Origin of the sequence: Pseudomonas sp. fls2-241-TYG-175 (assembly GCF_030209155.1) — a bacterium.
In the GTDB taxonomy this organism is placed as follows: Bacteria; Pseudomonadota; Gammaproteobacteria; order Pseudomonadales; family Pseudomonadaceae; genus Aquipseudomonas; species Aquipseudomonas viridiflava.
Genome location: NZ_JARVSO010000006.1, coordinates 55,932 through 113,602, shown reverse-complemented (window position 1 = coordinate 113,602; position 57,671 = coordinate 55,932). Strand labels below are relative to the sequence as shown.

Genomic DNA, 57,671 nt, shown 5'->3' with positions numbered 1-57,671 from the left:
CTTGGGAGACGCCACCTGTGTTGCAGGTTTCGGCGGTCTGTATTCGTAATACAGCAAAAGGGATGACAGAAAAAAGCTCTTTGACAGTTTTTTGAAGTTTATTTCACAGGATGACGAATAGCGCTTGGCGGACGTTCTCAGCGCGTTTACAGTCGGAAGTCAGCTACAGTCGATTTGCCCGTCATTCCCCTTCAGCTGCCTCTTCGCCACCCTCCTCCAGCCCTTGTTCCACGGGTGTTTCATACAGATTCCGGCAGTCATCCCAGATCAGTTCGCTTTGCGCGGTATTGGCCATCAACAGCGGCAATGCCGACTGCGCCCGGTTGGCCGAGTCATGGAACACCACCGTGCCCCGTCGCCAGAGCAGCATGAGCGTCAACACGCGATCACCCACCTGATCGGCAGTCAGCCGACCGGTTGCATCCTGAGCGTCGATATTCCAAAGCGATACCCGCAGATGCTGCGAGCGGAAATAGTCGCCGCTGTCGGCACGGCGATGGCCATAAGGCGGCCGGAACAGCGGCACGAAATTGTCTGGAAGTATCTGCTGCACCAGCGCCGAGCTGCGTTGAATCGAATCCTGCCAATCGAGCCACTGGCTGTGCGAGCGGTATTCCCAGCCCTGAATCCCCACGCACTGCTGGCGGTACAACGCCTGCAGACTGGCAGCGGACGTGCTGTCGAGACGGTCCTGCAGGCTCTTGCCCAATACATGGAAGGTCGCGGTCATTTTCTGCTGGCGCATGAAGTCGGCCAACCAATCCGTGGCACCGTCGACGGCGCTCGGCCCACTGTCGAAGTCGAGTCTGAACGTGCGGTCGGGCATCTCGTCGCCGCTCATCTCATCGGAGTTGTAACGCTCGATCTCGCTGCTGGTCTGCGGAAACAGCGCAGCCAGGAACAGCAGTTCATTGAGGTAGCGCTGATGGAAGACAGCACTGGGTCTCGCCCAGGCAGCATAAAAGGAGTCATCGGCGACCTGATATTCCTCGGCGCGCTGACGCATCTGATCCATGTCTTCGACCAGCACACAGAAGTTGGCATCATCCACACAGCTTTTCTGGGCGGCCTGATAGTTTTCCAGCAGGCGCGACCACAGACGATGGCGAACCACGTTCAACGACGAGACGTTGACGTAGCGCAGGCCGAGGCGCTGCCTGAGCCCCTCCTCGTCCAGCTTTTCACTCAGGTACAGTTGATGGGCGAACGCCAGGATCTCTGCGCGTGACGCGACATCGAACAACGCCGGCGTTTCCAGACGCTCGGGCCAGACACTGCGATCCATGGTGGCGATGACCGGAGCGGCTGCCTGGGCCTGACCCCACAACAGACACGCGCAAACTGCTAAAACGATACGCAAACCCAATGTCCTCTCTGTCGACTGTCGCGTCATGACCAGCGCGCCACTATAGCTGATATACGTCTGCCCCTTATGTCGACGCACATACAAAGCCGACGCGTGAAACGCCATTGCCCCACACACGAATGTCAAACCTGTCTCTATCGCCACCATAGCTGGAGTCGCGCGCCATCAGCCCCTAGAATCCCCCGACGATCAAAGGAGACGACTTCATGCTGATGGTGATTTCCCCAGCGAAAACACTCGATTTCGAAACACCGCCTACCACCGAGCGTTTTACCCAGCCGCAGTACTTGGACCATTCTCAGGAATTGATCAGCCAGCTTCGCGAACTTGCGCCCGCGCAGATTGCGGAATTGATGCACCTGTCCGACAAGCTGGCCGGGCTCAACGCGGCACGCTTCGGCAGCTGGACGCCTGACTTCACGCCCGAGAACGCCAAGCAGGCGCTGCTCGCGTTCAAGGGTGATGTGTATACGGGACTGCAGGCAGAAACACTCAGTGAAGATCAGCTCGACTATGCGCAGAAACACCTGCGCATGCTCTCCGGCCTTTATGGCCTGCTGCGCCCCCTGGACCTGATGCAGCCCTATCGCCTGGAAATGGGTACACGACTGGCCAACGCCCGTGGCAAGGATCTTTATGCCTTCTGGGGTACGCGCATCAGCGAATGGTTGAATGAAGCACTCGCCGATCAGGGCGACGACCTGCTGCTCAATCTGGCCTCGACCGAGTACTTTTCGGCGGTCAAGCGTTCGGGGCTCAATGCCAGGATCATCGACACCGAGTTCAAGGACCTGAAAAACGGGCAGTACAAGATCATCAGCTTCTATGCCAAGAAGGCGCGCGGCATGATGAGCCGGTTTGTGATCGAGGAACGCATCGACAGCCCTGAAGCGCTTAGAGCGTTCGATGTTCAGGGATATCGTTATAACGCAGAACTATCCACCCCCTCCAAGTTGGTCTTTCTGCGCGACAGCCCAGAGGACTAATGGCGTCAAAGTTGTGCAGCGCTACGCCGCTGTACAACTTGATACGCCTATCTCTCCTGCCAGGCGACGGCTTTATGACGCCACTTAAACGTCAACTAGTGTCTCGCTTGTCCGACAAGAAAATTTTCTCAAAAAATAAACAATTTTTTTACGTGATGGCGCTTTAGTCTTAAACAGTAATGGCACTTTTATATCAGGTGACATCTAACCCCTGTTTATAAGGGACTTCCCCCTTGTGCGCCATCAGTATGCAACTACCCATGTCACAAGATTGATACATCAAAATCTCCCAAACAGGACGAGTGGCCCGGAACTAAATGGGAAACCTTACGCTCCTACATCCCGTAACAATTCTCGGCCACTCTGTAGGAGATCACCTACAGCGAAGCGAGGACAAAGGGAAGTTACCCGCAGGCAGTCCTTTTCCAAGGGAAGAGGCTGCAGGTACCGAAATTAAAACTCATATCACTAGTTGAAGTAGGTAGACAGGCGAAGCACCGGACCGGTGTGGCGCGCAGGACTCGACGAGAACCGCCAAGGCTATGGCCAAAGGCTTTCAGCTCCTGATCCGCCGTCGATCGCTATACATGGAGTGGTTTACTGCATCCAAGAGAGCAGGGCCCCGCCCGGAAGGACAGGTCACCTGCCGCTTGTACTTAGTGTCATTTGGGTTCGCCTCGCTTGTTTGGGCACTCACTCTTAAATATGCCTGCGTTAGTTAGATGGCCTTACACGCTGTCACGACTCGCGTGTGACATCTGCTGGCCAAAAATTAATATCCAGCCAACTTATGGCGTGAAAATCGAGGAGAGTACGATGCGTATCAGCATCTTTGGTTTGGGTTATGTCGGTGCAGTCTGTGCCGGTTGCCTTTCTGCACGGGGTCATGAAGTTGTTGGTGTGGATATTTCCAGCACCAAGATCGACCTGATCAATAACGGCAAATCGCCTATCGTTGAACCGGGTCTCGAAGACCTGCTGGCGCAAGGTATTCGTACGGGCAAACTGCGTGGCACCACGGACTTCTCCGAGGCTATTCGCGCCACCGATCTGTCGATGATCTGCGTCGGTACACCGAGCAAGAAAAACGGCGACCTGGAACTCGACTTCATCGAATCCGTGTGCCGCGAAATCGGTTACGTACTGCGTGACAAGACTTCCCGTCACACCATCGTGGTCCGCAGCACCGTACTGCCGGGCACCGTTGCCAATGTCGTCATCCCGATTCTGGAAGACTGCTCCGGCAAGAAAGCGGGCGTTGACTTCGGCGTTGCCGTGAACCCTGAGTTCCTGCGTGAAAGCACCGCGATCAAGGACTACGACCTGCCTCCGATGACCGTCATCGGCGAGTTCGACAAGGCCTCGGGCGACGTCCTGCAATCGCTGTACGAAGAACTGGACGCACCGATCATCCGCAAGGACATCGCCGTTGCCGAAATGATCAAGTACACCTGCAACGTGTGGCACGCCACCAAAGTCACCTTCGCCAACGAAATCGGCAACATTGCCAAGGCCGTTGGTGTCGATGGCCGTGAAGTGATGGACGTTGTCTGCCAGGACAAGGCACTGAACCTGTCCCAGTACTACATGCGCCCAGGCTTCGCATTCGGCGGTTCCTGCCTGCCGAAGGACGTGCGCGCCCTGACCTACCGCGCCAGCACGCTGGACGTAGAAGCGCCTCTGCTCAACTCCCTGATGCGCAGCAACGTTTCCCAGGTGCAGAACGCTTTCGACATGGTTGCCAGCTACGACAGCCGCAAGGTTGCACTGCTGGGTCTGAGCTTCAAGGCCGGCACCGACGACCTGCGTGAAAGCCCGCTGGTAGAGCTGGCTGAAATGCTGATCGGCAAGGGCTTCGACCTGAGCATCTTCGACAGCAACGTTGAATACGCACGTGTTCACGGCGCCAACAAAGACTACATCGAATCGAAAATCCCGCACGTTTCCTCGCTGCTGAATTCCGACTTCGATCAGGTCGTCAACGACTCTGACATCATCATTCTGGGCAACCGCGACGAGCGCTTCCGCGTACTCGCCGACAAGACCCCTGAAGGCAAGCGCGTCATCGACCTGGTGGGCTTCATGTCCAAGGCCACCAGTGAAGATGGCCGTGCCGAAGGTATCTGCTGGTAAATCAGCCGCAAGCCACAAGCGCCAAGCTCCAGGCCACTCGTTCAAGCACTGCTTGGGCCTGGGGCTTGAGGCTTGCAACTGACTTAGGGATACAGATTATGCAGAGGCTAAAACACGGCCTTTTACAGGCCGCCGGTTGGCTGTTTTATCTCAGTTTATTAATGGGTATTGCCACGGCATTGCCCACCAGTATCTTCGACTCACAGTCGAAGAACTTTATCTTTCTGATTGGCGCCGTGGGTATCTGGCGTTATTCGATGGGTATTACGCACTTTGTGCGCGGGATGATCTTTCTGTACATCGTTTATCCGCACTTGCGCCGCAAGGTTCAAAAGTTGGGTAAGGCTGCAGATCCGTCCCATGTGTTCCTGATGGTCACCAGCTTTCGTATCGACGCGCTGACCACCGCTCAGGTGTACAGCTCGGTCATTCGTGAAGCGATCAATTGCGGTCTGCCGACCACCATCGTCTGCTCGCTGGTGGAAATGTCCGATGAGCTGCTGGTCAAGGCGATGTGGGCCCGTCTCAACCCGCCGGACCGCGTGAAGCTGGACTTCGTGCGCATCCCTGGCACCGGCAAGCGTGACGGCCTGGCCTACGGTTTCCGTGCCATCTCCCGCCACCTTCCGGATGAGCGTGCGGTCGTTGCGGTAATCGACGGTGACACCGTTCTGAACGAAGGCGTCGTGGCCAAGACCGTGCCGTGGTTTCAGCTGTTCGACAACGTCGGCGGCCTGACCACCAACGAGTTCTGTGAAGTGCGCGGCGGTTACATCATGAGCGAGTGGCACAAGCTGCGTTTCGCTCAGCGTCACATCAACATGTGCTCGATGGCCCTGTCCAAGCGCGTTCTGACCATGACCGGTCGTATGTCGGTCTTCCGCGCCACCGTGGTCACCGACCCCGAGTTCATCGCCGACGTGGAAAGCGACTCGCTCAACCACTGGCGTCTGGGCACGTTCCGGTTCCTGACCGGCGACGACAAATCCAGCTGGTTCAGCCTGATGCGCCTTGGATACGACACTTTCTACGTGCCGGATGCCGCGATCAACACGGTCGAGCACCCGCCCGAGAAGAGTTTCCTCAAGGCCAGCCGCAAGCTGATGTACCGCTGGTACGGCAACAACCTGCGTCAGAACTCGCGTGCGCTGGGCCTGGGTGTTCGTCGCCTTGGCCTGTTCACCAGTGTGGTGCTGTTCGACCAGCGTGTATCGATGTGGACCTCCATCCTCGGTCTGACGGTCGCCATCATCGCCAGCTTCAAGTACGGCGGAGCCTTCCTGCTGATGTACCTGCTGTGGATCGGCATGACCCGCCTGATCCTCACGCTGCTGTTGTCCTTCTCGGGACACAGGATCGGCCCTGCGTACCCCCTGATTCTCTATTACAACCAGATCGTCGGCGCCCTGATGAAGATCTACGTCTTCTTCCGCCTGGACCGCCAGTCCTGGACGCGCCAGGACACCAAACTCAGCCGCGACATGGCCAGCTTTCAGGGTTGGTTCAACACGTGGTCGTCCCGAACCATGACTTTCTCGGCTGGCACCATCTTCGTCGCCGTGCTGTTGACGATGGTTTGACCGGGCCAACGGATTAATCGCTTAAGTAGGAAAATTAGCCATGAATACAGCCGTGAATGCGAACGTCGTACATGAATCCGAAGCCCAGCGCCAACACGCACGGGTCAAGATCCCTGCCAAGCTGCGCCTGCTGAATGATCAGCCGAACGCCCCGCTGGTGCGCATCGAAGACCTGTCGGCCGGCGGCCTGAGCTTCATCGCCCCGCAGGGTCAGCGCTACACCGCAGGTGAGGTCATCAAGGGCCGCCTGCAGTTTTTGATCGACAACCTCGGTCTGGCCATGGACGTGGAAATGCAGGTCCGTTCGGTGGACAACGCCAGCGGCCGTGTCGGTTGCCAGTTCCAGAATCTGGAAGCCCAGGACATCGCCACACTGCGCCACCTGATCACCTCGCACCTGTCCGGCGACATCGTCAGCCTGGGCGAAGTGCTGGCAACCCTGCAGCGCGACAACTTCACCAAGGCGCGCAAGGTCAAGGGCAACGACGGCGGCATGAGCGCCATGGGTCGCCTGCGTGCAGTCACCTTCAGCCTCGGCATCTTCATCGTCGGTCTGGCAGCGTTCGGTTTCATCTTCAAGACCATTTACGGCCTGTACTTCGTCAGCCACGCCTCGGCCGGTCTGGTCTCGATCCCGAGCATGGACATCACCATGCCGCGCGAAGGCACCGTGCAGAGCCTGGTTCAGCCGAACGGCGAAACCACCAAAGGCGCGCCACTGGCCAGCTTCAACACCAGCATGCTGGAAATGCTCAAAGGCAGCCTGACCGGTGAAGACCTGCAGCCTGCGAAAATCGAAGAGCTGTATGGCAAGCAGATGAGCGGCACCCTGACCAGCCCATGTGACTGCGTCGTGGCTCGCCAACTGGTCGCCGACGGTCAGTACGCCAGCAAGGGTCAGGTGATCTTCCAACTGGTGCCACGCAACGCACCGGCCACGGTTGAAGCACGCTTTACCTATCGCCAGTTCAACGACGTCAAGCCGGGCACCCGTGTCAGCTTCCAAGTCGCTGGTGAAGACAAACTGCGCACTGGCGAGATCGTCAGCAGCACCAACCTGAGCGACACCGACCTGTCCACCGACATCCGTGTGCAGATCAAGCCTGACGAAAGCCTGAGCAGCTCGCTCGCTGGCCGTCCTGTCGAAGTGGTCAGTGATCGCGGTCCATCCGTGAACTGGCTGATCGACAAAGCCGTGGCCGCGGGTCTGTAATCATGAGCAGCCCATTACGACGCCTGTCGACCCCCACGCTATTGAGCCTCGCCGTCGCGCTCGGCCTGAGCGGCTGTGCCGGCCTGCCTGACCAACGTCTTGCCAATGAAGCCTTGAAAAACGGCGACACTGCATTGGCGGAGCAGAACTATCGGCAGCTGGCGGACCTGGGCTACAGCGATGCACAGGTTGGCCTGGCTGATATCCAGGTCAACACCCGCGACCCTGCCCTGCTCAAGCAGGCGGAAGCCACTTACCGTGCGGCCGCCGAGACTTCGCCACGGGCGCAATCGCGTCTGGGCCGTCTGCTGGCCGCCAAGCCGGACGCCACCGACGCCGAACGCCACGAAGCCGAAGCGCTGCTGAAGAAAGCCTTCGCCAATGGTGAGTCCGGCACGCTGGTCCCGCTGGCCATGCTCTATCTGCAATACCCGCATACCTTCCCGGATGTGAATGCGCAGCAGAAGATCAGCCAGTGGCGCGCTGCCGGTTATCCGGAAGCAGGTCTGGCCCAGGTGCTGCTGTATCGCACCCAGGGCACCTACGCCGAGCATCTGGATGAAGTGGAAAGCATCTGCAAGCAGGCGCTGAACACCACTGACATCTGCTACGTCGAACTGGCCACCGTCTACCAGACGCGTGGTCAGGCCGAGCCGCAGGCTGCCTTGATCGAACGCCTGAAAAGCGAACACGCCGCTGGCCGCATCAGCGCTCAGCGCGTGGACAGCGTGGCACGCGTACTGGGCGACTCGACCATCGGCACGCCAGACGAAAAGACTGCCCAGCAATTGCTGGAAGGCATCGCGCCGGGCTATCCCGCTTCGTGGGTCACCCTGGCCAAGCTGCTTTACGACTTCCCCGAACTGGGCGACGTCAACAAGATGATGGAGTACCTGGAAAACGGCCGCGCAGCCGACCAGCCACGCGCCGAGCTGCTGCTGGGTCGCCTGTACTACGAAGGCAAATGGGTTACGCCCGACGCCTTCAAGGCCGAAGCGCACTTGAAGAAAGCCGCAGCGACGGAAATCTCCGCCCATTACTACCTGGGTCAGATCTACCGCCGCGGTTACCTCGGCCAGGTCTATCCGCAGAAAGCCGTGGACGAGCTGTTGACCGCCGCCCGTGGTGGCCAGAACAGCGCCGACTTCGCCCTCGCGCAACTGTTCTCCCAAGGCAAAGGCACCAAGCCTGACCCGGTCAATGCCTGGGTATTCGCCCAACTGGCGCTGACCAGCGAAACACCGCAGGCCACTGAACTGGCCCAGCAACTGAGCACCACACTGCCGCCTGAAAAGCTCGCCGGCGCCAAGGATCTGTTGGCACGTGAGCAAAAAGTCCGGGGCGCAGCCGCCAACCAGAGCGTGATGGCGATGCAGGCCCTGCAAGAAGAAAAAGACGGTGAGGAAGCACTATGAAGTTGAATCCCCTGATGGCCGCCGGCGTGGGCCTTGGCTTCAGCCTGCTGTGGGCGTGCCCGACTCTGGCAGCCCTGACCGAACAACAGAACTTCGGTCTGGAAGTGAAAGCCACCGGCCAACTTGAAGACGACCGTGATCTGGGCACCCGTTCGGGCGGCGACGTCAGCGGTCTGGGCCTGGACCTGCGTCCATGGGTCTACGGCGAGCGCGGCAACTGGAGCGGTTACGCCATGGGCCAGGTGGTCACCGCCACCGACACTATTCAGACCGACCCGCTGGAGCAATCCACCGGCGCAGGCGACGGCCAGACTCAAGTCTCCCGTGGCACAGCCAGCGAGCGCGAAGTCGACAAATCCTACCTGGCACTGCGCGAATTCTGGATCGGCTACAGCGGTTTCACGCCCTACCCCGGCGAGATCCTGAAAGTCGGTCGTCAGCGTCTGCGCAATGACGACGGCCAGTGGCACGACACCAACATCGAAGCCATCAACTGGACCTTCGACACCACACTGCTGCGTGCCGAAGTGGGCGCTGCACAACGTTTCAGCGAATACCGCACCGACCTGACCGAACTGGCCCCCGACGATGAAGATCGCCAGCACCTGTTCGGTTCGGCCAGCTACCAGTGGACTCCGGGTCACTGGGCAGGCGTACGTGCGCACTACAGCCACGACGACGGCAAGCTCAAGGATCAGGGTCAGGAACTCGACGACCTGGACAAGACCTCCAACGGCGATCTGACCTGGCTGGGTCTGCAGGCTGACAGCGATGCCTACAACTACCGCAACACCAATCAGCTCAACTACTGGGGCAGCCTGACCTGGCTCAACGGCGACCGTGACGAGATCCGCGTCAACGGCGTGAATGACCAGTATTTTGCAGGCGAGAAGAACAGCCGCGACATGAACGGCTGGGCCACCGACCTGGGCCTGCGTCTGCGTCTGGACCCTCAGTGGCAAGTCGGTGCGGCCTACTCGCGCGCCAGCAAGGATTACGTTCAGAACGGCCTGGAAAGCAACCGTTCGAACTGGACCGGCACCCGCTCGCGTATTCATCGCTTCGGTGAAGCCTTCCAGGGCGAAATGGCCAACGTGGAAACCGGCTCGCTGTTCGCTTCCTGGCAGATGAATGAGGAATACGACGCCTCGCTGATCTACCACAAGTTCCGCCGTGTAGACGGCAACACCGGCATCGGTGGCTCGGGTATCAACGCTGTTCGCGAGAACGGCGACAGCAATACCTTCAGTTCGCTGCCGCTGGAAGACGGTCGCAAGGATCTGGGTCAGGAAATGGACCTGGTCGTGACCAAGTACTTCAAACAGGGCCTGCTGCCAGCCTCGCTGAGCCAGTCCTTCGACGAACCGTCGGCTCTGGTGCGCTTGCGTGCCGGCGTCTTCAAGCCCGGCGACGCGTACCACAACGGCGTGGATGAATACATGCACCGCGCCATTGTCGACGTCATCTGGCGCTTCTGATGCGAACCGCCAAAGGAGTGCCACAGATGAACAGTCAAGCAAGCAACGGGCGTAGCCGCACCTGGCCACACGCCCTGCTGGAAAGCGCCGTGCTGAGCAGCGCGCTGCTGATGGCCAGCGGCGCCGCACTGGCCAACGCGCCTGTCACCCCCGAGGCGCCGAAGGCGGTGGTCAAGGAGCTGCAACAGGCCAAGACCTACACCATCACCAGCCCGCCGACCGCGCCGCTGGAAATGGCCAAGCCGGTGCTGCCCGACCTCAGCGGCTACACCGCCGAGGCGGCATTGAAAAAGATCGTGCGCAACAAGCCGGGCAAGGTCACCGTTGCCCGGATGATGGAAGAAACCGGCCTGAAGGAATTCATCGGCGGCGATAACAAGATGGCTGAATGGGTGACCCGTCAAAAGGGTATCCCGCAAGCGATCATGATATCCGACGGCTACGTGAACCTTCAGGACCTGGTCAAGAAAGTGCCCAAGCAGTTTCTGAACGAGGTGTCGCCGGGCGTCTACGTGGCGCGTCTGCCGATTCTGGTCAAGGAAACCGGCATCTTCGAGATCGACAGCAAGACCAAGGAATTGCGTCTGTCTCAGGAGAAAGGCTCGTTCATCGTCAGCGAAGGCAAGATGCTGATCACCCACACTCAGGTCAACGCCTGGAGTGAAACCCGCAACAGCCTGGCGACCTATCGCAAGCCTGACGAGTTTCGCCCGTTCGTGCTGACCTGGGGCGGCTCGGAAACCTGGATCGCCAACACCAAAATGGCGAGCATGGGCTACGACCAGAGCAAGTCCTACGGCATCAGTATTTCCCAGTACACGCCGAACACCGCGAAGATCCTCAAGCGGGCCGAACCGACCGGCTGGATCATTGATTCGGAATTCTCGGACATGTGGTACGGCTTCTACTGCTACGAGACGCGTGATTTCGTCGTCAAGGGCAACACCTACCGCGACAACATCGTCTACGGCATTGACCCGCACGACCGTTCCCACGGTCTGATCATCGCCGAGAACGACGTCTACGGGACCAAGAAGAAGCACGGGATCATCATTTCCCGGGAAGTCGACAACAGTTTCATCTTCCGCAACAAGAGCCATGACAACAAGTTGTCCGGCGTGGTTCTGGACCGTAACAGCGTCGGCAACATCGTCGCCTACAACGAGATCTATCAGAACCACACCGACGGGATCACCCTGTACGAAAGCGGCAACAACCTGCTGTGGGGCAACCGTGTGATTGCCAACCGCCGCCACGGTATCCGCGTGCGTAACAGCGTGAACATCAAGCTGTACGAAAACATCGCCACTGGTAACGGGCTGATGGGCGTCTACGGCCACATCAAGGACCTGAGCGATACCGACCGCGACATCGAGCTCGATCCGTTCGACGCTCAGGTGTCTCTGATCATGGTCGGCGGCGAACTGGCCAGCAACGGCTCCGGCCCGCTGTCCATCGACTCGCCCCTGAGTGTCGAGCTGTATCGCGTCTCGATGCTGGCCCCGACCAAGGAAGTCGGCATCAGCCTCAACGGCATCCTGGGCGAGCGCCAAAACGAGATCCTCGACCTGCTGGTACGCCAGAAGAAAGCCGTATTGATCGACCCCGTCGAAAGCCAGACCGAGCTGCGGGAATGAGGAAGGGTATTGTTATGCACGCACATTTGATCAAACTGTTGAGCCTGTCCAGCCTCACCGCCGCGCTGATGGCCGCGGCCGGTGTCGCTCGGGCCGACGACTCGCAGGCGCCGACCTTTACCGCCGAGCCCTGCTGCAGCCTGTGCCCGGCTGCGCACGACGCGAAGAACTACACCACGCGCTATCAGCAGAACTTCACCACGCTGGTACAGGCCGAAGGCGACTGGCTGTTCCGTACCCAAGAAGACCTGCGTACCGAATTCGACACCACGCCTGCCGGCTACCGCCGCATGAAAGAACTGCATGACGCGTTCAAGAGCAAGGGTGTCGAGCTGGTGGTGGTCTATCAGCCGACGCGCGGCCTGGTGGATCGCAACAAACTGTTCCCGGCCGAACGCGACAAGTACGACTACGACAAGGCGCTGAAAAACTATCAGGCCATGCTCGGTCGCTTCAGCAAGATGGGCTATTGGGTGCCTGACCTGTCACCGCTCACCAACGAGCAGCAGGCGCACGACTTCTACTTCCGCGGCGACCAGCACTGGACGCCTTATGGCGCACAACGCACGGCGAAGATCGTGGCCGAGACCGTCAAGAAAGTCCCGGGCTACGCGGACATTCCCAAGCGTGAGTTTGAAAGCCACATCTCTGGACGCATGGGCAAGACCGGCACCCTGCACAACATGGCAGGACAGTTGTGCGGCACCAGCTACGCGATCCAGTACATGGACCAGTTCAGCACCGAGCCGAAAGGCGAAGCCGGTGACGGCGATCTGTTCGGCGATTCCGGCAACCCGGAAATCACTCTGGTCGGCACCAGCCACAGTGGCAAGAACTACAACTTCGGCGGCTTCCTGCAGGAATACCTCAGCGCGGACGTGCTGAACGTGGCGTTCCCCGGCGGTGGTCTGGAAGGTTCGATGTTGCAGTACCTGGGCAGCGAAGACTTCCAGAAGCGTCCGCCGAAAATTCTCATCTGGGAATTCTCGCCGCTGTATCGCCTCGATCAGGAAACCATCTATCGCCAGATGATGGCACTGCTGGACAACGGTTGCGAAGGCAAGCCGGCGGTCATGAGCGCCAGCACCACCCTGAAGCCGGGCAACAACGAAGTGCTGGTCAACGGCAAGAACGGCATCAAGGACATTCGTAACGGCAGCAACCAGATCGATATCCGCTTCGACGACACCTCCGTGAAAGTCCTTCAGGCCAGGCTCTGGTACATGAACGGTCGTCACGAAGACCTGAAAATCGAAAAACCGGAAACATCTGACACCGATGGACGCTTCGCCTTTGAATTGCGCGAAGACGAGGACTGGGCTGATCAGCAGTTGCTGGCCCTCGAAATCCAGGGACCGGAAGCAGGAGCAGAACCACAGAAAGTCGAAGCGAAAGTATGCAAACGCAACGTGTTCCCGAGCGCTGCGAAACACACCGCTCAAGCCGGACTATGAGGTGACTTATGCAGACTCCGAAACTGATACGCCCTACCCTGCTGTCGATGGCAATCCTGTCATCGATGGCCTGGGCCATGGGTGCATCCGCAGCCGCGACACTGGTCCCACCCAAGGGTTATGACGCACCGATCGAAAAAATGAAGACCGGTGATCACAACTTTACCTGTGATGCCATTCCCAAGCCGTACACCGACAAATTGGTGTTTCGCAGCAAGTACGAAGGCTCTGACAAGGCTCGCGCCACGCTGAACCTGAAATCCGAAGAAGCCTTTCGCGATGCGACCAAGGACATCACCACCCTTGAACGCGGCGTCAGCAAAGTCGTGATGCAGTACATGCGCGACGGTCGTCCCGAGCAGCTCGACTGTGCGTTGAACATGATGACCACGTGGGCCAGGGCCGATGCGCTTGAATCCCGCGAGTTCAATCACACCGGCAAGTCGATGCGCAAATGGGCGCTGGGCAGCATGTCGTCGGCGTACCTGCGGTTGAAATTCTCCGAGTCCAAACCGCTGGCCAACCGTCAGCAGGACGCGCAGATCATCGAAGCCTGGTTCAGCAAACTGGCTGATCAGGTCGTCAGCGACTGGAGCAATCTGCCGCTGGAAAAAATCAACAACCACTCGTACTGGGCCGCCTGGTCGGTGATGGCAACGGCTGTCGCGACCAATCGTCAGGACCTGTTCGACTGGGCAGTGAAGGAATTCAAGGTTGCCGCCAATCAGGTGGACAAGGACGGTTTCCTGCCGAACGAAATGAAGCGCCGTCAACGCGCCCTTTCGTACCACAACTATGCCCTGCCGCCACTGGCCATGATCGCCAGCTTCGCCCAGGCCAATGGTGTGGATCTGCGTCCGGAAAACAACGGCGCCTTGAAACGACTGGCTGATCGCGTGCTGGCCGGGGTGAAGGATCCTTCGATGTTTGCCGAGCACAACGGCGAAAAACAGGACATGACGGACCTGAAGAAGGACCCGAAATTTGCCTGGCTGGAACCGTTCTGCGCGCTCTACACCTGCAATGCCGAAACGCTTGAAGAGAAACATGAAAAGCAGCCGTTCAAGACGTTCCGTCTGGGCGGCGACCTGACCAAGGTCTACGACCCGTCCCATGAAAAAGGTGACAAGGACGGTTCCTGATTCGGTGACGTGACGCTTTGAGTGGCGGGAGCTGATTCATCGGCTCCCACAGTGATTCACCCCCCTGTTTTCGATGGGGGGTTTGGGGGGGCTTTGGGCCCTTGAATGTTGGACAAACGGAGAGATAAGGATGGTTTTCTCATCCAACGTGTTCCTGTTCCTGTTCTTGCCGATCTTCCTCGGCTTGTACTACCTGAGCGGGCAACGCTATCGCAATCTGCTGCTGCTGATCGCCAGCTACATCTTCTACGCCTGGTGGCGTGTGGACTTCCTGGCACTGTTCATCGGCGTCACGGTCTGGAACTACTGGATCGGCCTTCAGGTGGGCGCAGCAGGCGTGCGGACCAAACCGGCACAGCGCTGGCTGCTGCTCGGTGTGGTCGTGGACCTCGGCATTCTGGGCTACTTCAAGTACGCGAACTTCGGCGTGGACAGCATCAACGCGGCCATGACCTCCATGGGTCTGGAACCGTTCATCCTGACGCACGTGCTGTTGCCGATCGGTATCTCGTTCTACGTGTTCGAGTCCATCAGCTACATCATCGACGTGTATCGCGGCGACACCCCGGCAACCCGCAACCTGATCGACTTCGCGGCGTTCGTGGCGATTTTCCCGCACCTGATCGCAGGTCCCGTGTTGCGCTTCCGTGACCTGGCCGACCAGTTCAACAACCGCACGCACACACTGGACAAGTTCTCCGAAGGCGCCACGCGCTTCATGCAGGGATTCATCAAGAAAGTGTTCATCGCCGACACCCTCGCGGTCGTGGCGGATCACTGCTTCGCCCTGCAGAACCCGACCACAGGCGATGCCTGGCTCGGCGCGCTGGCGTACACCGCACAGCTGTATTTCGACTTCTCCGGCTACAGCGACATGGCTATCGGCCTGGGTTTGATGATGGGTTTCCGCTTCATGGAAAACTTCAAGCAGCCCTACATCAGCCAGTCGATCACTGAGTTCTGGCGCCGCTGGCACATCAGCCTGTCCACCTGGCTGCGTGACTACCTGTACATCACCCTGGGCGGCAACCGTGGCGGCAAGTTCGCGACCTACCGCAACCTGTTCCTGACCATGCTGCTGGGCGGTCTCTGGCACGGCGCCAACGTCACCTACATCATCTGGGGTGCCTGGCACGGCATGTGGCTGGCAATCGAGAAAGCGCTGGGCATCAACACCAAGCCTTACAGCTTCAACGTGATCCGCTGGGCACTGACCTTCCTGCTGGTTGTGATCGGCTGGGTAATTTTCCGCGCAGAAAACCTGCATGTTGCAGGCCGCATGTACGGCGCCATGTTCAGCTTCGGCGAATGGGAACTGTCCGAGCTCAACCGTGCAAGCCTCACCGGCCTGCAAGTGGCGACGCTGGTTCTGGCCTACGCAACCCTGGCGTTCTTCGGTCTGCGTGACTTCTATCAGAACCGTCAGGCCGACGATGGCAAGAGCGCCAAGGCCGACGGCCCTGCGACTGCGCAACCGGGCACCATCAAGGCCGTTCCTGGCGACGCGCCCGGCAGCCTGCATCTGCCTGGCTACACCGTGGGCAGCGAAGCGCAGGTGCAACCGGCCTACTGGGTTGCCGACTGGCCCCGCTACGCCATGCGCGCACTGATCCTGCTGCTGTTCGTTGCTTCGATTCTCAAACTTTCGGCGCAGAGCTTCTCGCCGTTCCTTTACTTCCAGTTCTGAGGAGCCTGACATGACCCGTTCATTACGAATCCTCTACATCGCCATCTTCCTGGGTCTGCTGCTGATCCTGGGCGCCTGGTCGCTGCGCAGCTTCAGCACGTTCTCGACTTCGGCCGAGACCACCGTGCTCAACGGCAAGTGGACCAAGGCGGCGGAAACCCATTACGACGATGAGTTTCCGATCAAGCGCCTGGGCACCAACCTCTGGGCGGCGCTGGATTACAAGCTGTTCAACGAAGGCCGTCCCGGCGTCGTGCTCGGCAAGGACCAGTGGCTGTACACCGATGAAGAGTTCGATGCTGTTGCCAACGGCGAGCAGAACGAAGCGGACAACCTGGCGTTGATCCAGGGCGTACGTGACGCGCTGGAAAAACAGGGCACCAAACTGGTTCTGGCCATCGTTCCGGCCAAGACCCGTCTGTACCCGGAACACATCGGCGACACCAAGCCGGCCAGCCTGCACGCCGATCTGTATCAGCAGTTCCACGCGCAGGTCGCCAAGGCCGGGATCTTCGCACCGGACCTGTTGGCACCGCTACAGGCGGCCAAGCAGAAAGGCCAGGTTTTCCTGCGCACCGATACGCACTGGACGCCGATGGGCGCCGAAGTGGCCGCGCAGCAACTGGGTGTAGCCATCGCTCAGAAAACACCGCTGGAAGGCGAGCCTGAACAGTTCGTCACCCAGGCCAAGGGCAGCGAGTCGTACAAGGGCGACCTGACCACGTTCCTGCCGCTGGATCCGCTGTTCAGCAACATGCTGCCCAAGCCTGACGAGCTGCAGCAACGCAGCACCGATCCGGTTCAGGGCGAACCGGCTGGCGATGACGCCTTGTTCGCAGACAGCGATATTCCGGTCGGTCTGGTCGGCACCAGCTATAGCGCCAACCCGAACTGGAACTTCGTCGGGGCGTTGAAAGAAGCCCTGCGCAGCGACGTCGTCAACTACGCCGAAGACGGCCATGGCCCGATCCTGCCGATGCTCAAGTACCTGCAGACCGACGCCTTCAAGAACACCCCGCCGCAAGTGGTCATCTGGGAATTCCCGGAGCGCTACCTGCCGGCTCACAACGACCTTGGCGAGTTCGATCAGCAGTGGATCGCCGAGCTGAAAAAATCGCGAAATACCCAAGATAACGTGGCGTTGAACGCCAACCCATCCGAGTCGCCCAACCGGGCGCAAAACTGAGAGGACTGACTCATGACCCAACACACGACTGCAAACCGTTCGAACAAGAACCGTTTCTTCAAAACCTGCGCACTGGCCGCAGGCCTGGGCCTGATGTCCCTGCAAGCCTTCGCAGGTGACTCCGCCCTGTACGGCCCGACCGCTCCGAAAGGCTCGACCTTCGTGCGTGTCTACAACGCCAGCAACGCTGAAATCAGCGCCAGCGTCGGTAACACCAACATGAACGAAGTCGCGCCATTGGGCAGCACCGCGTTCAGCTTCATGCCACAGGGCGACTACACCGCCAAGCTGGGCAGCCAGAGCGTGCCGGTGAAACTGGCAGGCGATCACTATTACACCCTGGTCAACAACGCCAGCGGCAAACCGCAACTGATCGAAGAACCACCGTTCAAGAACAAGCAGAAATCCCTGGTTCGCGTGCAGAACCTCAGCGACAAGGCACTGACCCTGAAAACCGCCGACGGCAAGACCGATGTGGTCAAGGCTGTGGCAGCCAAGGGCACCGGCGAGCGTGAAATCAATCCGGTCAAAGTCAGTCTGGCGCTGTACGACGGCGACAAGAAAGTCACCGATGTGAAACCTGTGGCCCTGGAGCGTGGCGAAGCCGCCGTTCTGTACATCACCGGCAGTGGCAGCAGCCTCTCGCCAGTGTGGGTCAAGCCACCGGTTGCAACCCGCTAAAGGATAAAGCTGGCCGGTTCATGGCAATGCCCTGAACCGGCCGGTGCGGAACAAGAAAAAGACAGAAACGACAGACAGCACGTACAGCCCATATTGAATGCTATTGGAGAAATAAAATGATTCCAGTGATCTTGTCAGGTGGTAGCGGTTCACGACTCTGGCCGCTTTCGCGCAAGCAGTTCCCTAAACAGTTCCTGGCACTGACCGGCGACCAGACCCTGTTCCAGCAAACGCTGCAGCGTCTTGTATTCGACGGCATGCAGGAGCCGATCATTGTCTGCAACAAGGAACACCGTTTCATCGTCAGCGAGCAGCTCGCGGCCCTGAAACTGGAAACCCAGGCGATTCTCATGGAACCGTTCGGCCGCAACACTGCGCCGGCCGTGGCCCTGACCGCCATGAAACTGGTCAACGAAGGTAACGATGGCCTGATGCTGGTGCTGCCGGCCGACCACGTGATCGAAGACCAGAAAGCCCTGCAACGCGCGCTGGCACTGGCGACTGTAGCCGCCGAGCGTGGCGAAATGGTGCTGTTCGGCGTACCGGCGAACAAGCCGGAAACCGGTTACGGCTACATCAAATCCACCGCTGATGCACTGCTGCCGGAAGGCGTGAGCCGCGTGTCGCAGTTCGTCGAAAAGCCTGACGAAAAACGCGCCAACGAGTTCGTCGAGGCCGGTGGTTACTACTGGAACAGCGGCATGTTCCTGTTCCGTGCCAGCCGCTTCCTGGAAGAGCTGAAAAAGCACGATCCGGACATCTATGACACCTGCCTGCTGACCCTGGAGCGCAGCGTTCACGATGGCGACGCCGTTGAAATCGATGCCTCCACTTTCGCCTGCTGCCCGGACAACTCCATCGACTACGCCGTGATGGAAAAAACCCAGCGCGCTTGCGTTGTGCCGCTGTCGGCAGGCTGGAGCGATGTCGGCTGCTGGTCGTCGCTGTGGGAAGTGAATGCCAAGGATGCCAACGGTAACGTCACCAAGGGCGACGTCGTGATCCAGGATAGCCGCAACTGCATGATCCACGGCAATGGCAAGCTGGTGTCGGTGATCGGTCTGGACAACATCGTGGTCGTCGAAACCAAGGACGCCATGATGATTGCCCACAAGGACAAGGTCCAGGGCGTCAAGCAGATGGTCAACACCCTGAACGAACAGGGCCGTACCGAAACCCAGAACCACCTCGAAGTGTACCGTCCGTGGGGTTCGTATGACTCCGTGGACATGGGCGGCCGCTTCCAGGTCAAGCGCATCTCGGTCAAGCCGGGCGCGTGCCTGTCGCTGCAGATGCACCACCACCGCGCCGAGCACTGGATCGTGGTATCCGGTACTGCGCAGGTAACCTGTGACGAGAACGTGTTCCTGCTGACCGAGAACCAGTCCACCTACATCCCGATCGCTTCGGTCCACCGCCTGAAAAACCCGGGCAAGATTCCATTGGAAATCATCGAAGTCCAATCGGGCAGTTACCTGGGCGAAGACGACATCGAGCGATTCGAAGACGTCTACGGCCGCTCGGGCGCGCTGGAAGCCGGTGTGAAGACGCAGACCATCGCGCGTTGATCAGCGGTTAGCAAAAAAACGGTAGAACACCGGCCCCCGTCACTGTCTTGCGTATCCCATCCGCAAGACAGTGACGGGGGCTTTTTAGTTGTTGCGATTCTTCGTTGTGGAAAACTCATGCACCGGGCCGGAAGGGCCGCGAGACCTGCAAAACAAGGCATGAACCTGATCATAGGCAGGTACCTGTTTCAATAACTTGCTCAATGGCACTGACTTTCCTGGTTTGACGATCAGCACATCGTGATAGTTTTCAACGTGCTGGATCGATGAGGCTGAAATCGCAGGCTTGCGATTCAACAATTGTGAGTGGTAAAGACCGTTAGCAAATTTACTGTCGAAAGCCGATGAGTAGGCGATTTCATAATCGCGTGACTCCATACCGCATTCGATGACCTCCACAGGAGCGACTTGAAGCTTTCTCGATTGAAATCGGTACAGTTCGCTTCGAGATGCGGACAGCAGAGTGTCCGGAGGCGCGTAAAAACCAAGCTTGATGGGTGCGTTATAAATCTTGTGCACCGGGGATCGCAGCCTTCCATGCCCGTGGATAATAAGATCCTTTTTAGCGACGGGACTGTGTGACTCAAATTGTTTTATCGTGAAGTCTGGATAATCCAAAGTGACATATTTCTTATAACCGGCCGGCCTGAGCGTGAACCTTGAAGTACTTCCAGTTGCTTCCAATGCGCTGTTTCTGGCATCCCGCGCGGTGCTTGGCAGTAGGGGCAACACAGTCGGCAAGGGCTGAGGATCAGCCTCAAGCAGTTTTGGATCATTTACATCGTTCGGCTGAGTACCACATCTATCCTGGTGGCACATCGGATTATTTTTGACCATACGGTACAGATTCAACCCATCCACGTCCCCCGCCGGATCCGGATTGATCCATCGCTGCAACCAAGGTGCGTAATACCTCAGCCCGTAGTAATACAGCCCTGTTACGTCCCGCTCCTTGCCGGAATAGCGCACGCTCTTGTAACTCGCTTCAATGGCACTGCGCGCCGCCCACCATGAGGTGCCGCCGAACGGGTAGTAACTTTCCTGACTGATCAGGTGCGCCTGCTCATCAAGCTCCAGCGTGCCAGAGCCCAGATGGTCGTTCAGCGTGTAGCGGATCTGATCGTTGTCGAGGCTGTCCGGCTGGCCAGCTTCCCAATGCAACACCCGCACGCCGCTGCGTCCGGCCTGACCTGTGATGACGTACAGCATTTCGCGAGTGGTAGTGTTGGTGCGGATTTCCAGTCCTGGCAAGTAACGCACTTCGGCTCGATGGACCACGGACCCTGCCTTAGTCACACGTACTTTGCGTACACGCTGGCCGCTGGCGTCGTAACGGTAATGCTCGCTGTCGTCTTCGCCGGCTTCACGTATTACCGGGCGCACATCCTGCAACTGGTTGCGTCGATCCCAGCTCAGGTTCTGTCCTGCTTGCAGCGCTAAAAGATTGCCATTTGCGTCGAACGCGCGGGCTATTTCCTCTTCACCGGGTGGCAGATTGTCGATGACCGGCAGGCTGCGATTACTCCGCCTGGCCACAGCCATCGTTCGCGAATGGGACTGTGCGCCAACGTGGGTCAACTGCAGCAGATTGCCACCCGCATCATAACGATAGGTTTGCGTGTAATTGGCCAGTTGCGCAGGATCGGGCGGGCTCTGAAAAAACGGGAAAGTCGGTCCGTGCTTGACGGTTGCGGCTTCTCGGCCTGTTGCCTCGACCAATTGATATAGGGTGTCGTACCGATATGTCGACACCGGATCGATACGTTGATTGGCGTAATACTCGGTCGGCTGAGCGCAGTCTTCGATGCGCAGGACATTGCCAACCGCATCGTAGGCGTACAGCAGATTCTGCAACAGCGATCCATAGGCATTCGTTGCTTTCAGCTCCACAAGCCGACCGTCTTCGCTCTGATAAACCGCGGTGCTCACCACACCATTGCCTGCTGTTTCTGACACAACGCGGTTCTGAGCGTCGTAGCGGATATCGCTGACCAGTGTCTTCTCCGACTGATTCCCAAGCTGCAATCGGCTGGCCTTTAGCTGACCGGCGACCGTCTGGTCCAGGAAGTGAACACTGCCCAAGGCATCGGTCCGCTGTATGACCTCGCCCAACGGGTTATAACGCCAATGCGTGGTCGCGCCGTTGTCGACCTCCAGCGAGGCGTTACGCTCAGGAATTGATTCAGACCAGTCCGGGCTGTCGAGTTCACGCAGAAAATGCCGGGTTTGCGCTATCACAGTACCGGTCAGACCGAACTCGCCGTTCAATCGGGTGCCTGCCGGATCATCGTGGCGACTCAACTGACCACACAGGTTTCGCGCTGCCAGGTCAGGCCCGCCATAAAGCAGGCGTTCCACACAGCGCTGGTCTTCGAACACAGCCGTCGGCCGGAGCAGCGCATCGTACTGCATGCTTCGTACAGTCTTTCGACCGTCCCAGACGTATATCGGCTGCTCACTCTCTCCTGGCAACACGACCCGCCAGCCGGCATCAACGCTGTCGGTCGACAGAACAGAACCGCTCAGCGAATGCCTGGAAATTACATTTGCCGCGGCCTGAACGGCCCACAAGCGAGCGTCCCAGCGTCCAACCAGACGACCCGCGGCATCGAACGCAGAGCGGTCAACCCGGATCTCCGGCTCATCGGCAGCGTTCAGGCGAAAGAATGCAGCCGAACGGACAGGCAACCCACGAGGGTCCGTCACCTGCAAGGTGGGCGTATAGCAATGTAACGAGGTGTTTGCTGTATTCACGGCCGAGTCGTCCTTGAATGACCTCTTCAAAGTTTAGGTGTTCTGGACGAATACACCGGCAGAGGAAGAAGAAATGATCATGCAATGGAGAAGTGGACATCGTGATCCTCAATGTCCTCATGGGCCCCTTCGAAAACAGCAAGGAGCTGCCTACGACCTCAGCGAGAAATAAGTCATGTCCCGCGCAATGTTTATCGTCTGCCACTGTTATTTCTGTCAGTAGCCAGAAGTTCTCACTCTGCTTAACGTTATCGGGTAGTCAGCCAAACCGTCTGCAAGTATCAACTATGGGCAAAAGGCAAAAATCACAAGCGTACTGCTCGGGAGTAAAGCCGAGTTGCCGACGTCCAAAATTTATACCTTCGTATGACTGAGCGCTGCCAATCATAAAACCCGGATGATGCAAGCGTGCCTCATCCAGGCTGCACGTCCCCAGCGAGTGGCAGGCGGACGGCAACTGGCAGGATTGTGCCAATGCCTGCCGTGCGCAATGGCTATCGCCCGCAAACCCTGGAGTTTCGCGCATTAGCCGGGCCGGACAGGCCTAACAGTTGTGCCAGTATCCTGAGGTCGCTGTGTTTGCTTTTCTTGGATTGAGTAGTAATCACTCATCAGGAGATGGCCATGAACGGCGAAGACGAAAGAAAAGTGGACAGTGAACAGCCTCAGCAGACTGACAGGGCAGCAGACACCGAGCCCTCAACTGCAGGAACGGAGCAGGAGACAACGCCCAGCCTTGAGCAAGCACAGCACCCCGTTGAAGAACCGAGCGCCCTCGATGCCACGACCCTGGCACTCGATGAAGAGCGTCATCGACTGGCAACGTGGATCAAGGAATATTCAAGCGTACTTAAAAAGAGAATTGAAGACGAATTAGGCGCTGTCGAAAAACTCATCGACACTGGCCCTGACCAGCCACCGCCGCACCCTGAGAGCATGGACACACTTGACGCTGAAAGACTTGCGAAACAGCAGGAACTCCAGCGTTTGTCGACGGAATTCAAAGACCGTTTAAGACACCTGATTACAAGCGCAGATGAAGCGTTGCGTCAGGTCGAAGAAAACATAGCGGAATACTCACGTTCTGGCGGATCAATGCTAAGCGGCTGCCCTGGAGGGGGTGGTGTATCGGGCGGAGTGTGCAGGCCTTTCACCAACGAGCATCGAAGTACGTGGCAAACCACCTACCACGGAGGCCGAACCCTGCGCATCATGGACGCCATCCTGCCCGGTACCCACGACTCGGGTATGGATAAAGACGCCAGTTACACCCAAAGCTGGGAAACCTGCCAGGATATATCGCCGCATCACCAATTGATGAACGGTATCCGGGTGCTGGACCTCAGAGTGGAATTCAAGGAAAACGCTCCGATCAGTAGCCACTCTCGTTTCAGCATTTACCATAGCCTCAATTCCGGCCGTACCGTTGGTTACGACATCCTGGAAGGGGTCAAGATGTTCCGCAACCATAAACCCGCTGAAGGAAATCCAAAAAAAGAAATTGTCATCCTCGACTTTCATCAGTTCAAGAACTTCACTGATGCCGCGCACAAAGAGCTTCAAGCCCTGATCAAAAACAGCTTGGGCGCCGCAATAATTCCACGCTGGATGAATGCGCTAACGATAGAGCAAATCTGGAATCACGGTGATTATGGCGTGGTCATTGCCTACGAAGACGATCGACGGGATCCGTTATTCTGGGACGGTGTCAAACAGAAATGGATAGGCGAAAACTTCCCTTCTACCGGCACACTAAAGGAGTACATGGACGACATCGCAACCTATCCCAAACCTTACAACGAACTATGGTCCATCCAGTGCGCCAAATACAACAAGCCTCCCCTCGGCACACCGGATGACTTCTCCGATAAAATTCGTGAGTGGTTCTATTCAGAGGATCAAGGGTCTTACATTCAAAAATTTTACATTATCAATACCGACTGGTCGTTGCGACAGCGACTGGTTGATAACTGCATTCACGCCAACAGAATCAGGGCAGAATCCAAGGCATGGGGTGGAACGATTGACGTGCCCCAATCTGAAGAATATCAAATCAATTACACGGGACGTTACCTTAACGTACGGGTGTGGAATGGCCAGTGGACAAGGAGGCTGCGGCTACCAGAGGGTGGATATGAGACTTGCCCGTTACAGATAAAGAGTACTGCGGATTACTCAACCGAGCTGATGCTTGCGGGATCGGATAATCCATCAGTCTCTATTACCCTTAATAAGGGAGACGTCGTCTCGTTCGTATTAAGAGATAAAAAGTGGCGCATGCTGGGATCAAACTGAACCCACCTGTTTTCGATTTACTGAAAGCAGGAAACCCGTAAGGGTTAATCATGATCCGGGGCACAAAGCAACGGCCACAGGGTCGGCTCAGGTCAAAGGGTCGGAACACCGGGGCGATGCGCTGATACCCGAACGGATGGGGCAGGAATTGAACAGGGCCTGATCAAAGGACCCGGTGTGTAACGCATCACTGCGGCTGCGCTTCCACGCCTCGTCCGACCTTATTGGTCAACGGCCCTTCCCTTTCTGTAGGATGTCCAGCACCGCCCCTCGCTGGAGACCCGCTGCATGCTGATCGGCATCCTGTCAATCCTGACCTGGCTCATTCTGCTGCTGCGCTACCCGGCGAAGGCCCTGCCGGTGTCGCTGGCGGCAGCGGCTGGTATGGGAATAGTGGCCGCCATTGTGATCTGGCAGGACAGTCGCGAGACCCGGCAGTTGGAGCAACTGGATATCCGTCTGGCCTACACGCCTCAGCAATGTCCGGCTGATCGTCCGTTGCAAGTCTCAGTCACCAACCGCAACAAGGCGTCGCTATTGGAACTGCGTTGGCGGATCGCTGCGTATGCGCCCGGCGATACGGTCAATCTGGCGGATAACACCTACACTTCTGCGCGCTACCGTGGCCCCGGCGAGTTGCAGGCGGACGGCAACTGGCAGGACTGCGTGCCGGTGCCTGCGCTGCGCAATGGCTATCGCCCGCAAACCCTGGAGTTTCGCGCAGAACATCTGCAAGGCAGTTTCTCGGACTGATCCCTAAGGACATCGACATGCCCATCGCTCTCATCACTGGCTGTTCCAGCGGAATAGGTCGCGCACTCGCCGACGCCTTCAAGGCGAACGGTTACGAAGTGTGGGCCACGGCGCGCAAGCAGGAAGACGTCGCCACGCTGAGCGCAGCCGGTTTCATTACCGTGCAACTGGATGTCAACGACAGCATGGCACTGGAACAACTCGCTGCCGGGTTGGAACACAGCGGGCTCGATGTGCTGATCAACAACGCGGGTTACGGCGCGATGGGGCCGTTGCTGGACGGCGGCGTCGAGGCACTGCAACGGCAGTTCGAAACCAACGTGTTTTCGGTGATCGGCGTCACGAAAGCGCTGTTCCCCGCGCTGCGCCGCAACAAGGGACTGGTGGTCAATATCGGCAGTGTTTCCGGCGTGCTGGTGACGCCATTCGCAGGTGCCTACTGCGCCTCGAAAGCGGCCGTGCATGCACTCAGCGATGCGCTGCGTCTGGAACTGGCACCGTTTGGCGTGCAGGTGATGGAAGTTCAGCCGGGCGCCATTGCCTCGAGTTTTGCGAAGAACGCCAGCCACGAGGCCGAGCAGTTGATCAGCGAGCAGTCGCCCTGGTGGCCGATCCGTGAAGGCATCCGTGCCCGCGCCAAGGCGTCGCAGGACAACCCCACACCCGCCACCGACTTCGCCCGCGACCTGCTCAAGGCCGTCCAGCAAGCCAACCCGCCGCGTCTTCTGCGCCTGGGCAACGGCTCACGCGTGCTGCCGCTGATGTCATGGCTGCTGCCCAAGGCATTGCTGGAAAGCGGACTGCGCAAGCGGTTCGGGTTGAATGCGTCGTTGTGATACGCCGTAACCTGCTCGTGCCCACGCTCCGCGCTCATCGTTATACACAAATCGACCTGAAGGAACGCGCTATCCGAAAGTGGGAGCGGACTTGTCCGCGAATACTGATTTGCAGACGCTGCATCTTCGTCGGATGTATTAACTTTTCGCGGACAAGTCCGCTCCCACGGTCATAACCGTGCCCGCTCCAAACGCTTATCGCGACTTGTGTATAACGATGAGCGCTCTGCGTGGGAATGCCTCCCAGGACGCTCCGCGTCCGCTCTCGAATGTGGCTCAGATGCGTGGCCAAGCTCCGCCGTTATCCACGTCATGCGCTCGGCTCACTGGATCCGTAGTCTGTGCCATTTGTGACGCGGAGCGTCACGGGAGGCATGCCCACGCGGAGCGATGGGCACGATCAGTGTTGAGCCGGATTTGTGAGCGCAGAGTGGGAACGATCATACGCGGCGTGTGAGGAATGATCAGAGGGGCAAGATCAGCCTGGCGTCACAATCACCGTGCATGTCATTCCCGCTGACAACTGCACACCGTCCGGCACGCGATCCAGATGGATGCGTACCGGTACACGCTGGGCCAGGCGGACCCAGTTGAAGGTCGGGTTGACGTCGGCGACCAGCTCGCGGCTTTGTGGGTTGTCGCGGTCATAAATACCGCGCGCGATGCTTTCGACGTGGCCCTGGATCACCCCACCACTCATCAATTGCATGTCCGCCGGATCACCCACTTTCACGTGCGGCAGTTTGGTTTCTTCGAAGAAGCCATAGACCCAGAACGAGTTCATATCAACCACCGCCATCTTCGCCTCGCCAATGCGCGCGTAGTCACCCCGATGCACGTTCAGGTTGGTGACATAGCCATCCACCGACGCCAGCACGCGAGTGCGCGACAGGTTCAGTTCCGCCGCCTCCAGCTGTGCCTGAGCCAGTTGATAGTCCGCCAGCGCCGAGGTTGCGACGGTGCTCGCGTCATCACGGTTTTCCGCCGAGATCACCAGTTCGTCCATGTCGGCGCGGCGTTTGGCGTTGAGCTTGCGCATCTCCCAGGTGGCCTTGCGCGAGGCCAGCAGCGCCTGGGCCTGCCTGACTGCAATCCGGTAGTGCTCCGGGTCGATCTGCATCAACAGGTCGCCGCGCCTGACCTGCTGGTTGTCGTGCACCGGCACATCGATCACGGTGCCGGAGACATCCGCCGCCACATTGATGATGTCGGCGCGCACACGGCCGTCGCGGGTCCAGGGCGTGTCCATGTATTGGACCCATAACGTGCGTCCGATCCACAGAGCCAGCGCCAGAAACAGCAACGTGGCGATCACGCTGAAAAACTTTTTCATCCGAAGATTTCCCGAGCCAGACATCAACGATAAAGAGGCAGCGCCAGCGCGCCGAACAGACAGGTGAACAGGCTCAGGCGAAGTAACGCCGGATGCCAGAAGTGGCGATACAGATCCAGCCCTGCCAACAGGCGATCCAGCCCCCAGGCCAGGGCCATCGCAAGCAGAAACATCAGGCTCACGGTCGGCATGTACAAACCATGAAAGGCGATCTCACGCGGCATGGGCCACTCCAGAAAAACCAGCTACGCAGCCATAGGCAGCCATGGGTGATTGAGGGTTCAGCAACGAAGAGCGAATGAAGTGCAGGTAGCTTTTCACCCGGCGCAGCACCGAAGTATCGAAGTGCGAGGCAAACGGCTCATCCGCTTCCTGAACCCGATTGAGCGCCTGATCGACTGCCAGCAGACACCGCTGCAGATTGTTCTCGTCAGGCTGGATGAACAGACGGACCAGCGCTCGTCCCATTACCCGCAGCGCAATGCGCCAGGGTTGATACTCGGCATAGCTTGGATGAACCGGCAGCACGGCCTGCTCGCGACGCAACTCGATGATCGCGTGACCGACTTCCAGCACGACGAACATCCAGCGCAACAGTTCACGCTGCACCTCAGGTCTGCCGATGGCCAGGCCATATGCCTGATGCATGAGGTCGCGGGTCTGACTCTCGAAACGCGAACCCAGTCGTTGCAAGGGTGCACTGATCGCGAACACCACCTGATCACGCAACGCCTGCTCGAGTCGCTGCCACATCCAGCGGCTGTTGGGCGGCAGGATGATTGCGCCCGCAGCGGCACAGAACAGCATGCCGATCACCATGGCGATGTAATCGTTGATGAAGGTGTAAGGGTCATAGACCGTCAGGTTGTCCGGCACCGAGCCGATGCTGAAAAAGATCAGCAAGCCCAGCCCGTACCCGGTCCATTGCGGCCGTGAACCGAGGAAAGCACCCAGCACGAAAACCGGCGTAAGCAAAACGCACAGCAAAGGAAAGCCATCGATCTGCGGAAACAGAAAAAAGGTTTCGACAAACCCGAGCAGCGCGCCGAGGAGCGTGCCGCAAGCCATCTGAAACGACATGCGTCGGGGATTGTGTGTGGTCGAAGACAGCGCGACGGTTGCAGCCGAAGCCAGCGTCGTGACCGCCCCGCTGGGCCAGGCGGTCAGCACCCAGTAAGCGCTCAACAGCGCAACCACACACGTCGCGCGAACGCCCGCAGCCGCTGCCGTCATCCAGTGCGTGCGTGGCACGAAGGGCTCATTCCACTGCTCACGCACATGCTGATGATCGGCCAGCGATGCGTGGGTCTGGGCGTAGCCGAGCAACTCGTTCAGAAGGCGATACAGCAGCTCGAATGCCGTATGAAAATCCAGCCATTGGGCCTCGTCTGGAACCGCTTTTTCAAAATCGGCACGCAGACGCCTGACCGTATCCGGCCACTGCGCCTTGAGTGTTTCCAGATGCGTAACCAGTCGCGCGGCGTCGGGACTGGTCAGGGGCTTGTCGGCAAACGCATCGAGCAGCGCGGTCAACTGATCGAGTCCCGGCTCGACGTGACCCAGCACAGCGTTCGAACGCTCGACACGTAGCCGCTCAAGCAGTTGATGCAGCGCGTTGAAACGCGTGGTGATGGCCATGAACTCGCTGTTCAGGCGGTTGAGCCGTCCGTTGCGTCGGCGCATGTGCGGGTCTTCGAATACCGTGACGCTGCGCAACCCCTCCAGGCCGATGGCTTCTGCGACGAATCGCACGTTGCCGGTCTCGAAAGCGTCTTGCGCCTGAGTGCCGCGAAGGCCATCGATCACGAAGCGGGCGAAGACACCAAACCGTTGATAGAGCGCGTTGCGCATCGCCGCACTGGCGCTTTGCGGCAGCACCACCGCGCTGACGGCAGTCGCACAGAGAATGCCCAGCGAGATTTCCAGCACCCGCCACACCGCCGCCATGAACGCGCCTTCCGGATGCGCCAGCGCAGGCAGGCCGATCATGGCGGCGGTGTAACCGGCGAGCACGAAACCATACGCACGAAAGTTGCGATAGCGCGCTGCCCCTGCCGAACAGAACCCGACCCACAGCGCCAGACAACCGAGGAACGGCACCGGGTTCTGGGCGAACAGTGCCATCAGCAGCACCATCATGGCAGAGCCCGCCAGCGTTCCGAGCAGCCGGTAAAAACTCTTGGCGAACACCTGCCCGCTTTGCGGCTGCATGACGATGAAAACAGTGATCATCGCCGTCCGGGGTTGGGGCAGCTCAAGGCGCAGCGCCAGCCAATACGTCAGGAATGCGGCGATCAATACCTTGCCGATATAGATCCAGGTTACGCCGTCGCTGCGCGCCCAACCGTTGAACTCACGACGCCAGGGCAGCGCGATAATTCGATGAGCAAGCGTGGTCATATCAGTGGCCGACCTTCTTGCCCGTTTCAACAAAAGCCGCGGGTACATCGTTTCCCGCCGACAACCCGCCACCCAGCGCCACCACTAGTCCGGCGTAGGCGCTCAGGCGCGCAGCCTCGACCTGCTGCTGAACCTGTTGTTGACGAAACAGCAGGGTCTGGGCGTTGAGCACATTCAGGTAATCGGTCAACCCGCGCTGATAAGCGATCATGGCTATGTCGTAGGTCTTGCGCGCCGACGCCACCGACTCGGCTGCGTACACTTGCTGTTTGTCGAGCGAGGCGCGACGAATCAACTGGTCGGACACACTTTGCAGCGCCGTGACCAGCGTCTGGTTGTAATGCGCGACCGCCAGATCGTACCCGGCCGACGCGCGCCCCAGTTCAGCGCGCAGACGCCCGCCGTCGAAGATCGGCAGCGTGAGCGCAGGGCCTGCCTTGTAGCTGAACTTGCTGCCGGTCAGAAACTCCAGCATGCCGCCCCCTGTCGCCATGTAACCCAGACTGGCGACCAGATCGACGTTGGGATAGAAATTGGCATGGGCCACGTCCAGGCCTCGCGCCTGTGCGGCGACACGCCACTGACTGGCAACCACATCAGGCCGCTGGCCAAGCAGTTGCGCAGGCAGGGCCGACGGCAGCGTCAGTTCAGTGTTCAGCGCAAGGGCGGGACGCTGCAAGGTCGCTCCGTCACCCGGCCCCTTGCCCGCCAGTGCCGCCAGTTGATTACGCCCCAGGGCGATGGCTTCTTCGAGCTCATCGATCTGCCGATGGATCTCCGGCAACGGCGCCTCAGCCTGACTGACTTCGAAGTGCGTGCCCAGGCCGCCCTTGAGCCGACGTTGCGCCAGCTCCAGCATCTGCTGTTGCTGGGCCAGAGTCGCCTGGGCGATCTCCAGGCGGGCGAAGTTCAGGGAGAATTGGATGTAGGCGCGGACAATGTTTTCCTGCAATTCAAGCTGGGCCTGCCGCTGTTCGGCGGCGCTCATGTGCGCGAGGTCAAGCGCCTGTTCGCTGGCGTTACGCTCGCGTCCCCACAGGTCAAGCGCGTAACTCAGACCCAGCGAGGCATTATTGTCCCAGGTGTGACTATCGGCGAGCGCACCGGGGCCATAAAACTGATCGCTCGGCCATTCATGACGCGCCAGACTGGCGGTGCCCTGAACCTGCAGCGACTCGGCGGATTCGGCCACCCCGGCCATGGCTCTGGCGTCCCTGACTCTTGCGGCGGCCATGGCCAGGCTCGGACTGCCAAGGATCGCCAGCCCGATCCAGCGATTCAGTTGCGGGTCGTTATAGACGCGCCACCACTGCTGGTTCGGCCAGTGTGCGCTGAGCGCGGCGCGCTGAATGGCCTGATCGGTGGCCAGACTGTCGGCGGGCAACAGGTCACCCTTGGGTCCGATTCCGCCGGTTCCGATGCAGCCGCTGATGACGAACGATAAAGCCATGAGACCGAGGGGCTTGAGCCCTCTGATGATGCGACGCGGCACAGCTGCGAATTCCCGACCGGTAATGAAACGCCTCGAATGGCGGCGATTCTAGGCGGCGCTCGACATGGCGATAAGCAGGGAGATGTGTGATTCTTTATTACCGAAACGGCGATAATCCATTGGTATGACTGACATGCTGTTGTTACTTCATGTCACAATTTGTCGTCTATTGAAGCTGTTCCATTCAGAGAAGAACCATGGACACCCTGCAAAACATGCGTGCCTTCAGTTGCGTGGCGCAAGCGGGCAGCTTTACCGCCGCAGCGGCGTTGCTCGACACCACCACCGCCAACGTGTCGCGTGCCGTCTCCAACCTGGAAGCGCACTTGCAGACCCGTCTGCTCAATCGCACCACGCGCCGTATCGCGCTGACCGAAGCCGGCAAGCGCTATCTGCTGCGATGCGAACAGATTCTGATGTCTGTCGAAGAGGCCGAAGCCGAAGCCAGCGACGCCCATGCGCGTCCGGCCGGGCAGCTCAAGATGCATTCGATGCCGGGTGTCGGTCAGCATTACGTGGTCGATGCCATCGCCCGTTATCGGCGCAGCCACCCGGACGTGTCGTTCGACCTGACGCTGACCAGTCGTGTGCCTGATCTGCTGGAAGACGGTTACGACGTGTCGATCGTGCTGGCCAGCGAACTGCCGGACTCGGGCTTCGTGTCTCAGCGTTTGGGCATCACCTACAGCATCGTCTGTGCATCGCCGGAGTACATCAAGACGTTCGGCACTGCGCACAAGCCTGCGGACCTGCTGAACCACGCCTGCCTGCGTCTGGTAAGCCCGGTGTTTCCGCTGGAGAAATGGCTGTTCGACGGCCCGGACGGTCAGGAGATGGTCACCATCACCACCTCGCCGTTGCTGGTCAATTCGGCGGATGCCATGAAAACCGCGATTTCCAGCGGCATGGGTGTCGGTATCCTGCCGATCTATTCGGCCATCGAAGGCCTGCGCAACGGTACGCTGGTGCGGATCATGTCCGACTATCGCTCTCAGGAGTTGAACCTGTACGCCATCTACCCTTCGCGCCAGTACCTGGATGCCAAGATCAAGACCTGGGTCGAGTACCTGCGCGGCTCGCTGCCGGAGATTCTCGCAGCGGATGAAGCGGATCTGCATGTGCAGGCGCTCAAGAACATGTCCTGACGTCGTACAACTGCAAAAAGCGGCTGCAATCAGGCGGGCAGGAATGTTAGCGTGCTACTCATTCAACCCGCTCAAGAGTGACTGCCCAATGAAAAAAACCGTACTCGCCTTCAGCCGTGTGTCCCCTGAAATGGCCGAGCGCCTGTCGCAAGATTTCACTGTGATCGTGCCCGACCCGAAGCGCGGCGACCTCAATGCCCAGTTCGAAGAAGCCCTGCCCGAGTCCCACGGGATGATCGGTGCCGGCCGCAAACTGGGCCGCGAACAGTTGGTGAACGCCAGCCGTCTGGAAGTGGTATCGAGCATTTCGGTGGGTTACGACAACTACGACGTCGGCTACCTGAGCGAGCGCGGCATCATGCTGACCAACACGCCGGACGTGCTGACTGAAAGCACCGCCGACCTGGGTTTTTCGCTGATCATGAGCAGCGCACGCCGCGTGGCCGAGCTGGACGCCTGGACCAAGGCGGGCCAGTGGACACGCAGCATCGAGGCGCCGCATTTCGGCACCGATGTGCATGGCAAGACGCTGGGTATCGTGGGCATGGGCAACATCGGCGCAGCCATTGCGCGCCGTGGCCGACTGGGTTTCAACATGCCGATCCTGTACAGCGGCAACAGCCGCAAGACCGAACTTGAGCAGGAATTGGGCGCACAGTTCCGCAGCCTGGATCAGTTGCTGGCCGAATCCGATTTCGTGTGTCTCGTGGTGCCGTTGAGCGACAAGACTCGCCACCTGATCTCGCGCCGCGAGCTGAGCCTGATGAAGCCGAGCGCGATTCTGATCAACATCGCACGCGGTCCGATCGTCGACGAACCGGCGCTGATCGAAGCCCTGCAGAACGGCACCATCCGCGGCGCAGGCCTGGACGTGTACGAAAAGGAACCGCTGAGCGAATCGCCGCTGTTCCAGCTCAAGAACGCCGTCACCCTGCCCCACATCGGCTCGGCCACCACCGAAACCCGTCAGGCCATGGCCGACCGTGCCTACCACAACCTGCGCAGCGCACTGCTGGGTGAACGTCCACAGGATCTGGTCAATCCACAGGTGTGGAAGGGTTGATTGCACAACGGTTTGCTGCCTGATCGTGCCGATGCTCCGCGTCGGCATGCCGCCCGGGACGCTCCGCGTCCCTTTGTGTCAGCGCAGGAGAACGTCAGCGTGAGGGCTGACTGATGCCTGAGGTCGGCAACGCCACCAGCTTTACCTTCCTGAACACCAGTACATTGCCTGCCATCACCAGCACCAGACCGACCAGCGCAGCCGAGGTCCACTGATAACCCTCGACCCACGCTGAAATGTTCAGTGCCACCACAGGGAACAGCACGGTGCAATACGCCGCCCGTTCCGGCCCCATGCGGCCGACCAGGGTCAGGTACGCGGTGAAGCCGATCACCGAACCCGGAATGACCAGATACAACAGAGATCCCACGTAACGAGTGTTCCATTCAAACGTGAACGGCGTGCCGCTGAGCAGGCAGTACACGCTGAGAATCGTTGCACCATAAAACATGCCCCAGGCGTTGGTGGTCAGCGGACGCAGACCGGCTTTCTGCTGCATGCTCGACAGCATGTTGCCTGCCGAAAAGCACAGCGTGCCGAGCAACGCCAGACCCAACCCGATCAGGGTCTGATGGCTGGCACCGTGCCCGGACAGTTCAGGCCAGAACAGGCAACCCAATCCCAGCAATCCCAGCGCACCGCCGATCAGGACATTGCTGGCGATCTTCTGGCGAAAAAACACCCGCGCATTCAGCGCGTTCCACAAGGTTGCGGTCGAGAACACGACGGCGATCAGGCCGCTGGGGATCCACTGACTCGCGGTCAGAAAACACATGAAGTTGACGCAGAACAGACAGACACCCTGTGCCAGACAGATCAGCTGACCACGCCGATTGACCGGCTGCAAACGTCGGGTGATCAGCAGAATCGCGAACAGCACCAGCGCGGCCAGCGCGAAACGATAGACGATGGAGACAGGAATGGCGACCTCGCCGAGCTGGAGCTTGAGCGCAATCCAGGTCGTGCCCCAGATCAGCACGGTCAGCAGATAAAGCGAAATGTTCATGACGCAGGCTCCTTGATGAGCCATCAGTCTGCTGCGCGCCTCGCCATGCGCGCTTGCACAATCTTGCGCATTTGATCGACGGGGTGCTGGCAGCGGAGCCTGTCGCAGGTAGGATGAGCGTCATAGAGGAATCACCATGCCATCCATCGAATCCATCCAGGTCTTTCAGGCCCTGAACAGCTCGCCCCACTCCTGTCTCGAACAGAGCGCGACGCTGGGCGATGGGTTGATGGCAGCGCTGTGGAACAACCGGCATGACTCTCAGGAATATCACGCGCCTACCCACCACACGCTTTCCTGCTACATCGAAGACGGCACCGGCACCTTCCGGCGTGACAGACCCGACCAGAAAGGCTCGCCGGGCAAACTCTGCATCCTGCCTGCCGGACATGAGTCTGCATGGATCGTGAACGGCGAAATCCGTCTGGCGCACCTGTATTTCAGCGCCGAGCAATTCGCACTCAGTTGCGTCACGCTGCTGGATCGCGAGCCGCGCGAGATGCAGCTGCAGGAGAACACCTTTCTCGACGATCCCGCACAGACACAGCGTTTCCAGCAGTTGATCCGCCTGAACTGGGCCGAGCCGGGTGAGCGTTTACTGACCAGCAGTCTGGCGCACGAGATGATCGGTCATGCACTGCTGAGCCAGACCGGGCAGCGCGAAGGTCTGCGTTTGAAAGGCGGGCTGGCGCCACACTTGCGAAGGCAACTGGTGGACTTCATCGAGACGCACCTGGCAGATCCGCTGAGTCTCGGCCAGCTGGCAGGTCTGTGCGCCCTGTCGGAATACCACTTCGCCCGCATGTTTCGCGAAAGCTTCGGGCTGCCGCCTCACCAATACCTGCTGGCACGACGCCTGGAACAGGCTTGTCGGTTGCTGCGCACCTCCGGCAAACCGCTCGGCGAGATTGCGCTGGCCTGTGGATTTGCCAGCGCCAGTCATTTCAGCAACCGGTTCCGCCAAGCGATGGGCGCGACACCCGGTGAGTACCGCATGGCACTGACGGCGCTCTAAAACATCTGATCGAGCGCGGCCAGCGGGCTGAGCAGTACGGCGCAACCGGCCAGCATCAGCACCCGGCGCGGCCGGAAGGGCATCAGCGAAACCAGCACCACGGCGCTGGCCATCAATACCGCACACCACTGCACCAGCCCGATGGCCCAACCGTCGGCGTCCACTGCAGGCCAGGGCGAAACCAGCAGCGCACCCCAGCCGATCAGTTTGAAGTTCAGTCGACGACGCTCGGTGAGCGGCCCCTTGCACAGCTCAACGTAATGACGCGGCATGGACAGGCACAGCGCCGCAAAACCCAGATAGCACAGCAACGCCGCGAGCAGCATCAGTTCGCCTCCTGCGGGCCGGCCTGCAGCAGCAGGCTGTCCGGGCGCAGTGCCTTGCTGGCAGGTGACGACGTGAACTTCGTCGCCGTCCAGCCCAGAAACAGCCCCGTCGCAAGGGCCGTCAGGTCAAAGGCTGCGAGCACCCAATGGCCTGCGGCAAGCGAATCCATCAGATAGCGCCCGCTGGTCAGCAGATCCAGCAGCGGCAATGCGGCAAACAGAAATGCACCCGACCACAACTGCTCACGCCAGGCACTGCGACCACGGCGCACCAACGCGTGCAGCACGGACACGCCCCAGACACTGAAAAACACGCTGACTTCCCACTCCGCACGCCCGGCCAGTCCTGCGGGTATCACGCGATTGGCCCAGAAAAATGCAGCCACGGCGATCATCAGGCCGGACATGCTGGCGATGTTCAGCACTTCCACCAGCCTCAACTCCAACGGCAACACACCGCTTTTAGCGTGCTTGAGTTGACGTTTGCCCAGCCACATCACCAGTCCCGTGCCGATCATGGCAGTGCCTGCGATGCCGAAAATGAAGTACAGCCAGCGCAACAGTGGCTCGGCAAAATGGCCGACATGCAGGCCGTACATCGCCCCGGACACCTGCAACGCCATTGGCCGTTCCGGCACTTCGTCCTGCAACTCGCCGCTGACGCCGTTGAAGGTCAACGCACCGCCACGCTCCAGCACGATGCTGCCCTTGTCATCGCGGGTCAGCAGAACCGACGCCGCCGCGTCGCCCGGGTTATTCACGATCACCCGCCCGACATGGCCGGTTTCCCAGCGCTCGGTCGCCGTCTTGACCAGAGGCGCCAGCGCAATCAACGGCGCGGGATTGCCTTCGGCTTTGACGGAGCGAGAAGCCGGAAACGCTTCGCTATAGAACGCCTGAACATTGCCGTAGGCGGTCAGGATGCTGGCGGGCATGACCATCGACATGAAGATCACCAGACTGCTGTAAGTGATCATCAGATGAAACGGCAGCACCAGTATGCCCAGTGCGTTATGCCCATCGAGCCAGGAGCGCTGGCCCTTGCGAGGACGGAAGGTGAAGAACTCCTTGAAGACTTTCTTGTGAATGATGATGCCGGTGACCAGCGCGACGAACATCACCATCGCAGCGATGGTTGCCAGCCAGCGACCCCACGGGTACGGCATCTGTAGCTGATAGTGGAAGCGGTAGAAGAAATCTCCACCCCGCGTTTCGCGCGCCTGCACCTCGGCACCGGTCTGCGGGTCGAGCAGCTTGCGCACGAAATTGTTGCGCTGACCCGCCTTGCCTTCCGGCAGCCAACCCACCGACAGCCCCGGCGTTCGCTCGTCAGGCAGACTGATGAACCAGCGCGACGCACCGGCAGCATGGGTTTGCAGGTAGGTCTGGGCCAGTTGCACGCTGGCGCTGGCATCGAGGGTGCGTGCCGCAATCTCCGGCTGCATCCACTGGGTGATCTCGTCCTTGAAGTACGAGAGCGTCCCGGTCAGGAAAATCGCGAACAGCAACCAGCCGAAGAGAAGACCGATCCAGGTGTGCAGCCAGGCCATCGCCTGACGGAAGCCCTCTTTCATGACAACCACCTGCCGCAGGCGTACGCAGCGCCGAGCACAGCGCAGGGCGCCAACACGCCGACCCAGGCCTGCAGCGCCGTACGACAGGCGAAGCACCAGAGCACGGCGACCAGATAGACAAGGAATGACAGCATCATTGCCGTCACCACCGCTTCGGCACGGGGAAGCGGCAGCCACTGCGCAATGCAGATGCTGGTCATCGAAGCCAGCAGATAACCGGCGAAGATGGCTGCGAGCGCCCGCGAGGCCACGGCCAGTCGATAGGCAACTGTCACGACTCGGGTTTTGGGTATTCGCTTCTTGACCACCGGGGTGGTTGCGGCAGGTGAGCCATCCATTGGAGCGTCTTCGTTCGGGAGATTGAACAGCGGGAAGCGGGTCATGGCTCCAGCCAAATCCTGATTCGCCTTCAAACCGACGAATGAAGCGCAATATTAATGATAAATATTCTCATACGCAAAAGAGTCTGACAGAATCCACGCCACCCATGAATCCTCTGGATTGCTTTCCTGATGCACAGCACCCACCCTGCTCTCACCCACACCGTCGACGGCCTGTTCCGGGCGCATAACGCCTGGCTGACGGGCTGGTTGCGGCGCAGGCTCGGCTGTCCGCACAGTGCGGCGGATCTGGCGCAGGACACGTTCATCAAGGTGCTGGGCGCGCGCGACACGCAACAGATCGTGGAGCCGCGCGCGTTCCTGACCACCATCGCCCGACGCGTGCTGTGCAATCACTACCGACGTCAGGATCTGGAACGCGCCTATTATCAGGCGCTCTCCGAACTGCCCGAGAGCGTGGCGCCGTCGGAAGAAGAGCGGGCAATCATTCTTGAAACGCTGGTGGAACTGGATCAATTGCTGGACGGCCTTCCTGGCCCGGTGAAAAGCGCGTTCCTGATGTCGCAGGTTGATGGCCTGAGCCATGGCGAGATCGCCAGCGCGTTGGGTATTTCCATCGCAACGGTCAAACGCCACCTGAACAAGGCCGCCCTGCGCTGCTACTTCGCCCTATGAACCTGAACAGCGAATCCCTGAACAAGTCCGACATCTCGCCCGCGGTCGCGCAACAGGCCGTCGGCTGGCTGCTGGAAATGCAGGAAGGTTCGTTGAATACGGGTCGTCAGAAGGCTTGGCAGCTCTGGCTCAATGGCAACGCCGAGCATCAACGGGCATGGGCGCATATCCAGCGGGTCAATCAACGCTTGAGTGGCCTTTCATCACCGCTCGCCCACGCGGCTCTTGGCGCGCCTAAATCCGGCAGCCGACGTCACGCGCTCAAATTGCTGTTGTTGCTGGGCGCAGGTTCAATCGCGGGCTGGAGCCTGCGTGACCAGATCGCGCTGCAACCCTTGCTGGCCGATTACAACAGCGGCGTGGGCGAACAGCGCAAGGTGGCCTTGAGCGACGGCAGCCAGATCCAGTTGAACACCGCCAGCGCCGTGGATGTGAAATTCGATGTGCAGCAGCGACTCATTCGGCTGTTGTCGGGCGAAATCCTGATGACCGCCTCGGCCGATACCCGACCGCTGAACCTGCTGACCGCCGAGGGCTCCGTGAAGGTCGCGACCGGCAGCAGTCGTTTCAACCTGCGCCAGCTCAATGGACGCACGCAACTGGCGGTGTTCGCCGGAGTGGTCGAACTGGCGCCCGGTGAGCGCGCAGGTACGGGGCTGATCGTGCAGGCGCAGCAACAGGTGACGTTCAGCCGCAACGCCTGGGACAGCGTCCGCCCCGTGGATGCGAGCAGCGGCGCCTGGGCCGACGGCATGCTGGTCGCTTCGCGCATGAAACTGAGCGATTTCCTCGGCGAACTGGGACGTTACCGCCGCGGCCGTCTGAACTGCGACGCGAAAGTGGCCAACCTGCTGATCTCCGGCAGCTACCCGCTGGCAGACAGCGAACGGATCCTCGACATGCTGGAAATCGCCCTGCCCGTGCGCATTCAGCGCTTTACCCGGTATTGGGTGAACGTGCAGGCGCGGGTTTGAATCACGGAGTGCATGATCAACCCATGCCGATCGTTCCTTACGCTCCGCGCTCATCGTTATACACAAGTCCGCAAGACGCCCAAAACGGGGGCAAAACGAAAGTGACTGACTGAATGCATACCCCGTGGGAGGCGGCTTGCCGGCGATGGCGTCAGTTCAGTCACTGATAGATCGCTTCAGAAAAAGCCTCGCCGGCAAGCCGCCTCCCACCGTCCGTGGCCGCAGCAAGACTCGGGTATAACGCTGAGCACAAGCATGGGCATGATCGGGGTGCTTGAGATCACGCTGATCGTTCCTACGCTCCGCGTGGGAATGCCGCTCAGGACGCTCCGCGTCCGCTCTTGAATGTGGCGCAGATGCGTGGACAAGCTCCAGCGTTATCCACGTCATGCGCTCGGCTCACTGAATCCGCAATCTGTGCCATTTGTGACGCGGAGCGTCACGGGATGCATGCCCACGGTGAGCGATGGGCACGATCAGTGTTGAGGCGGACTTATGTATAACGATGAGCGCTCTACGTTGGAATGCCTCTCAGGACACTCCGAGTCCCGGCTCAATGGCGTCGTAAATATATTTCAAAATACGTGAGCCGTTTCCAGATCCTCGCGTGACAGACAGGGAAAGCATTTCAATCTCCGGTCGAGGACTCCCGCATGTCAGCCCGCCCTACCCAACTCTCTCCGTTGGTGCGCACGTTGCGCCATGTCATTTTCGGCGCCAGCCTTTCGGTGGGCAGCCTGTCGATGGCCTATGCAGCAGATGCAGCACCCAAGGTTTACCACATCGCACCGAGCGAGCTGGAAACGGCGTTGAGCCAATTTGGTCGGGAAGCAGGCGTGCTGATTTCCTATGGTTCGCAGATCACCAGCGGCCTGAAAAGCCGTGGCCTCGAAGGTCAATATACGCCTGAGCAAGGCCTCAATGCACTACTAGAAGGGACCGGTCTGCAAGCTGTGGCGGATGGCAATAATGGCTTCACCGTGCAATCGGCCAGTGTCGCTGGAGCACCGATAGAACTGGGTGTCTCAACGGTCGTCGGTGACTGGCTGGGCGAGGCGCAGCAGACCAACGTGTTCGAACATCCTGGCGCACGTGACGTGATCCGCCGCGAAGAATTCGAACGTGTCGGCGCCACCTCCGCCCGTGATGTACTGAACCGCATCCCCGGCGTCAATGCCCCGGACAACAACGGCACTGGCAGCCATGACATGGCGCTGAACTTCGGCATTCGCGGCCTGAATCCACGTTTGGCCTCACGCTCTACCGTGCTGATGGATGGCATCCCGGTGCCGTTCGCACCCTACGGTCAGCCGCAGTTGTCATTCGCGCCGATCAGCATGGGCAACATGGACGCCGTGGACGTGGTGCGCGGCGGTGGCGCAGTGCGTTACGGCCCGCAGAACGTCGGCGGTATCGTCAACTTCGTGACCCGCGCCATTCCCGACGAACCAACGCTCAAAGGCGGCATCCAGACCGAAACCAGCCCGTCTTCCAGCCACGACGGCTTCAAGACCACCGGCAACCTGCTGGCGGGCGGTACCGCTGACAATGGCCTGGGCGGCGCGATTTTGTATTCCGGCGTGCGCGGCGGCGACTGGCGCGAGCACAGTGACACACAGATCGATGACCTGATCCTCAAAGGCAAATACCAGATCGACGACGCCAACAGCCTCAACGCCATGGCCCAGTACTACGATGGCGAAGCCGAAATGCCTGGCGGCCTGAGTGTTGCGGACTACGATGCCGATCCGTATCAGTCGACTCGACTGAAAGACAAGTTCTGGGGCCGTCGCACCATGTTCAACTTCGGCTATCGCTACGAGCAGGATGCCCGCGTCTTCACTGCCAACACCTTCTTCACCAAGACCCTGCGCAGTGGTTATCTGGACCAGGGCAGCTTTGTCTCCCTGTCGCCTCGTGAATACTGGGTACGCGGCCTGGAAACACGTTTCTCGCAAGGTTTCGCGCTGGGTGAAACCTGGCACGAAGTGGGCGTCGGCTATCGCTACGTGAACGAAGCGGGTCATGAAATGCGCTATCGCGAGCCGGTAACCGGCGACTTGCCAACCACCGCCAGCCGCAACGACCGCGACACCCGTGGATCGACCGAGGCGCACGCGTTCTACATCGATGACCGGATCGACATCGGCAAGTGGACCATCACGCCCGGCATTCGCTACGAGATGATCGACACCGCGCAGAACAACAACCTGACCAACGTCAAATACCAGGGCGACTACAACACCGCGTTGCCTGCATTGAACGTGCTTTATCACCTGACCGACACCTGGAACCTGTACGCCAACACCGAAGGCTCGTTCGGCAGCGTGCAGTACAGCCAGATGCCAAACCGTGTCACCGGCGGCGAAGTGAAGCCTGAGAAAGCACGCACCTGGGAGCTGGGCACGCGCTATGACAACGGCAACCTGCGCGCCGAGATCGGGGCGTTCCTGATCAACTTCGACAACCAGTACGACAGCAACCAGACCAACGACACCGTCATCGCACGCGGCGAGACACGCCATCAGGGCATCGAGACCAGCATCAACTACGCGCTGGAAGGTCTGAGCCCGGCACTGGCGGGTTACGACGTGTACGCAACCTACGCGTTCGTCGACGCCACCATCCGCGAGGACGGCCCGAACAAGGGCAACCGTGTGCCGTTCTCCTCGAAGCACAAAGGGACGATGGGCGTCAGCTACACCGAAGGCCCTTGGAAACTGAACCTCGACAGCTCATTCCAGAGCGACCAGTTCGCCGACAACGCCAACACCTCGGCAGAAAGCGCCGACGGCAGCACCGGCCGCATTCCCGGCTACATGCTGTTCAGCACCCGCGCCGGTTACGACTTCGGCCCTCAGTTGTCCGACCTGAACGTGGCAGTCGGCGTGAAGAACATCTTCAACCGCCAGTACTACACCCGCTCCTTCGACGACAACAACCGCGGCAAATACGTCGGCGAGCCACGCACGCTGTACGTGCAGACCTCGGTTGCGTTTTGATCGCTGACTGATCGTGCCCATGCACCCCATGGTTGCAGCAAGACCTGGGTATAACTCTGAGCGCAAGCATGGGCATGGTCGGTGAGCTTGAGATCACGCTGATCGTTCCCACGCTGCAGCGTGGTAACGCCTCCCAGGACGCTCCGCGTCCGCTCTCGAATGTGTCGCAGAGCGTCGTGGGTGCATGCCCAAGCTCCAGCGCTTATCGTCATACATGTCATGCGCTCGGCTCGCCGAATCCGCAATCTGCGCCATTTGTGACGCGGAGCGTCACGATGCACGCCTGACTCACAATGACACGATCACCCTCCCCTCCCAGACATACCAGTAGGAAATCCATACCGTTACCGTATGGAATTTTCGTTCAAACACTTCCTGTTTTTTTCTACTGCGAAATATTTCTTCCATATTGGGGTTGAATTGTTGGGTCATTGCCGCCAACACTGTGAATGAGCGCAAACGAAACCGCGAGTCATCGCGCAGTCCAGGCTCACACGAGCAAGCCCTAATAAGGATTAACTATGCAAATCCAGGTCAATAGCGATAATCACATCGAAAGCAGTATCCGACTGGAGGAGTGGGTTCGTACCACCGTTGAAAGCACGCTCGAACATTACGACGAATACCTGACTCGCGTGGAAGTCCATATCCGCGATGAAAACGGCGACAAGCCAGGCCCGCATGACATCAAATGCCAGATGGAAGCCCGGCCAAAAGGACACCAACCTATTTCTGTTTCCCACAAGGCCGATACGGTAGATCAGGCTGTGGATGGCGCGGCGGTAAAACTCGATCACGCCCTTGAGCATCTGTTCGGCAAGCTGCGCGGCAAGCGCGGTGCAGCGCCCATCCTGACCGAGCAGGATGAGGATTCGGTCAGCCCGGACGCGCTGCTTGAAGAGGAATTCCTGGAAAAAGAACAGGAGAAAGAAGCCGCTCGTTTAAGCTGATTCCGATTCACTGCATGAACAGGTTTCACGAATAGACAAGAAGGGCGAATCCGCAAGGGTTCGCCCTTTTTCGTGATGCCCGATACTGGCCGGGCAAACGCATCGCAAAATGACCCAGCCTGCGACTGATCGGTGCGCACCACAAACGCTCGACGCACATCTTTGTATCACCTGGAACACAGTCACCCTGCTGCCGGGCAACGTCCAGATGCCGTCTATCGAATTTAACATCCAGTGACAAAGCCAATACCGGGCGCTGTTCCAGCCTCTCCCGCGAGCAAAAACGGTCATCGCTGACCTGCCTTCAAGCGCTAGCTGATTACCCGCAAGGCGGGCATTCTACCCTCTTCCAGCCGCAGTCCAGAGCCTCCACTGCCGCGCTTTTCGGAACACCTCCAAACGAGGTTTCCATCCCGCAAACGCGAATGTTTGCCCGAAAAGGAAAAGCGTCTGAATGTCTGACAATCCATCGAACTGGATTAGAAAAAATCGCCTTTCTGACAGCATCCGTCAGTACACGAGACAGATCTGATCAGGTGCCTTCAAGCATCGCCGTCGCCGAGCTGACAGTGCACCTGCCTTCAGCGAAATTCGGTGCTGACGGTTACAGATCCAGCGCGTCGAATCAGCCGACTCCTGAAAATGGCCCGAACCGTGCAACCCACCAATGGCGACACCCAAACCACGGCCAAGCCACTGATCGGCCGCTGAGAACCAAAAGGACTTACACCCGGTCAACTTATGCAGAACCATTGAGCAGGTAAATGATATGGACAATCCTTTTCAGATGATCACGGACACTTTCCATCCGGACTATCGGGTGAATCTGAGCATTCAAGGACTGGACGGCAGCATCATGCTGACGCTCTCCAATGAACGTGGCGTCGTCGCCAAGCGCCTGATCAGCGCCGCTCAACGTAACGACCCGGAACGCCTGCGCCGCCTGATAGAAAGCGTGCAGTTCGGCATTGCCATCGAACGTGGCGACAGCGCAATCAAGATCCTGGCTGCAATGACAGATGGCGCAGCACTCCGGCAGCCAGGCGCGCCGTCTAATGACGAGTGGCAGCGAAAGCGGCCGAATCTGGCGGCGGGGATCTGATCAGGCTGTCCGGTTTTAAAACAACCATGAATCCTGATTCAACCCTTGCCACGTCCTATCCAGTCGACGGGGCTTTGATGACAAAGCGTTCAACACTGACTTCGCGTTGAACGCTTCATTGAAGATTTCATTCTTCTCCCGACCAATACCAAAGCGTATCGCCCCACGTCGAATCACTGATACTTGGCATGATCTCGCCTTGCTGAAAGTGGCGTCTTGAATTGGCTTGGGCTGGAGTAAACCAGTAGCCGGTCTTGGTGCAAGGATCGCCAGCGACCACTCGGTTGATCTGAGTACCGTTAGCGCCTTGATAATTTCTTGCGTATTCGACCAGGTCCTTGGGATAGACCATATGATCTATCTTGCTGTCGTCTATGTTGTATAGGAAAGCGATGGCGCCGGCTTCGATGGCCCAATAGCCTACATAATTACCGTCTTCTCCCTGAAGGTGCGTGTCGTGCCAAGGAGCCTGTTTAAATGCGGGATACCATTGTTTGCAATATTTCTCCAAATATTCAGCAGCTTCAATTTTGGATTTTGCATATATTGCCTGTACTAAAGATGAATATACGTCGTGATACCATTGATCGATATCGTGCCTGCTAGGTAGCATTTTGCAAAGTAGATCTTCATATAGTGTATCTTCCCCCTCGTACCCGCCATTATCTATAAGCTTGACGAATCGCTTCAATAGGTCAATGCGATGCAATAGGATGCAGAACCCTATGACTTGTACGCACTCCTCATATTCGTGTGGCCAGCTATCTAATGCCAAAGGTGAAATGTCAGGCGAATTTTCTGACGTTGCAAGAGCAGCTTGTCGTGCCTCATACTTTTCAATCAAATCTTCAAGTAGAGGTGGGAGAGATGATATGTCCTCTCCCGCTGTATATGTCGCTGTGAGCCTTCGAAGTGCTAAACGCTGTGTGAATCTTGAGCGAAGCGTAGCTTCCCCTTCAGGGGTATCCGACTTAAATATCGTTTTTTTTAGAAGCTCTGTCGCCTCATCATGATCGTTAAGAAAGTTCTTATAATGGGTTTCGCTAAAGAGTTTTTGTCTTTTGATCATCTGGTTAGGCCTCAAACTTGAGAGAGTCTAGTGCGCCATACTTTTTGGCTAAAGATTTTTTACGCTTGTTCACGAAGCCTTTAACTTCATTCTCTCCGTAATGAAAAGCCTTGTGACTCTGGTGGGAAGACTCATCAGAGTTGTTCAAGCGGGCGCTTGCATGTTCTTTGGGACTCAGGCTGCCGTGATATAACGGTGTGTAGAACAAATGGCGACTGTATGATGCAGCCACTTGAAGCTGTAAAGAATACGTCGAGACGGCTTTCTCCAAATTCTCCTCAATCCACTCGTCACTCATTTGAACAAGTAAACGCCTTGGAGCTTTAGATGGGCGAGCTTCGATTTTTGTTGTATTAGTATTATTTTTACCAGTGCTTACTTTTTTTGGTTTATTAGCAAGTGATTTGTTTTCTGGGATTTCACGGGGCTCAATCAGTTCGCTTGGCTCAGCAAGGCCCGACACTCCCAGTTTAGAACTAACCCCCGGCTTCCGAGTATTGTTCATTTTACGCATAAATTTCGGCGCATCTTCATCACGGCTCGCCTTGGCCTCGACTATGGCAAATTTTTCGCCTCCGTTGTTAGCAGGATTCGCGCGCCATACTGCATCAATACCTGTTCCGTTAGCGCCGTCGGTTAACTTGTAAAGGATGTGCTTTCCCTTCGGACTGCCACCTTTAGAAAGCTTCCCCATCTTGCTCCCACTCGGCAAACCCTCAAGCCTCTTCCCGTCCGAGCCCTTGTCATGCCCGTCCCAGTCCTTGCCCCAGCCAAATTCGACTGCGCAGATATAGTCGGCAATGTGTTCGCCACTCACGCCCAGCCCTTCGTTCAGAATACTGGACGGTGCTTGAAGACCAACTCGGGAAGCTTCGACCTGATTGGAATGGGTGCCGCTGGCGTTTTCCTTACCCTGCGCCGCAACAGTCGTGTCCTTGCTGGCGGGCTTCTCGACCCGTTTCGGATGACTGGAACCAGAGGACGCCGCAGAGCTGTTTCGCTGCATTCCCTTCCATTTCACCAGTCGCTTTTCAACGACGCCAACTATGGCTGGCATGTTGTCGCGGGAGGCGGCAAGGACGGTAACGACAGATGTCTTTGCCCAGTTGGGCAGCCCTTGAAATGTCGAGGAACCCTTGACGCCTGTGATGATGTCATCCAGCTCACCCCGCAGCTTCCCGGCATCGAATACCTGCTTGAGCAGTTCTTCAGCGGTCTCCTCGAAATAATTAGACCAGCCTTAATCTTCTCCCGACCAGTACCAAAGCGTATCGCCCCACGTCGAATCACTGATACTTGGCATGATCTCGCCTTGCTGAAAGTGGCGTCTTGAATTGGCCTGGGCTGGAGTAAACCAGTAGCCGGTCTTGGTGCAAGGATCGCCAGCGACCACTCGATTGATCTGAGTGCCGTTAGCACCTTGGTAATTTCTTGCATATTCGACCAGATCCTTGGGATAGACCATATGATCTATCTTGCTGTCGTCTATGTTGTATAGGAAAGCGATCGCGCCGGCTTCTATGGCCCAATAACCTACGTAACTACCTCCTTCACCTTGAAGATGAGTGTCGTACCATGGAGCTTGCTTAAAAGCTGGATACCATTGCTTGCAATAATCATTCAGGAGTTTGGAAGATTTTTCCTTCGTTTCTGCGTATATAGCCTGAACAAGAAGTGTGTATACATCGTGATACCATCTGTCGACATCATGCCTATTCGGTAGGTTTTTTCTTAATAGATCCTCATACAGAGTATCATCACCAACATATCCTGCCTCATCTATTACAGCTACAAACCGCTTTAATAAATCGCTGCGATGTAAGAGAATGCACAAACTCATAACCTGCACGCACTCTTCATATTGGTACGACCAATCATCTATCGCAAGGGGAGATATTTTTGGCGCCCCTTCCAAGATGGCTAATTTTTTTTGCCATGTTTCGTATTTTTCTATTAGCTCCTCGACCAGTGGTATAAGAATTTCTATTTCTTCTCCTGAAGTATAGCAGGCAAGTATTTTATCGAAAAGCAAGCTCTGGAGTTGCTCCGCCTTTAGCGAAGCCTCTTCTTCGGGAGAATCCGCCTCGAGTGTATTTATTTTGCAGAACTCAATAACTTCGTCATATTCTTTTAAGAAGGTTCTATAGTGATTTTCGCTGTAGAATTTTTGTCTCTTATTCATTTTTATTTCTCAATGGTAAGCGTTTCTAGACTTCCATATTTCTGGACTAAAGATCTTTTACGTTTATTCACAAAGCCCTTAACCTCTTCGTCATTGTAGTGGAATGCTTTGTGGTTCTTATGGGTTTCATCAGTTGAGTTATTCAGGCGCGCGCTTGCATGCTCTTTAGGGCTGAGGCTTGGGTGGTATAGTGGTGTATAGAAAAGATGACGACTATATGAGCTTCTTACTTGAACAGCTAACGCTGGTCCGGGAACGGCATTTCTGATATTTTTAAAAATCCATTGCTTGCTCATTTGCACTAATATAACTTTTGTTTTTAGACCTGTAGGCTGTTCGGACCTCTTAGCGGCCGGTTGCTTTTTTCCTGTTACAACGGATGCTTTGTTCTGTCCTTTGGCATCGTCATTTTCGACAGGCTCGATCAAATCACTAGGATCACCTAAGCCAGACACACCCAGTTTGGACGCAACCCCCGGTTTACGCGTATTGTTCAACTTTCGCATAAACTTAGGCGCATCCTCATCCTTACTCGCCTTGGCTTCGACAATCGCAAATTTCTTACCCCCATTGTTAGCAGGATCAGCCCGCCACACCGCATCAATCCCTGTCCCGTTCGCCCCATCTGTCAGCTTGTAAAGCACATGCTTTGCCTTAGGACTTCCGCCAGCTGACAGCTTCCCCAACTTGCTCCCACTCGGCAAACCCTCAAGCCACTTCCCGTCCGAGCCCTTGTCATGCCCGTCCCAGTCCTTGCCCCAGCCAAATTCGACTGCGCAGATATAGTCGGCGATGTGCTCGCCACTGACGCCCAGCCCTTCGTTCAGAATACTTGAAGGTGCTTGCAAGCCTACTCGGGAAGCTTCGACCTGATTGGAATGGGTGCCGCTGGCGTTTTCCTTACCCTGCGCCGCAACAGTCGTGTCCTTGCTGGCGGGCTTCTCCACCCGTTTCGGATGGCTGGACCCAGAGGACGCCGCAGAGCTGTTCCGCTGCATTCCCTTCCATTTCACCAAGCGCTTTTCGACGATACCCACTATTGCTGGCAGGTTATCGCGAGACATGATGAGGGCTTCGACGATTCCTCCCTTTGCCTGGCTGGGAAGCTGTTGGAATGTAGAAGAGCCTTTTACTGCCGTGATGATGTCATCCAGCTCACCGCGCAGCTTTCCGGCATCGAATACCTGCTTGAGTAGTTCTTCAGGGCTGGTCTTGATGCCGCATTCCTGCAGCACGAAGCGCAGCAGGTCAAAGAGGACCGGGGCGTAGCGTTCGGGGTCCTTGTTGACGATGCGCATGCTTTTCTTGAGGCCGTCACCCGGCCCTGGAATCCAGCCGATGATGGCCATCAACAGGTCAAACTGAGCGTCTTCCTTGCCTGACGTCGACTCTGAGTTGTAAAGGACGATCGACGACTCGATGGTGTCGTAGGCGTCGATGGCCTGGCCAAGAAAAGGGACGGCACCGAGCGCAATACCCTTGGCCAGTTCAACAGCAGCCTCCTGATAAGCGTCGCTGCGGTCTTCGCCGCCGTTTGTTCCTTCAGTGACTTCCCCGCTCATGACACTCTCCCTGCGGCTTTTTCCACCAATGCCTGTAGATCGATCTGGTCTGGGTCCAGACCGAGTTTGCGTAGGTCTTCGTTAACCTTTTCATCCGAGTTCTGGACAACGGTCACGCTTTCGCGAGTGAACGGCCTCGGATCTTCGCCGTAGTAGACCTTGGCCGGGCCTTGCGGAACATCTTCGAGCCGGGCGAAGCCGTCGTCGTCCAGCACACCTTCGCGTGTCGATCCATCGGCAAAGTCGACGCGATACGACGCACCAGGCACCGGTTCAAGGTTGTCATAATGCAGGTTCAGCTCAAGCCAGGTCGGGTTGGCCTTGGCTTCTTTCATCAGATTCCCGGCGGCGTCGACAGCAGCCAGCCCAGGAATGAGCGGGGCCAGAATACCGATCCCGGTCCCGACACCCGCAGAGCCTCCTGTATTGACCTTTACCTCCGCCCCGCTGATCGTTACGCCACCGGCATCAAGCTTGATGAAACTCCCGCCTGCCTTGGACGTGAGCTCCATGCCCCCTTCCACCACCACCTTCTGACCTGCGTGGTAGTGGATTTCCTGACCGGCTTCGACGAACTGCGCGGTGCCTACCTTCAGATGCTGCGTCGCGCCCACGGTCAGGTGATCGTCGGCACGGGTTTCGGTCTTGCGGTCCAGATGTGTGATGCGGTGTTCTTCAACCTTGAACTGGCTGAGGACATTGGCTTCAACCGTGTCGTGCCGCTCGTTGCCGATATGGATCTTCTGGTCGTGCTCGATGTTCTCATCCCAGTCACGCTGGGCATGGATGTAGATCTGTTCGGCGCCTTTCCTGTCTTCGATACGAAATTCGTTGTAACCCTGACCACCCGGTGAGCTGAGGGTTTTGAAGGTGCTACGGGTCTTGTTGGCGGGCAGCTCGTAGGGCACAAGGTTTTCCTTGTGATACAGGCAGCCGGTGATCAGCGGCTGATCAGGATCACCTTCAAGAAAGGTGACAAGTACTTCCATACCTATGCGCGGGATAGCGATTGCGCCGTAAGCGCTGCCTGCCCAGCCGTTGGCAACGCGCAGCCAGCATGTGGTGTTGCCGTCCGACTGACCCTCGCGATCCCAGAAGAACTGCACTTTGACGCGACCGTACGGATCGGTATGGATCTCTTCACCTGCCGGGCCGGTGACGATGGCGGTCTGGCTGCCGAGCACCTTGGGTTTTGGATGCTCGAGCGCCGGACGAAAGTGGGCATCCCAGGGTGTGGCAAGAAAACGGTTGCGGTAGCCCTGGTGGAAGTCGTCTTTGTTGTCGGTCACATCGCTGGTGATGTTTTCACCGAGCACCTGGGGCTGCTTGCCCTCGTGAATAACCTCCAGCAGCAGCCACAGATCATTCCACTCGGCGCGCGGATGTTCGTTGAGGGCCAGGAAGTGGCCGCTGACCAGTGTAGGCTCGTCGCCTTTGCCTTCTGCCAGGCGATAGTCGCTGCGATGGCGCTCAAGGGCTCGCGTGGCCAGTTGTTTACCGCGGGCACGGTCGGTGAACCGCCCCGGATAATCGTAATCTTCAAGGTCCGGAGCAAACTCGCTTTTGGCTGAGCTTTCGGGCAGAACGCTGGGTTTTTCAAAGTCGTAATCGCGGCGGCTGACACGGGTGCTACGGGTTTCCAGGCGCAGATTGAAACGTTTGATCACCGGTTGCTCGGCAGCCATGCCGGAGTCCTGTTGATAGCTCACGGGCGCAAGCTTGGGGAACACCGTCTGATCGTCTCCGAACACCAGGGTGTGTCCGCTGGCGGAATGTTGAAAGTGGAAATGAATCCCCTCTTCTTCGCAAAGCCGCTGGATGAAATGCAGGTCGGACTCATCGTACTGCACGCAGTAATCACGCTCGGGGTAAACCGCGCCGAGCTGAAAGCGATAGGCGTCGGCCAGGATGCCGCGTGCTTCCAGCACCTGAGCGATGATCTTTGGCACTGACAGTTGCTGGAAGATCTGCTGGTCGTGATTGTGTCGCAGGTAGGCAAGCTGAGGCACCAGACTGATGCTGTAACGGGTCAGCCTTTTGCCGGAGTCACCTTGCTCGATGCGATAGACCAGACCGTGGATGACACCCTTGCCGGTGGCACCAAAGGTCAGGCAGGCGCGCTTGTGCAGCAGTTCTTCAAGTGCAATGTCAGGTCGTGCGCTGACCAGTTCGATGTCAAAGCAATACGGCTGGTTGAGCGCTTCGCGACCGACGAAAGCAAGCACTTGAAAGTCAACGGATATGCCCTCCAGCGTGAGGGAGATATGGGTTGCGTTAGCGTCCAGCATGCCGGAATCCTGTCCATCTGAAGCCTTCGGGAACCAGAATGGTGCTGGAATACAAGCTTTATCTCAACGCAAAAATCAGCAGGTGAAAAAGAAATATTGCCTACTGCCCCGCCTCCTCTGTGCAGCAAGTGTGCAGCAAGTTCAGGCAGAGTACAGATTCAAGCTGTTAAACCTGTCCCTGCGCACTGACATTCAAGCAGCTCCGGCACTGGCCTCGGCTGCATTCCACCTGCGGAGCATTCCGAGGAGGCAACATGCTCTTACGTTACGGGATATTGGTTGCGACACTGGTAGTGGCGTCCGGCTGCGTCGAAGAGCGAATCGTCCACGAACGACGACCGCCGCCCCATGAATATGTTGAAGTGATCGCGCCTCAGCCGCCGCCCGAGCGGGTGATCGAGGTGGAGCCTGCGCCTCGTCCGGGGTATGTCTGGTCGCGTGGTTACTGGCATTGGAGTGACGGACGTTATGTACCGGTTCACGGCCATTGGGTAACGGAACGACCTGGCTATCGCTATGTGCATCCGCATTGGGAAAGCGCGGGTGATGGATGGCATTGGCATGCCGGGGTGTGGGTCAACTGATCGGTGGCAGATTTGATATCCAGCCAGATCGCGCTACTTAAGCAGATCGTGCCAATGCTCTGCGTTGGCATGCAGCCCGGGGCGCTCTGCGTCACATTCGAGAGCGGACGCGGAGCGTCCTGGGAGGCATTCCCACGCAGAGCGTAGGAACGATCATTATCGTATTCCTCCAAGAAGACTTATGTATAACGCTTAGCGCACGAGCATGGGAACGATCGTCAGCGTATTTCAAACATCGCCTTTTTCTTCCGTCACCGCGCCTTTTACCGGGCTGGATGAGTCGGGGATCTTGGCCGACGGGTATTTGTACGACGCATAGCGCACGACCAGAATCGCAAATGCCAGCAACAGAATGCCGCCGCACAGGTAGATGATGCCCAGATCAGGCGGATTGTGATGAGATACATCCGAGATCAGCAGACGCGTCAACGCAGTGATCGCTACGTAGATCAGAAAACGCACCGGCATGTGGTTGGTCTTGAAATAAATCCCCGTCATCGCGCCCAGTTCGAGGTAGATGAACAGCAGCAGGATGTCATCGACCGTGACGTTGCCCTTCTCGACCATTCCAAGAAAAGCCACAACCGAGGCCCATGCCGTGATGGCGCCAATGGCGAACAGTGCCAGGAAGTGAAAGCTCTCGACGCAGAGATTGCCCAGTGATTCGGCTTGCGCATGCACGCGCTGGCGCATTTTTTCTGCCCATTTGTTTCCCATGACTCTCTACCTCTGAACCTTCGTTTATCACGATCCGGACTGGATCGGATGATGCGGTGTGCGTGTGACGCCCTGTGTGGCGTGCTTTTTAAAGCAGGAACAGGGCCATAGGCTATGGTTGAGAGCGCGACGGGTTGTCGCAAGGCACATCTGCGCGAGAAAAAGATGCGTGAAGGCCACTATCCAGACAGGGGTTGCCTGGCTTATGCTGAACACTGTATAAAGATACAGTAATGGCTTGTTTCACACGCAAGGCATGTGATGTGGCGACTGTCACGCCAGCCATGCAGGATCACTGTCTGTTGCACCACCCCGGTCAACGTGCACCGGGGCCAGCCCTTCCACACTGGATATGACGACGAGGCCAAAATGGCTGTTGAAACCCTTTACCGCAGTACCCGCGATCTGGAGACTACTTTCGTGGACCGTAAACTCGCCGATGCGCACGACCAAATGCTGGAGCTGGCCGAGCTTCTCACCGACGTTCTGGTCAAGAACGTGCCGGGGCTTTCCGAGAAGCACGCAGAAGATGCGAGCATCTACATGGCGAAGAATCGCGCCGTGTTCGCCGCCGCATTCAAGAACAATGCTTCAGCCCTGAGCGAGCTGTCCGAACCTTCCGCTGCTGACGCTGACAGCTGATTCACATCAGGCTTGCACCTCAGAGTCCCGCGGCTTCTTCATGCGAGCTGGCCGCGGCTCATTTCTTGATACGCCACTCTATGGCGCGCATACATTCTATATTCATGTACTACTTTGTAGAATCAATGTTACCTGACGCACCGCATACAGACCGCTCAGCTACAGCATAAACGACTAACTTCCAGCGTCCTGATACACCGTCATTATAATCACGTCATTTTTATGAACCGTGGTATTCACCACTGTCATTAATCAGGCGTCAGGAAAACGATACCTCCAAAAACCTTATTTAAAGCCAAGACCCAACAGCCTTTATCGAGGCATTTGAAAAAGTTCAATCTCCCGCTATACAACGCCCCTCAACACCCCGCTTTTGCTGGTCGAAAGCTCCCTCCAAAAACAATCAACCCTTCACTGACCGACTTTCAAAAACAAAGTTCCGCCTGATATTCCCTTTGTAAAATACTTTATAAAAAGTTTGGCATTACTAATATCATCTGCTAATAATCGTCGCAAATCCGGGTATCAAGGCACAACGCTACTTCACATTGAAGTGAACATCGAGTCATCCACTCCGATATCACCCGCCCGAAAAATCATACAACTCGCTGGTTACTTGAGCTGCTCATAGCCCAGGTCAACTGCTGTGCGACGCCTATAGACGGGCGGGAGAAAATCAATGGCTACTCAGCACGCCAGAATGAAAATTCTGTCTATTTTTGGCACTCGTCCGGAGGCTATCAAGATGGCACCTCTGGTCAGGGCCCTTGCTGCGGAACCGGGTATCGACTCGAGAATCTGCATTACCGGCCAACACCAGAGCATGCTGCAGCAGGTGCTCGACATGTTCGAGCTGAAAGCCGATTACAGCCTCGATGTGATGCGCCCTCATCAGACCCTGAATTCCCTGACCGCTGCGCTATACGCAGCCATCGACCCGATTCTGGAGGAGATGAAACCCGACAAGGTGCTGGTCCACGGTGACACCACGTCAGCGATGGTTGCGGCCATGTCGGCGTTTCATCGGCAGATCCCGATCGGTCACGTCGAAGCGGGCTTGCGCACCGGAGATATCCGTCAGCCATGGCCGGAAGAGATGAACCGTCGCTGTATCGATCTGATTTCCGATCACCTGTTCACGCCGACTGCCGAGTCTCGTCGCAATGTACTGGGCGAACGCCTTCAGGGTGTGTCCTTCGTGACCGGCAATACCGTGATCGACGCGTTGCAGATGACCGCACAGCGCATCGACTCCAATCGCCAGCTGCGTCATGCGCTCGACCGACAGTTTTCGTTTCTGGTGCCTGAGCGCAAGGTGCTGGTGGTGACAGGTCACCGCCGCGAGAACTTCGGCGACGGCTTCCTGAACATCTGCAAGGCACTGCGCGCCCTCGCCATGCGCGACGACATACAGATCGTCTACCCGGTGCACCTGAACCCTAATGTACTGGGACCGGTCACGGAACATCTGGGTGACATGCCCAATGTGCACCTGATCAAACCGCTGGACTACCTGTCGTTCGTGCGCCTCATGCAGCGTGCCCACGTGATTCTCACCGACTCCGGCGGCGTGCAGGAGGAAGCGCCATCGCTCGGCAAACCGGTGTTGGTGATGCGTGATGTGACCGAGCGCCCCGAGGCTGTGGCCGCAGGGACCGTGCGTCTGGTGGGCACCGAAGCCGAGGCGATCATTCAGGGCGTCAGTGCGCTGTTCGATGATGAGCAGCTTTGGCAGAACGCCTCGCACGCAGCGAACCCTTATGGCGATGGCAAGGCCAGCGCGCGCATCGTCGACGTGCTGATGGGTCGTCCGATCAGCGAGTTTGTCGTCGAGTTGCCGCGTCGTCGTCCAGAGCAGATCGAGATGGCGCCGCCGTCCCTGTCTCAGCCTGAACCGTTGCGCGCCATGGCTCGCTGACACAGGCGCACAGCTAAGAATCGACAAAAACTGCACACCTTCCAAGGCACCCGGTTCAGACCGGGTGCCTACAAAAACATTCTGCGGACCCGCTTCGCACCAAGAACCAACGGCCTAGAGCCTCCAAGAGATCTGCCTGATGAAATCTTCCGTTACCGTGAACACGGGCGCGTTGAACGCCCTTGCCTGCGGGATGAGCCTGCTGGCTCTGATGCCCACCTTTGCGCTGGCTGCAGAAAGCCCACTGACACAGGCGATCAACCGTATCACTCAGGACGCCCGCCAGGAGCGTGTGATTGAACTGCGGGAGCTGGGGATCGACCGTCCGATCATCCTCAACGCGACCGACGCGCGTCGCGAGTTGTACCTGCCGGTGCCTGCCAATGTGGCGCTGACAGATGCGACCCTGAACTTCGATGCCAGCTACCTGAACGGCGAGGCAGGTCGTAATACCTTGCTGCTGTCGCTGGATGGCTACCCGGTGCGCGCGCTGGGCCTCAACGAAGAGCAAGGCAATGCCAGCGCTACGCTGGGTGTGGACAAAGCTGCGCGGGAAACCGGATCGGTACGACTGGGCATTGCCTGGTCTTCGGTGATCTCGAAAACGCTTTGCGAAGATCAACGCGCCATCGGCAATGTGCTGCGCATCGATCCGCACACTCGCCTGACCTACAGCTACGACGCCAGTCAATTGCAGGATGTGGGCGCAGCATGGAACGCGCTGCCCGGCAAACCCGGCCTGCTCGTTGCGCCCGGCACGCTGTCCGGCGCCAGCTACGATGCCGCCTGGCGTCTGGGTGTAGCGCTTGAACGTATCGGTAAACAGGCACGTATTCTGCCGTTTCCGGTCGTTCAGGACAGCATAGACCTGAGCGGTCTGCGCGTGCCTGCCGAACTCAAGCAGATTCCGGCCTTTGCCAGCCTTGACGGCCAGGGCCAGTACACGTTGAAGAATCAGGCGGAAATCGGTGCCTTGCTGATGCTGGGCCAGACCCCGGCGCTGCAGGCCGATCTGGCCATCAACGATCCGCAACTGCTCAAGGCTATCGACGATTCGCTGAACGCCTTGCAGGAACAGGTCCAAGGGCTCGACGCTTCGGCAGCCACCGCGCTGAGCCAATGGCGCGAACGTCAGGGCAGAAAAACCCTGGCCACCGACGCCGGTAGCGACGTCAGCCTGGCGCTGCTTGGCAATCGCGCGCTGCTGATGATCAAGCCCGACTCAGCGGTCAAAGCCATCGGTCTGTTCAGTTCAGCCTGGAACAAACTGGCGCTCACTCGCCAATTGTCCATCGGCGAAGAAACCGCCATGCCGCTCAGTGAAGACGGCCGCGTGGCCTTGACCCGCCTCGGTGGTCGCCCGGGCACGGTGGACGTGCTGGCCAAGACCGACTGGAGCGCTTCGTTCCCGCTGGGCAGCGTGGCTTATGACGGTCGCGTCCCGGTGACCGCCATGATCGATGTCGCCGCAGCGCCGGGTGCATCGGGAACACCGCCGGTTGCCACGCTGTTCCTCAATGACTACCTGATCGGCGCCATGCAGCTGAATGCCGATGGCCGCAAGGAGCGCATCGAAGCGCGCATTCCGCAGTACGCGTTGGCGGCACAGAACACCCTGCGCGTGTCCTTCCAGCGCCAGCCGGTCAGCAATCAGTGCCTGGAGACGCCGCAGGCGTTCCCGATCTCGGTGCTGCCGACCAGCCATGTGGTCATCGACAAGGTGGCGCCTGGCGACGACTTCTCCGGCATGGCCGCACGCTTTGCCGCCAGCACTCAGGTGATGGTTCCGAAAACCTGGCTCGACCGTCCGGCTGACAGCCTGCCGCAGGTCATCCACGTGGCCAGCGCCTCGGGCGTGTCGCCGCTGCGTGCGCAGCTCAGTGTCAGCAACGACGTCAGTGTTGCGGTGGCCCCGGAAAAAGCATTCCTGGCCTTCGACCTGCCGGTCAAGGACGGTGCTGAGTCGGTCAAGGTCGGCAACGACGGGCATTTGCTGATCAATCACAAGGAGCAGACGCTGCTCGACCTCAAGACACTCAATCACCTGGCTTCGCTGCAAGTGGTCGAGGCTGGCAGCCAGCGCGGCATGGTCTATCGCACACTGGGCGGTCAAGCGCCGAGCTTCGCCCGTCCGCTGGTGCTGGAGC

The 57,671-nt window shown here is 58.3% G+C and carries 44 protein-coding genes (1 of these 44 only partly in view); 28 read left to right on the top strand and 16 right to left on the bottom strand.

Annotated elements, in window-relative coordinates; genetic code table 11:
• Window positions 1-181: 181 nt before the first annotated feature.
• On the bottom strand, window positions 182-1,360 hold the full coding sequence (locus QRN20_RS06450; RefSeq protein WP_285360038.1) for a polysaccharide deacetylase family protein: 1,179 nt from the start codon (window positions 1,358-1,360) through the stop codon (window positions 182-184).
• Window positions 1,361-1,572: 212 nt separating this feature from the next.
• On the opposite strand from QRN20_RS06450, the gene yaaA reads away from it, so the two are divergent.
• The 13 genes from yaaA to QRN20_RS06385 all read left to right on the top strand — a co-directional run bounded on the left by yaaA (window position 1,573) and on the right by QRN20_RS06385 (window position 19,526).
• The gene (gene yaaA, locus QRN20_RS06445) at window positions 1,573-2,352 is read left to right on the top strand and encodes a peroxide stress protein YaaA (protein WP_029242290.1); all 780 of its coding nucleotides are present in this window, start codon (window positions 1,573-1,575) and stop codon (window positions 2,350-2,352) included.
• An 816-nt stretch (window positions 2,353-3,168) separates the two neighbouring features.
• A complete protein-coding gene (locus QRN20_RS06440) occupies window positions 3,169-4,485 on the top strand; it encodes a nucleotide sugar dehydrogenase (RefSeq protein ID WP_004886229.1) in 1,317 nt (438 codons plus the stop codon).
• Window positions 4,486-4,583: 98 nt separating this feature from the next.
• Window positions 4,584-6,065 (top strand): mannuronan synthase, encoded by a 1,482-nt coding sequence (gene alg8, locus QRN20_RS06435; RefSeq protein WP_025994639.1) that lies wholly within the window; start codon window positions 4,584-4,586, stop codon window positions 6,063-6,065.
• 40 nt (window positions 6,066-6,105) lie between these two features.
• A complete protein-coding gene (locus QRN20_RS06430) occupies window positions 6,106-7,278 on the top strand; it encodes an alginate biosynthesis protein Alg44 (RefSeq protein ID WP_029242289.1) in 1,173 nt (390 codons plus the stop codon).
• A gap of 2 nt (window positions 7,279-7,280) precedes the next feature.
• Complete coding sequence (gene algK, locus QRN20_RS06425) at window positions 7,281-8,693, top strand: alginate biosynthesis TPR repeat lipoprotein AlgK (RefSeq protein WP_058432331.1); 1,413 nt, start codon at window positions 7,281-7,283, stop codon at window positions 8,691-8,693.
• Window positions 8,690-10,171, top strand: coding sequence for an alginate export family protein (locus QRN20_RS06420; RefSeq protein WP_004886241.1), 1,482 nt, complete (start codon window positions 8,690-8,692; stop codon window positions 10,169-10,171). The genes algK and QRN20_RS06420 overlap by 4 nt, the downstream gene beginning before the upstream one ends.
• 26 nt (window positions 10,172-10,197) lie before the next feature.
• Window positions 10,198-11,808 carry a mannuronan 5-epimerase AlgG gene (gene algG, locus QRN20_RS06415; protein WP_058432330.1) on the top strand — a complete coding sequence of 537 codons (1,611 nt, stop codon included), beginning with the start codon at window positions 10,198-10,200 and terminating at the stop codon, window positions 11,806-11,808.
• A gap of 14 nt (window positions 11,809-11,822) precedes the next feature.
• Complete coding sequence (locus QRN20_RS06410) at window positions 11,823-13,262, top strand: alginate O-acetyltransferase AlgX-related protein (RefSeq protein WP_004886247.1); 1,440 nt, start codon at window positions 11,823-11,825, stop codon at window positions 13,260-13,262.
• 8 nt (window positions 13,263-13,270) lie between these two features.
• Window positions 13,271-14,404, top strand: coding sequence for a mannuronate-specific alginate lyase (locus QRN20_RS06405; RefSeq protein WP_122412409.1), 1,134 nt, complete (start codon window positions 13,271-13,273; stop codon window positions 14,402-14,404).
• Between the two features lie 130 nt (window positions 14,405-14,534).
• Window positions 14,535-16,091, top strand: a complete 1,557-nt coding sequence (locus QRN20_RS06400; RefSeq protein ID WP_025994635.1) for an MBOAT family O-acyltransferase — start codon at window positions 14,535-14,537, stop codon at window positions 16,089-16,091.
• A 10-nt stretch (window positions 16,092-16,101) separates the two neighbouring features.
• Window positions 16,102-17,277: an alginate O-acetyltransferase gene (locus QRN20_RS06395; protein ID WP_058432329.1), complete on the top strand. Its 1,176-nt coding sequence runs from the start codon at window positions 16,102-16,104 to the stop codon at window positions 17,275-17,277.
• A gap of 12 nt (window positions 17,278-17,289) precedes the next feature.
• Window positions 17,290-17,958 carry an alginate O-acetyltransferase AlgF gene (locus tag QRN20_RS06390; protein ID WP_004886260.1) on the top strand — a complete coding sequence of 223 codons (669 nt, stop codon included), beginning with the start codon at window positions 17,290-17,292 and terminating at the stop codon, window positions 17,956-17,958.
• A gap of 116 nt (window positions 17,959-18,074) precedes the next feature.
• Complete coding sequence (locus tag QRN20_RS06385; RefSeq protein ID WP_025994632.1) at window positions 18,075-19,526, top strand: mannose-1-phosphate guanylyltransferase/mannose-6-phosphate isomerase; 1,452 nt, start codon at window positions 18,075-18,077, stop codon at window positions 19,524-19,526.
• Between the two features lie 84 nt (window positions 19,527-19,610).
• On the opposite strand, the gene QRN20_RS06380 is transcribed toward QRN20_RS06385, so the two are convergent.
• Window positions 19,611-22,280 carry an RHS repeat domain-containing protein gene (locus tag QRN20_RS06380; protein ID WP_285360037.1) on the bottom strand — a complete coding sequence of 890 codons (2,670 nt, stop codon included), beginning with the start codon at window positions 22,278-22,280 and terminating at the stop codon, window positions 19,611-19,613.
• 624 nt (window positions 22,281-22,904) lie between these two features.
• Here QRN20_RS06380 and QRN20_RS06375 point away from each other — a divergent pair.
• From QRN20_RS06375 to QRN20_RS06365, 3 genes are all read left to right on the top strand, one after another.
• Window positions 22,905-24,575, top strand: coding sequence for a hypothetical protein (locus tag QRN20_RS06375; protein WP_191625393.1), 1,671 nt, complete (start codon window positions 22,905-22,907; stop codon window positions 24,573-24,575).
• A gap of 288 nt (window positions 24,576-24,863) precedes the next feature.
• Window positions 24,864-25,328 (top strand): multidrug transporter, encoded by a 465-nt coding sequence (locus QRN20_RS06370; RefSeq protein WP_122491277.1) that lies wholly within the window; start codon window positions 24,864-24,866, stop codon window positions 25,326-25,328.
• A 17-nt stretch (window positions 25,329-25,345) separates the two neighbouring features.
• Window positions 25,346-26,164 carry an SDR family oxidoreductase gene (locus QRN20_RS06365; protein ID WP_029242283.1) on the top strand — a complete coding sequence of 273 codons (819 nt, stop codon included), beginning with the start codon at window positions 25,346-25,348 and terminating at the stop codon, window positions 26,162-26,164.
• 478 nt (window positions 26,165-26,642) lie between these two features.
• Here QRN20_RS06365 and QRN20_RS06360 read toward each other — a convergent pair whose 3' ends face one another.
• The 4 genes from QRN20_RS06360 to QRN20_RS06345 are packed head-to-tail and all read right to left on the bottom strand — an operon-like array spanning window position 26,643 to window position 31,389.
• Complete coding sequence (locus QRN20_RS06360; RefSeq protein ID WP_029242282.1) at window positions 26,643-27,497, bottom strand: efflux RND transporter periplasmic adaptor subunit; 855 nt, start codon at window positions 27,495-27,497, stop codon at window positions 26,643-26,645.
• 23 nt (window positions 27,498-27,520) lie between these two features.
• Window positions 27,521-27,721, bottom strand: coding sequence for a DUF1656 domain-containing protein (locus QRN20_RS06355; RefSeq protein ID WP_004886281.1), 201 nt, complete (start codon window positions 27,719-27,721; stop codon window positions 27,521-27,523).
• The gene (locus QRN20_RS06350; protein WP_122606709.1) at window positions 27,711-29,897 is read right to left on the bottom strand and encodes an FUSC family protein; all 2,187 of its coding nucleotides are present in this window, start codon (window positions 29,895-29,897) and stop codon (window positions 27,711-27,713) included. Before QRN20_RS06350 ends, QRN20_RS06355 begins: the two co-directional genes overlap by 11 nt.
• Before the next feature lies 1 nt (window position 29,898).
• Entirely contained in the window at window positions 29,899-31,389 is a 1,491-nt protein-coding gene (locus QRN20_RS06345) for an efflux transporter outer membrane subunit (protein ID WP_029242280.1), read from the bottom strand.
• A gap of 197 nt (window positions 31,390-31,586) precedes the next feature.
• Between QRN20_RS06345 and QRN20_RS06340 the strand changes: the two genes are divergently transcribed.
• Together QRN20_RS06340 and QRN20_RS06335 are read left to right on the top strand one after the other, a co-directional pair.
• Entirely contained in the window at window positions 31,587-32,534 is a 948-nt protein-coding gene (locus QRN20_RS06340; protein WP_004886288.1) for a LysR family transcriptional regulator, read from the top strand.
• 88 nt (window positions 32,535-32,622) lie between these two features.
• Window positions 32,623-33,597 (top strand): 2-hydroxyacid dehydrogenase, encoded by a 975-nt coding sequence (locus tag QRN20_RS06335; protein ID WP_122501251.1) that lies wholly within the window; start codon window positions 32,623-32,625, stop codon window positions 33,595-33,597.
• A 94-nt stretch (window positions 33,598-33,691) separates the two neighbouring features.
• Here QRN20_RS06335 and QRN20_RS06330 read toward each other — a convergent pair whose 3' ends face one another.
• Window positions 33,692-34,603: a DMT family transporter gene (locus tag QRN20_RS06330; RefSeq protein ID WP_122606711.1), complete on the bottom strand. Its 912-nt coding sequence runs from the start codon at window positions 34,601-34,603 to the stop codon at window positions 33,692-33,694.
• Window positions 34,604-34,739: 136 nt separating this feature from the next.
• Between QRN20_RS06330 and QRN20_RS06325 the strand changes: the two genes are divergently transcribed.
• The gene (locus tag QRN20_RS06325; protein ID WP_122606713.1) at window positions 34,740-35,618 is read left to right on the top strand and encodes an AraC family transcriptional regulator; all 879 of its coding nucleotides are present in this window, start codon (window positions 34,740-34,742) and stop codon (window positions 35,616-35,618) included.
• On the opposite strand, the gene QRN20_RS06320 is transcribed toward QRN20_RS06325, so the two are convergent.
• From QRN20_RS06320 to QRN20_RS06310, 3 genes are read right to left on the bottom strand one after another with little or no spacing between them, the layout of a single operon-like run.
• Window positions 35,615-35,944, bottom strand: coding sequence for a DUF3325 domain-containing protein (locus tag QRN20_RS06320; protein ID WP_096768007.1), 330 nt, complete (start codon window positions 35,942-35,944; stop codon window positions 35,615-35,617). The genes QRN20_RS06325 and QRN20_RS06320 overlap by 4 nt on opposite strands.
• Window positions 35,944-37,494 (bottom strand): PepSY-associated TM helix domain-containing protein, encoded by a 1,551-nt coding sequence (locus tag QRN20_RS06315; RefSeq protein WP_163003915.1) that lies wholly within the window; start codon window positions 37,492-37,494, stop codon window positions 35,944-35,946. Before QRN20_RS06315 ends, QRN20_RS06320 begins: the two co-directional genes overlap by 1 nt.
• Window positions 37,495-37,514: 20 nt before the next feature.
• Window positions 37,515-37,856, bottom strand: coding sequence for a DUF3649 domain-containing protein (locus QRN20_RS06310; RefSeq protein ID WP_029242274.1), 342 nt, complete (start codon window positions 37,854-37,856; stop codon window positions 37,515-37,517).
• 174 nt (window positions 37,857-38,030) lie between these two features.
• Between QRN20_RS06310 and QRN20_RS06305 the strand changes: the two genes are divergently transcribed.
• From QRN20_RS06305 to QRN20_RS06285, 5 genes are all read left to right on the top strand, one after another.
• Complete coding sequence (locus QRN20_RS06305; RefSeq protein ID WP_043303027.1) at window positions 38,031-38,534, top strand: sigma-70 family RNA polymerase sigma factor; 504 nt, start codon at window positions 38,031-38,033, stop codon at window positions 38,532-38,534.
• Window positions 38,531-39,508, top strand: coding sequence for a FecR domain-containing protein (locus tag QRN20_RS06300; RefSeq protein ID WP_122606717.1), 978 nt, complete (start codon window positions 38,531-38,533; stop codon window positions 39,506-39,508). Before QRN20_RS06305 ends, QRN20_RS06300 begins: the two co-directional genes overlap by 4 nt.
• A 653-nt stretch (window positions 39,509-40,161) precedes the next feature.
• Complete coding sequence (gene fecA / locus QRN20_RS06295) at window positions 40,162-42,510, top strand: TonB-dependent Fe(3+) dicitrate receptor FecA (protein WP_122430906.1); 2,349 nt, start codon at window positions 40,162-40,164, stop codon at window positions 42,508-42,510.
• Between the two features lie 521 nt (window positions 42,511-43,031).
• Window positions 43,032-43,460, top strand: coding sequence for an HPF/RaiA family ribosome-associated protein (locus tag QRN20_RS06290; RefSeq protein ID WP_004885100.1), 429 nt, complete (start codon window positions 43,032-43,034; stop codon window positions 43,458-43,460).
• A gap of 769 nt (window positions 43,461-44,229) precedes the next feature.
• Window positions 44,230-44,562: a DUF3509 domain-containing protein gene (locus tag QRN20_RS06285; protein WP_025996389.1), complete on the top strand. Its 333-nt coding sequence runs from the start codon at window positions 44,230-44,232 to the stop codon at window positions 44,560-44,562.
• A 127-nt stretch (window positions 44,563-44,689) separates the two neighbouring features.
• Here the strand turns inward: QRN20_RS06285 and QRN20_RS06280 are convergent, their stop codons facing one another.
• The 5 genes from QRN20_RS06280 to QRN20_RS06260 all read right to left on the bottom strand — a co-directional run bounded on the left by QRN20_RS06280 (window position 44,690) and on the right by QRN20_RS06260 (window position 51,663).
• Window positions 44,690-45,631: a PoNe immunity protein domain-containing protein gene (locus QRN20_RS06280; protein ID WP_096768013.1), complete on the bottom strand. Its 942-nt coding sequence runs from the start codon at window positions 45,629-45,631 to the stop codon at window positions 44,690-44,692.
• Window positions 45,632-45,635: 4 nt separating this feature from the next.
• Entirely contained in the window at window positions 45,636-46,688 is a 1,053-nt protein-coding gene (locus tag QRN20_RS06275) for a hypothetical protein (RefSeq protein ID WP_240994900.1), read from the bottom strand.
• Between the two features lie 183 nt (window positions 46,689-46,871).
• Window positions 46,872-47,813: a PoNe immunity protein domain-containing protein gene (locus tag QRN20_RS06270; RefSeq protein ID WP_122606721.1), complete on the bottom strand. Its 942-nt coding sequence runs from the start codon at window positions 47,811-47,813 to the stop codon at window positions 46,872-46,874.
• Between the two features lie 2 nt (window positions 47,814-47,815).
• Window positions 47,816-49,375: a hypothetical protein gene (locus QRN20_RS06265; protein ID WP_122606723.1), complete on the bottom strand. Its 1,560-nt coding sequence runs from the start codon at window positions 49,373-49,375 to the stop codon at window positions 47,816-47,818.
• Window positions 49,372-51,663, bottom strand: coding sequence for a type VI secretion system Vgr family protein (locus tag QRN20_RS06260; RefSeq protein ID WP_122417107.1), 2,292 nt, complete (start codon window positions 51,661-51,663; stop codon window positions 49,372-49,374). The genes QRN20_RS06265 and QRN20_RS06260 overlap by 4 nt, the downstream gene beginning before the upstream one ends.
• A gap of 254 nt (window positions 51,664-51,917) precedes the next feature.
• Between QRN20_RS06260 and QRN20_RS06255 the strand changes: the two genes are divergently transcribed.
• The gene (locus QRN20_RS06255) at window positions 51,918-52,247 is read left to right on the top strand and encodes a YXWGXW repeat-containing protein (RefSeq protein ID WP_029242266.1); all 330 of its coding nucleotides are present in this window, start codon (window positions 51,918-51,920) and stop codon (window positions 52,245-52,247) included.
• Between the two features lie 228 nt (window positions 52,248-52,475).
• On the opposite strand, the gene QRN20_RS06250 is transcribed toward QRN20_RS06255, so the two are convergent.
• On the bottom strand, window positions 52,476-52,964 hold the full coding sequence (locus QRN20_RS06250) for a phosphate-starvation-inducible protein PsiE (protein WP_004885105.1): 489 nt from the start codon (window positions 52,962-52,964) through the stop codon (window positions 52,476-52,478).
• Window positions 52,965-53,333: 369 nt separating this feature from the next.
• On the opposite strand from QRN20_RS06250, the gene QRN20_RS06245 reads away from it, so the two are divergent.
• From QRN20_RS06245 to QRN20_RS06235, 3 genes are all read left to right on the top strand, one after another.
• The gene (locus tag QRN20_RS06245) at window positions 53,334-53,606 is read left to right on the top strand and encodes a YebG family protein (protein WP_025994814.1); all 273 of its coding nucleotides are present in this window, start codon (window positions 53,334-53,336) and stop codon (window positions 53,604-53,606) included.
• A gap of 679 nt (window positions 53,607-54,285) precedes the next feature.
• Window positions 54,286-55,524, top strand: coding sequence for a non-hydrolyzing UDP-N-acetylglucosamine 2-epimerase (wecB, locus tag QRN20_RS06240; RefSeq protein WP_058432185.1), 1,239 nt, complete (start codon window positions 54,286-54,288; stop codon window positions 55,522-55,524).
• A 139-nt stretch (window positions 55,525-55,663) separates the two neighbouring features.
• A protein-coding gene (locus QRN20_RS06235; RefSeq protein ID WP_058432184.1) for a cellulose biosynthesis cyclic di-GMP-binding regulatory protein BcsB crosses the window boundary here: on the top strand, window positions 55,664-57,671 show its 5' portion. 209 nt of this gene lie beyond the right edge of the window; only the first 2,008 of its 2,217 coding nucleotides appear in the window; its start codon is at window positions 55,664-55,666; the stop codon falls past the right edge of the window.

What these genes read in the sequence shown, in the direction of transcription:
- QRN20_RS06315 (WP_163003915.1), bottom strand. Translation starts at nt 37,494, where the DNA reads ATGGCCTGGCTGCACACCTGGATCGGTCTTCTCTTCGGCTGGTTGCTG.
- QRN20_RS06285 (WP_025996389.1), top strand. Translation starts at nt 44,230, where the DNA reads ATGGACAATCCTTTTCAGATGATCACGGACACTTTCCATCCGGACTAT.
- QRN20_RS06255 (WP_029242266.1), top strand. Translation starts at nt 51,918, where the DNA reads ATGCTCTTACGTTACGGGATATTGGTTGCGACACTGGTAGTGGCGTCC.
- fecA (WP_122430906.1), top strand. Translation starts at nt 40,162, where the DNA reads ATGTCAGCCCGCCCTACCCAACTCTCTCCGTTGGTGCGCACGTTGCGC.
- algK (WP_058432331.1), top strand. Translation starts at nt 7,281, where the DNA reads ATGAGCAGCCCATTACGACGCCTGTCGACCCCCACGCTATTGAGCCTC.
- algG (WP_058432330.1), top strand. Translation starts at nt 10,198, where the DNA reads ATGAACAGTCAAGCAAGCAACGGGCGTAGCCGCACCTGGCCACACGCC.
- QRN20_RS06390 (WP_004886260.1), top strand. Translation starts at nt 17,290, where the DNA reads ATGACCCAACACACGACTGCAAACCGTTCGAACAAGAACCGTTTCTTC.
- QRN20_RS06305 (WP_043303027.1), top strand. Translation starts at nt 38,031, where the DNA reads ATGCACAGCACCCACCCTGCTCTCACCCACACCGTCGACGGCCTGTTC.
- QRN20_RS06340 (WP_004886288.1), top strand. Translation starts at nt 31,587, where the DNA reads ATGGACACCCTGCAAAACATGCGTGCCTTCAGTTGCGTGGCGCAAGCG.
- QRN20_RS06310 (WP_029242274.1), bottom strand. Translation starts at nt 37,856, where the DNA reads ATGGATGGCTCACCTGCCGCAACCACCCCGGTGGTCAAGAAGCGAATA.
- QRN20_RS06290 (WP_004885100.1), top strand. Translation starts at nt 43,032, where the DNA reads ATGCAAATCCAGGTCAATAGCGATAATCACATCGAAAGCAGTATCCGA.
- QRN20_RS06330 (WP_122606711.1), bottom strand. Translation starts at nt 34,603, where the DNA reads ATGAACATTTCGCTTTATCTGCTGACCGTGCTGATCTGGGGCACGACC.
- QRN20_RS06410 (WP_004886247.1), top strand. Translation starts at nt 11,823, where the DNA reads ATGCACGCACATTTGATCAAACTGTTGAGCCTGTCCAGCCTCACCGCC.
- QRN20_RS06395 (WP_058432329.1), top strand. Translation starts at nt 16,102, where the DNA reads ATGACCCGTTCATTACGAATCCTCTACATCGCCATCTTCCTGGGTCTG.
- QRN20_RS06350 (WP_122606709.1), bottom strand. Translation starts at nt 29,897, where the DNA reads ATGACCACGCTTGCTCATCGAATTATCGCGCTGCCCTGGCGTCGTGAG.
- wecB (WP_058432185.1), top strand. Translation starts at nt 54,286, where the DNA reads ATGGCTACTCAGCACGCCAGAATGAAAATTCTGTCTATTTTTGGCACT.
- QRN20_RS06400 (WP_025994635.1), top strand. Translation starts at nt 14,535, where the DNA reads ATGGTTTTCTCATCCAACGTGTTCCTGTTCCTGTTCTTGCCGATCTTC.
- QRN20_RS06385 (WP_025994632.1), top strand. Translation starts at nt 18,075, where the DNA reads ATGATTCCAGTGATCTTGTCAGGTGGTAGCGGTTCACGACTCTGGCCG.
- QRN20_RS06325 (WP_122606713.1), top strand. Translation starts at nt 34,740, where the DNA reads ATGCCATCCATCGAATCCATCCAGGTCTTTCAGGCCCTGAACAGCTCG.
- QRN20_RS06320 (WP_096768007.1), bottom strand. Translation starts at nt 35,944, where the DNA reads ATGCTGCTCGCGGCGTTGCTGTGCTATCTGGGTTTTGCGGCGCTGTGC.
- QRN20_RS06335 (WP_122501251.1), top strand. Translation starts at nt 32,623, where the DNA reads ATGAAAAAAACCGTACTCGCCTTCAGCCGTGTGTCCCCTGAAATGGCC.
- QRN20_RS06300 (WP_122606717.1), top strand. Translation starts at nt 38,531, where the DNA reads ATGAACCTGAACAGCGAATCCCTGAACAAGTCCGACATCTCGCCCGCG.
- QRN20_RS06270 (WP_122606721.1), bottom strand. Translation starts at nt 47,813, where the DNA reads ATGAATAAGAGACAAAAATTCTACAGCGAAAATCACTATAGAACCTTC.
- QRN20_RS06420 (WP_004886241.1), top strand. Translation starts at nt 8,690, where the DNA reads ATGAAGTTGAATCCCCTGATGGCCGCCGGCGTGGGCCTTGGCTTCAGC.
- yaaA (WP_029242290.1), top strand. Translation starts at nt 1,573, where the DNA reads ATGCTGATGGTGATTTCCCCAGCGAAAACACTCGATTTCGAAACACCG.
- QRN20_RS06265 (WP_122606723.1), bottom strand. Translation starts at nt 49,375, where the DNA reads ATGAGCGGGGAAGTCACTGAAGGAACAAACGGCGGCGAAGACCGCAGC.
- QRN20_RS06260 (WP_122417107.1), bottom strand. Translation starts at nt 51,663, where the DNA reads ATGCTGGACGCTAACGCAACCCATATCTCCCTCACGCTGGAGGGCATA.
- QRN20_RS06440 (WP_004886229.1), top strand. Translation starts at nt 3,169, where the DNA reads ATGCGTATCAGCATCTTTGGTTTGGGTTATGTCGGTGCAGTCTGTGCC.
- QRN20_RS06245 (WP_025994814.1), top strand. Translation starts at nt 53,334, where the DNA reads ATGGCTGTTGAAACCCTTTACCGCAGTACCCGCGATCTGGAGACTACT.
- QRN20_RS06405 (WP_122412409.1), top strand. Translation starts at nt 13,271, where the DNA reads ATGCAGACTCCGAAACTGATACGCCCTACCCTGCTGTCGATGGCAATC.
- QRN20_RS06275 (WP_240994900.1), bottom strand. Translation starts at nt 46,688, where the DNA reads ATGCCAGCCATAGTTGGCGTCGTTGAAAAGCGACTGGTGAAATGGAAG.
- QRN20_RS06375 (WP_191625393.1), top strand. Translation starts at nt 22,905, where the DNA reads ATGAACGGCGAAGACGAAAGAAAAGTGGACAGTGAACAGCCTCAGCAG.
- QRN20_RS06250 (WP_004885105.1), bottom strand. Translation starts at nt 52,964, where the DNA reads ATGGGAAACAAATGGGCAGAAAAAATGCGCCAGCGCGTGCATGCGCAA.
- QRN20_RS06365 (WP_029242283.1), top strand. Translation starts at nt 25,346, where the DNA reads ATGCCCATCGCTCTCATCACTGGCTGTTCCAGCGGAATAGGTCGCGCA.
- QRN20_RS06370 (WP_122491277.1), top strand. Translation starts at nt 24,864, where the DNA reads ATGCTGATCGGCATCCTGTCAATCCTGACCTGGCTCATTCTGCTGCTG.
- QRN20_RS06430 (WP_029242289.1), top strand. Translation starts at nt 6,106, where the DNA reads ATGAATACAGCCGTGAATGCGAACGTCGTACATGAATCCGAAGCCCAG.
- QRN20_RS06360 (WP_029242282.1), bottom strand. Translation starts at nt 27,497, where the DNA reads ATGAAAAAGTTTTTCAGCGTGATCGCCACGTTGCTGTTTCTGGCGCTG.
- QRN20_RS06280 (WP_096768013.1), bottom strand. Translation starts at nt 45,631, where the DNA reads ATGATCAAAAGACAAAAACTCTTTAGCGAAACCCATTATAAGAACTTT.
- alg8 (WP_025994639.1), top strand. Translation starts at nt 4,584, where the DNA reads ATGCAGAGGCTAAAACACGGCCTTTTACAGGCCGCCGGTTGGCTGTTT.
- QRN20_RS06355 (WP_004886281.1), bottom strand. Translation starts at nt 27,721, where the DNA reads ATGCCGCGTGAGATCGCCTTTCATGGTTTGTACATGCCGACCGTGAGC.